The sequence below is a fragment of the uncultured Chitinibacter sp. genome, from assembly GCF_945957625.1.
Classification (GTDB): domain Bacteria; phylum Pseudomonadota; class Gammaproteobacteria; order Burkholderiales; family Chitinibacteraceae; genus Chitinibacter; species Chitinibacter tainanensis.
Genome location: NZ_CAMFLP010000019.1, coordinates 1 through 46,634, shown reverse-complemented (window position 1 = coordinate 46,634; position 46,634 = coordinate 1). Strand labels below are relative to the sequence as shown.

General features: G+C 55.6%; 48 protein-coding genes. 17 read left to right on the top strand and 31 right to left on the bottom strand.

Annotated elements, in window-relative coordinates; genetic code table 11:
• The first annotated feature begins 552 nt into the window (after positions 1–552).
• Positions 553–1,437: a hypothetical protein gene (locus QV747_RS15955; protein WP_273432495.1), complete on the top strand. Its 885-nt coding sequence runs from the start codon at positions 553–555 to the stop codon at positions 1,435–1,437.
• 509 nt (positions 1,438–1,946) lie between these two features.
• Here the strand turns inward: QV747_RS15955 and QV747_RS15950 are convergent.
• Positions 1,947–2,453 carry an IS30 family transposase gene (locus QV747_RS15950; RefSeq protein WP_273432496.1) on the bottom strand — a complete coding sequence of 169 codons (507 nt, stop codon included), beginning with the start codon at positions 2,451–2,453 and terminating at the stop codon, positions 1,947–1,949.
• Positions 2,454–3,208: 755 nt separating this feature from the next.
• Between QV747_RS15950 and QV747_RS15945 the strand changes: the two genes are divergently transcribed.
• The 3 genes from QV747_RS15945 (at position 3,209) to QV747_RS15935 (ending at position 5,148) form a co-directional block, all read left to right on the top strand.
• Positions 3,209–3,775, top strand: coding sequence for a sigma-70 family RNA polymerase sigma factor (locus QV747_RS15945; protein ID WP_273432497.1), 567 nt, complete (start codon positions 3,209–3,211; stop codon positions 3,773–3,775).
• Positions 3,759–4,007 carry a hypothetical protein gene (locus tag QV747_RS15940; RefSeq protein WP_273432499.1) on the top strand — a complete coding sequence of 83 codons (249 nt, stop codon included), beginning with the start codon at positions 3,759–3,761 and terminating at the stop codon, positions 4,005–4,007. The genes QV747_RS15945 and QV747_RS15940 overlap by 17 nt, the downstream gene beginning before the upstream one ends.
• A gap of 247 nt (positions 4,008–4,254) precedes the next feature.
• Positions 4,255–5,148, top strand: coding sequence for a cation diffusion facilitator family transporter (locus tag QV747_RS15935; RefSeq protein ID WP_273432501.1), 894 nt, complete (start codon positions 4,255–4,257; stop codon positions 5,146–5,148).
• Between the two features lie 47 nt (positions 5,149–5,195).
• On the opposite strand, the gene QV747_RS15930 is transcribed toward QV747_RS15935, so the two are convergent.
• Both QV747_RS15930 and QV747_RS15925 read right to left on the bottom strand, forming a co-directional pair.
• Positions 5,196–6,812: a methyl-accepting chemotaxis protein gene (locus QV747_RS15930; RefSeq protein WP_273432502.1), complete on the bottom strand. Its 1,617-nt coding sequence runs from the start codon at positions 6,810–6,812 to the stop codon at positions 5,196–5,198.
• 76 nt (positions 6,813–6,888) lie between these two features.
• Positions 6,889–7,347, bottom strand: a complete 459-nt coding sequence (locus tag QV747_RS15925) for a cache domain-containing protein (RefSeq protein ID WP_028450825.1) — start codon at positions 7,345–7,347, stop codon at positions 6,889–6,891.
• 175 nt (positions 7,348–7,522) lie between these two features.
• On the opposite strand from QV747_RS15925, the gene QV747_RS15920 reads away from it, so the two are divergent.
• Positions 7,523–8,164 (top strand): SRPBCC family protein, encoded by a 642-nt coding sequence (locus QV747_RS15920; RefSeq protein ID WP_273432504.1) that lies wholly within the window; start codon positions 7,523–7,525, stop codon positions 8,162–8,164.
• Positions 8,165–8,600: 436 nt separating this feature from the next.
• On the opposite strand, the gene QV747_RS15915 is transcribed toward QV747_RS15920, so the two are convergent.
• The 5 genes from QV747_RS15915 to QV747_RS15895 all read right to left on the bottom strand — a co-directional run bounded on the left by QV747_RS15915 (position 8,601) and on the right by QV747_RS15895 (position 14,957).
• Positions 8,601–9,665, bottom strand: a complete 1,065-nt coding sequence (locus tag QV747_RS15915; protein WP_273432506.1) for a GyrI-like domain-containing protein — start codon at positions 9,663–9,665, stop codon at positions 8,601–8,603.
• A 138-nt stretch (positions 9,666–9,803) separates the two neighbouring features.
• Entirely contained in the window at positions 9,804–10,187 is a 384-nt protein-coding gene (locus tag QV747_RS16665; protein ID WP_028450826.1) for a YbdD/YjiX family protein, read from the bottom strand.
• Positions 10,180–12,243, bottom strand: a complete 2,064-nt coding sequence (locus QV747_RS15905; RefSeq protein ID WP_288791554.1) for a carbon starvation CstA family protein — start codon at positions 12,241–12,243, stop codon at positions 10,180–10,182. The genes QV747_RS16665 and QV747_RS15905 overlap by 8 nt, the downstream gene beginning before the upstream one ends.
• Before the next feature lie 294 nt (positions 12,244–12,537).
• On the bottom strand, positions 12,538–13,251 hold the full coding sequence (gene btsR / locus QV747_RS15900; RefSeq protein ID WP_273432511.1) for a two-component system response regulator BtsR: 714 nt from the start codon (positions 13,249–13,251) through the stop codon (positions 12,538–12,540).
• Positions 13,251–14,957: a sensor histidine kinase gene (locus QV747_RS15895; protein ID WP_273432513.1), complete on the bottom strand. Its 1,707-nt coding sequence runs from the start codon at positions 14,955–14,957 to the stop codon at positions 13,251–13,253. The genes btsR and QV747_RS15895 overlap by 1 nt, the downstream gene beginning before the upstream one ends.
• A 130-nt stretch (positions 14,958–15,087) precedes the next feature.
• Between QV747_RS15895 and QV747_RS15890 the strand changes: the two genes are divergently transcribed.
• The 3 genes from QV747_RS15890 (at position 15,088) to modB (ending at position 17,001) form a co-directional block, all read left to right on the top strand.
• Positions 15,088–15,297, top strand: a complete 210-nt coding sequence (locus QV747_RS15890) for an FmdB family zinc ribbon protein (RefSeq protein WP_047396412.1) — start codon at positions 15,088–15,090, stop codon at positions 15,295–15,297.
• 286 nt (positions 15,298–15,583) lie between these two features.
• Positions 15,584–16,327, top strand: a complete 744-nt coding sequence (gene modA, locus QV747_RS15885) for a molybdate ABC transporter substrate-binding protein (protein WP_273432516.1) — start codon at positions 15,584–15,586, stop codon at positions 16,325–16,327.
• A complete protein-coding gene (gene modB / locus QV747_RS15880; RefSeq protein ID WP_028450832.1) occupies positions 16,327–17,001 on the top strand; it encodes a molybdate ABC transporter permease subunit in 675 nt (224 codons plus the stop codon). The genes modA and modB overlap by 1 nt, the downstream gene beginning before the upstream one ends.
• Before the next feature lie 16 nt (positions 17,002–17,017).
• On the opposite strand, the gene QV747_RS15875 is transcribed toward modB, so the two are convergent.
• From QV747_RS15875 to thiM (QV747_RS15855), 5 genes are all read right to left on the bottom strand, one after another.
• Positions 17,018–18,634: a methyl-accepting chemotaxis protein gene (locus QV747_RS15875; RefSeq protein ID WP_028450833.1), complete on the bottom strand. Its 1,617-nt coding sequence runs from the start codon at positions 18,632–18,634 to the stop codon at positions 17,018–17,020.
• Positions 18,635–18,725: 91 nt separating this feature from the next.
• The gene (gene thiD / locus QV747_RS15870; protein ID WP_273432519.1) at positions 18,726–19,544 is read right to left on the bottom strand and encodes a bifunctional hydroxymethylpyrimidine kinase/phosphomethylpyrimidine kinase; all 819 of its coding nucleotides are present in this window, start codon (positions 19,542–19,544) and stop codon (positions 18,726–18,728) included.
• A 22-nt stretch (positions 19,545–19,566) separates the two neighbouring features.
• Positions 19,567–20,265 carry a thiamine phosphate synthase gene (gene thiE, locus QV747_RS15865; protein ID WP_273432521.1) on the bottom strand — a complete coding sequence of 233 codons (699 nt, stop codon included), beginning with the start codon at positions 20,263–20,265 and terminating at the stop codon, positions 19,567–19,569.
• Complete coding sequence (thiM, locus tag QV747_RS15860) at positions 20,262–21,068, bottom strand: hydroxyethylthiazole kinase (RefSeq protein WP_273432524.1); 807 nt, start codon at positions 21,066–21,068, stop codon at positions 20,262–20,264. The genes thiE and thiM (QV747_RS15860) overlap by 4 nt, the downstream gene beginning before the upstream one ends.
• Positions 21,069–21,205: 137 nt before the next feature.
• On the bottom strand, positions 21,206–21,934 hold the full coding sequence (gene thiM, locus QV747_RS15855; protein WP_273432526.1) for a hydroxyethylthiazole kinase: 729 nt from the start codon (positions 21,932–21,934) through the stop codon (positions 21,206–21,208).
• 346 nt (positions 21,935–22,280) lie between these two features.
• Here thiM (QV747_RS15855) and QV747_RS15850 point away from each other — a divergent pair, with 346 nt between their 5' ends.
• Positions 22,281–23,228 (top strand): dihydroorotate oxidase, encoded by a 948-nt coding sequence (locus tag QV747_RS15850; RefSeq protein ID WP_273432528.1) that lies wholly within the window; start codon positions 22,281–22,283, stop codon positions 23,226–23,228.
• A 125-nt stretch (positions 23,229–23,353) separates the two neighbouring features.
• Here QV747_RS15850 and QV747_RS15845 read toward each other — a convergent pair whose 3' ends face one another.
• Entirely contained in the window at positions 23,354–23,989 is a 636-nt protein-coding gene (locus tag QV747_RS15845; protein WP_273432530.1) for a DNA-3-methyladenine glycosylase, read from the bottom strand.
• Positions 23,989–25,320 (bottom strand): metalloprotease PmbA, encoded by a 1,332-nt coding sequence (gene pmbA, locus QV747_RS15840; RefSeq protein WP_047396717.1) that lies wholly within the window; start codon positions 25,318–25,320, stop codon positions 23,989–23,991. Before pmbA ends, QV747_RS15845 begins: the two co-directional genes overlap by 1 nt.
• Before the next feature lie 95 nt (positions 25,321–25,415).
• Between pmbA and yjgA the strand changes: the two genes are divergently transcribed.
• The 4 genes from yjgA to QV747_RS15820 are packed head-to-tail and all read left to right on the top strand — an operon-like array spanning position 25,416 to position 27,958.
• Positions 25,416–25,994: a ribosome biogenesis factor YjgA gene (yjgA, locus tag QV747_RS15835; protein WP_273432533.1), complete on the top strand. Its 579-nt coding sequence runs from the start codon at positions 25,416–25,418 to the stop codon at positions 25,992–25,994.
• Positions 25,995–25,997: 3 nt separating this feature from the next.
• Positions 25,998–26,645 carry an HAD-IA family hydrolase gene (locus tag QV747_RS15830; protein ID WP_273432535.1) on the top strand — a complete coding sequence of 216 codons (648 nt, stop codon included), beginning with the start codon at positions 25,998–26,000 and terminating at the stop codon, positions 26,643–26,645.
• 21 nt (positions 26,646–26,666) lie between these two features.
• Positions 26,667–27,290: a molybdopterin adenylyltransferase gene (gene mog, locus QV747_RS15825; RefSeq protein WP_273432537.1), complete on the top strand. Its 624-nt coding sequence runs from the start codon at positions 26,667–26,669 to the stop codon at positions 27,288–27,290.
• The gene (locus QV747_RS15820; protein WP_273432538.1) at positions 27,290–27,958 is read left to right on the top strand and encodes an alpha/beta hydrolase; all 669 of its coding nucleotides are present in this window, start codon (positions 27,290–27,292) and stop codon (positions 27,956–27,958) included. The genes mog and QV747_RS15820 overlap by 1 nt, the downstream gene beginning before the upstream one ends.
• Positions 27,959–28,036: 78 nt before the next feature.
• On the opposite strand, the gene QV747_RS15815 is transcribed toward QV747_RS15820, so the two are convergent.
• From QV747_RS15815 to rpoE, 14 genes are all read right to left on the bottom strand, one after another.
• Positions 28,037–29,749: a hypothetical protein gene (locus QV747_RS15815; RefSeq protein ID WP_273432541.1), complete on the bottom strand. Its 1,713-nt coding sequence runs from the start codon at positions 29,747–29,749 to the stop codon at positions 28,037–28,039.
• 27 nt (positions 29,750–29,776) lie between these two features.
• The gene (locus QV747_RS15810; protein ID WP_028450845.1) at positions 29,777–30,142 is read right to left on the bottom strand and encodes an STAS/SEC14 domain-containing protein; all 366 of its coding nucleotides are present in this window, start codon (positions 30,140–30,142) and stop codon (positions 29,777–29,779) included.
• A gap of 200 nt (positions 30,143–30,342) precedes the next feature.
• Positions 30,343–31,077, bottom strand: a complete 735-nt coding sequence (gene recO / locus QV747_RS15805; RefSeq protein ID WP_273432544.1) for a DNA repair protein RecO — start codon at positions 31,075–31,077, stop codon at positions 30,343–30,345.
• 3 nt (positions 31,078–31,080) lie between these two features.
• Positions 31,081–32,022: a GTPase Era gene (gene era, locus QV747_RS15800; protein ID WP_034619878.1), complete on the bottom strand. Its 942-nt coding sequence runs from the start codon at positions 32,020–32,022 to the stop codon at positions 31,081–31,083.
• Complete coding sequence (rnc, locus tag QV747_RS15795) at positions 32,019–32,729, bottom strand: ribonuclease III (protein WP_273432546.1); 711 nt, start codon at positions 32,727–32,729, stop codon at positions 32,019–32,021. The genes era and rnc overlap by 4 nt, the downstream gene beginning before the upstream one ends.
• Positions 32,730–32,751: 22 nt before the next feature.
• Complete coding sequence (locus QV747_RS15790; protein WP_273432549.1) at positions 32,752–33,117, bottom strand: DUF4845 domain-containing protein; 366 nt, start codon at positions 33,115–33,117, stop codon at positions 32,752–32,754.
• A gap of 14 nt (positions 33,118–33,131) precedes the next feature.
• On the bottom strand, positions 33,132–34,091 hold the full coding sequence (gene lepB, locus QV747_RS15785; RefSeq protein WP_273432551.1) for a signal peptidase I: 960 nt from the start codon (positions 34,089–34,091) through the stop codon (positions 33,132–33,134).
• A 21-nt stretch (positions 34,092–34,112) separates the two neighbouring features.
• Positions 34,113–35,906, bottom strand: a complete 1,794-nt coding sequence (gene lepA, locus QV747_RS15780; RefSeq protein WP_028450850.1) for a translation elongation factor 4 — start codon at positions 35,904–35,906, stop codon at positions 34,113–34,115.
• An 84-nt stretch (positions 35,907–35,990) separates the two neighbouring features.
• Positions 35,991–36,233 (bottom strand): glutaredoxin family protein, encoded by a 243-nt coding sequence (locus tag QV747_RS15775; protein ID WP_028450851.1) that lies wholly within the window; start codon positions 36,231–36,233, stop codon positions 35,991–35,993.
• The gene (locus tag QV747_RS15770) at positions 36,230–37,651 is read right to left on the bottom strand and encodes a DegQ family serine endoprotease (protein ID WP_273432554.1); all 1,422 of its coding nucleotides are present in this window, start codon (positions 37,649–37,651) and stop codon (positions 36,230–36,232) included. Before QV747_RS15770 ends, QV747_RS15775 begins: the two co-directional genes overlap by 4 nt.
• 18 nt (positions 37,652–37,669) lie before the next feature.
• Positions 37,670–38,140, bottom strand: coding sequence for a SoxR reducing system RseC family protein (locus QV747_RS15765; RefSeq protein WP_273432556.1), 471 nt, complete (start codon positions 38,138–38,140; stop codon positions 37,670–37,672).
• A gap of 32 nt (positions 38,141–38,172) precedes the next feature.
• Positions 38,173–39,150, bottom strand: coding sequence for a MucB/RseB C-terminal domain-containing protein (locus QV747_RS15760; protein WP_273432558.1), 978 nt, complete (start codon positions 39,148–39,150; stop codon positions 38,173–38,175).
• Between the two features lies 1 nt (position 39,151).
• Complete coding sequence (locus QV747_RS15755) at positions 39,152–39,640, bottom strand: sigma-E factor negative regulatory protein (RefSeq protein WP_273432560.1); 489 nt, start codon at positions 39,638–39,640, stop codon at positions 39,152–39,154.
• Positions 39,641–39,661: 21 nt separating this feature from the next.
• Positions 39,662–40,285, bottom strand: coding sequence for an RNA polymerase sigma factor RpoE (rpoE, locus tag QV747_RS15750; protein WP_028450854.1), 624 nt, complete (start codon positions 40,283–40,285; stop codon positions 39,662–39,664).
• A gap of 190 nt (positions 40,286–40,475) precedes the next feature.
• On the opposite strand from rpoE, the gene nadB reads away from it, so the two are divergent.
• From nadB to QV747_RS15735, 3 genes are all read left to right on the top strand, one after another.
• Complete coding sequence (gene nadB / locus QV747_RS15745; RefSeq protein WP_028450855.1) at positions 40,476–42,068, top strand: L-aspartate oxidase; 1,593 nt, start codon at positions 40,476–40,478, stop codon at positions 42,066–42,068.
• Positions 42,069–42,228: 160 nt separating this feature from the next.
• Positions 42,229–43,503 carry a serine--tRNA ligase gene (serS, locus tag QV747_RS15740; protein ID WP_028450856.1) on the top strand — a complete coding sequence of 425 codons (1,275 nt, stop codon included), beginning with the start codon at positions 42,229–42,231 and terminating at the stop codon, positions 43,501–43,503.
• Positions 43,504–43,716: 213 nt separating this feature from the next.
• On the top strand, positions 43,717–44,649 hold the full coding sequence (locus QV747_RS15735; RefSeq protein WP_273432563.1) for an exopolyphosphatase: 933 nt from the start codon (positions 43,717–43,719) through the stop codon (positions 44,647–44,649).
• Between the two features lie 98 nt (positions 44,650–44,747).
• Here the strand turns inward: QV747_RS15735 and QV747_RS15730 are convergent, their stop codons facing one another.
• Both QV747_RS15730 and QV747_RS15725 read right to left on the bottom strand, forming a co-directional pair.
• Entirely contained in the window at positions 44,748–45,641 is an 894-nt protein-coding gene (locus tag QV747_RS15730) for a hypothetical protein (protein ID WP_028450858.1), read from the bottom strand.
• Positions 45,642–45,702: 61 nt separating this feature from the next.
• On the bottom strand, positions 45,703–46,020 hold the full coding sequence (locus tag QV747_RS15725) for a PilZ domain-containing protein (protein WP_034619881.1): 318 nt from the start codon (positions 46,018–46,020) through the stop codon (positions 45,703–45,705).
• A gap of 150 nt (positions 46,021–46,170) precedes the next feature.
• Here QV747_RS15725 and QV747_RS15720 point away from each other — a divergent pair, with 150 nt between their 5' ends.
• Positions 46,171–46,389: a hypothetical protein gene (locus QV747_RS15720; protein WP_028450859.1), complete on the top strand. Its 219-nt coding sequence runs from the start codon at positions 46,171–46,173 to the stop codon at positions 46,387–46,389.
• The last annotated feature ends 245 nt before the right edge of the window (positions 46,390–46,634 follow it).

Sequence of the window (46,634 nt, the reverse complement as noted above, 5' to 3'; positions counted from 1 at the left end):
CAGTCGTACCCGACTCCGCTTGGCGCAAGGCGAAAGCGATCTGTTCTTCTGTGAAATTCGATTTTTTCATGACAAATCTCCTACCCAGATAAGGTTAAATTTGCCAGAAATCTCTACTTTCCACCGCTACCATTTTTCGGGAGGAGGTCAAAGTAGAGTCAAAGTCAACCTCTAATTATCCAGCAGTACATATTGATTCATCTTTAGATCAAAACTAGAAATCTACTCCATACTCAAATTATAAAACTTGACAAACCTTGAGAAACTCGAGAATTTCTACATTGTTTTGGATAAAAATCCATAATCTCCATGCATTCGATAACATCAAGACCAAACCTACAGACGACAGGCCAGCCCCTAAGGTTTACCGTATCTACTATGCCATCAGTTGCTCATGGAAGTGACACCAGCATTGCTATCCCCTCTTAATACAAGGATTGCAATCGCATGGAAGTATACTATTCTTATTCTACATACACTCTCATAAACTACAATTTTAGTAAAATAAAAACTCTACCAAACCTCTAGAGACTTTCAACATCGGAGAGAGAAATGGCGATACATGATAGTGATGCGTACGCTCAGATATTTAACGACAGTAAATTAGATAAGCGAATTGAAAATTACATGCTAGCCAGATTCACGAAAGAAAACCCCTTGCTAGCTCAGCATATCCCCCCTCACAACAACTCACGAAGCAATATTATTTTTTACATAAATCTATACCCACACCTCTTAGATACATTCAAAAAATACAAATCAATAGCAACAATTAACAACGAAAAAATAGACTGGATAAAAGATGAAAAGCGCCAACTATACTGGCTTATAAATTCAATCTCAAAACTATACCCTGAAAGCACTCACGATCTAGGAAACATAAGCCTAAAGGAAAAAGCAATCCTATCAATCGACTTAATAAACACAACAATAGATCAAAAAAATAGACTAGTTTCATACCTAAAGACCGAATGGGAAACCAAACTTAGACGAGAGCATTTCTTTGAATGGTTAAAGACAGATGACCCAAAGTCAAAACTCGAAATAGCAAGAGCCGAGATTGAAAAATTAATTCCACAACACAACACAGCAAAACCATTTAGCTCAACAACCACACTAGAAGACTTATTAATTACAATTGATTCAACAAACCCTTCACCCAGCGAAATTGAAAAAAAGTACTGGATCGAAGGTTTAAAAAAGAAATTCAACCAAAAGAAATACAGAAAAAACCTAAAAGACAAAAAACAATACAACTTTATTTTATCAAAAAAGGTAATCGATACACTGGATGGACTATGTGAAAAATATGAGCTAAGCCGGGCAGAAATTATTGAACTACTTGTCAAAATGGAAACCATCAGCCCAACTCATTTACCTAATCGAATTCGATACGTACAGTTAATGACCGAGCACATAGAGCAACTAAAACCATAGCGCAATTCATGCTCGAAGGCTTGATATTAGCACTCCGGCAGGACTAATTTCACTTGCATGCCAACCTCAACCTGAAATGCCAACTCTTAAGATACCTCAACACAAGCAATTGGCATTCCTTCAATCAAGCAGATTTATTTAGGCAACTCGATGTGATGTATAGTCTCAACTGCAACTTGGGAAACCGTTTAAGATAAACTCTCCAGCCAATAACACCTAACAGCAAGCCTATTTTTTGTTCAGATGACGAACAGCACAAATAGATCGAACTTGACAACAGACCCACTTTGCTTGCAGCGCCCTACAAAATGCACTAATAAAAACAATCAGGATTTAGCTAAATGTAATAGCCATGAAGCCACCTAAAATAACTTCGCCTGCCCGAATGCGTAGTTCAGAGACTTGAATCCGAGTCTTTTTTTGCTTGATTATTTAGTTTTTTTCCACCGCAGCAATCTCGTTGGGCTTGACTGTGGCTAAGCTAGTTTTCTTCGAGACATATTGCCGAATCAGCCCATTGGTATTCTGATTGCTCCCGCGCTGCCAGGACAAATGCGGGTCGGCAAAGTAGCAATCCGCTGCAAACGTCGTGCAATCCTGGCATGCCCGCTAAATTCCTTGCCGTTATCGAAGGTGATACTCCTGATCTGATCCTTCAGCGGTGCAAGCAAATGGCAGATGGCCTGGGTATCGCCAGCTGCGGCTCTACTCGGGACATGCGCGATGCGAGTAAGCCCCTTTTTGCGGTCCACCCGCGTGCCCAGTGCACCTTGATGGGCGGAACCGATCAACATATCGGCTTCCCAGTGTCCTAGTTCCTCACATGTCTCGACTTCAGCTGGACGTTCGCTAATGCATCGCAAATCCTTGATCTGGCGACCATTGCGCAGGTCAGAAGCAATGTGCTGATATAGCCATTCGTGACTCACGCTGTATTCACTACCGCGAAATACGCCGCTAATTTGCTCGAGGCTCCAGCCTTCTTTGCGCAAGGGGGCTGCTGATTCATCAAACATCAGTTGCCAGCGTTGACGTTGTCACCCCTTGCTGAGCTATGTTATGACCACTGCGAATAAAGCCTGAATCTGGTATCGTTTCGCAGCGGCGAAATGGTGATGAGGCATGATGTGCTCCTGACTGACTGGCCAGTCATTAAGCGCAGAAATGTACGCAATTTCTCTGCCCTTGATACCGATTTCAGTCTGTTGCACTTCTCGTTGAACTCGCCCCCCTGGAAAACAGGCGTGTGATTGATAAGGGTACAATTAGGGGTACAATTAGGTACTCAAATCGAAGAGATCTAGTAAATACAAGGCTAAAGCTAACAAATTCAACTCCCCCCACCCCAATACTCAATAAAAAAGCCCTGATTTTTCAGGGCTTTTTTATTTGCCATTGCCATGAGCGCAACAATCAACCTCGCATGCCGTCCATGCAAAGCTCTAGTACTCCCAAATCGCTGTCAGATTCAGATGATCCGCTCGACTAATCTTTAGTCTTGGTCGTGCAATCAGTAATGGGTGGGCGCCCCCGGTCGGCTACCCGCTTGGATGCCAGCCAAAAACTCGCCATGCCGTACCGTGGCCAAATCTGTCCAAATTTGAGCGTGAATACCGCGTGGGTGTGCGCCGAGGTGTAATCGATTGCGACAATTGTAGGCGCACTCACTACTGTTTTAGCTGTGGTGGCCATTGTTGAGCTATCTTGGGCGATAGCGACAGCCCTGCGGGGTTTGTTGCACAGCTTCGAAATTAAAACTAAGGGATCGATGATGAGTCAGCAGGCTTTGCTGTGGCTGGAAGAACACGGCGATATGCTGTATGCCTATGCACTACGCCGCTTGAGTGATGCGCATCAGGCCGAGGAAGCGGTACAAAATACGCTATTGGCCGCGCTGGAAAATGCCAGCGGCTACGCAGGGCGCGCCAGTGTCAGCACTTGGCTGGTTGGGATATTGAAATACAAGATTATTGACCAGATCCGAGAGCAACAGCGCTGGCATGCGCCAATCAGTCAGGATGAAATCGAGCAAAGCGTGGGGGAAGATGACCTTTTTAGCGCCGATGGCCACTGGGCGCATGAGCCCGTGGAATGGAGCGACCCCGCGCAGCTACTGGATCGCAAGCAATTGCAACAGCGACTAGAGCGCTGCTTGGCGCGCCTGCCGCGCCGAATGGCGCAGCTGATCTGGCTACGCCAATTGCAGGATGAGCCCGCCGAGCTGGTGTGCCAAAGCTTGGGCATTAGTCAGGCGAATTTGTATCAACTCTTGTTACGCGCCCGCCAAACTTTGCGGGTATGTCTGAGTGAAGGAGGTCAGCATGCTCACCTGTCGTGAAGTTAGCAGCAGCCTCACCCTGCAAACTGAAACACCACCTACTTTGTATCGGCAGCTACAAATCCGGCTGCATTTGCTGATTTGCCGCAACTGCCGACGCAACCGCCGCCAGCTGCAAGAGCTTAACGCCTTACTCGCGAGCGAAACGCAAACTACAGATCACGCGCCAAGCTTACCCGAGCCAGCCAAAGCACGCCTGCGGGCCAAACTCGAAGCGGCAAACAAAGACTAAACCACGCTGGCTGCAGGGATTGCGCTATGGACAGCTAGCGGATTGGTTAAGCAACCCTGCTTATCTATTCCGTTAGCAGCCGGCTCGAAACTGCCCACTAACATGGTTTACCCCCAGCCTGCCCCCGCTCTGGATGAGTCATCCATCATCCCCACGCTAGTGCACATCGCAAAGATTCAATCAGTACTTCATCTTCAGTTAAGCTTCACACACTAAGCTCTCGTTTCTATCGCGATACGCCACCACCATGCATGATCAAACCGAATTAAGCCGTGTTTCTCCCGCAGAAAAAACCGCCGCCAAACGCAGTCTCTGGGTCAGCGTGGCAGTCAATCTGGTGCTAACCACCGTACAAGGCATCGTTGGGCTGTGGGCAGGCTCGCAAGCCCTGGTGGCCGATGCGCTGCATTCTTTATCCGATTTGCTCGCAGATTTTGTGGCCATGCTGGCCGGCCACCATAGCCAAAAGGCGGCGGACGATGATCACCACTACGGTCATTATCGTTACGAAACCGCCGCAGCCCTTGTCTTGGGCTTGCTGCTGATTGCCGCCGGAGTGGGCATGCTGTGGGGTGCCGCCACCAAGATTAGCGGCGCGAGCCCCTTGCAAACGGTGCATCCTGCCGCCCTCGTGGTGGCGCTCATTGCCTTGCTAAGCAAAGAGCTGCTGTTTCGCTATATGCTGGCCGTTGCCGAGCGCGTGCGCTCGAGCATGTTGGTGGCCAATGCCTGGCATGCCCGTGCCGATGCCGCCTCGTCCTTGGTCGTGGCGCTGGGGATTGCCGGTAATCTGCTGGGCTATCCGTGGCTAGACCCCATTGCAGCGATATTGGTCGGCTTTATGATCGGTAAATCGGGGCTCGAATTTGCCTGGAATGCGCTGAGTGATTTGATGGATCGCGCGGCCGATGAAGCCACCGTAAAGCAAATCGAACAGGCGCTACGCAACACCCCGGGGGTGCAAGGCTTGCATGATCTGCGCACCCGAAAAATGGGGGATATGGTGTTGGTGGATGTGCACCTGGAAATAGATGGGCAGCTTACCGTGCAGCAGGGCCACGCCATCGCCGTGGCGGCGCGCACCAATGCCATGGCCAAATTACCCGTGCTGGATGTAATGACGCATGTGGATCCGGTTTAGTGCACATCTACTTGGCAAAAAGCGTTAACGCAAGTCGCAAGTAAAGATCACACCCGAAAATGACCAATCAAGCGCTGCAGCTGGCCGGCAGTTTGATGAATGCTCTTCGCCCCGCGGTGTGCTTCGTCCGAACTATGCACGTTGGCATTGCTTGCTTGGGCAATCTGCTCGGTCATTTGCACCAAATGATCCCCATGCTGGCGCTGATCTTGGACAATTCCCACCAGCTCCACCAAGGCCGCCAGTGCGGAATGCGAGCATTGGTTGAGCTCGGATAGCGGCTCTTTCAGCGCGCAAATATGCTCGACGCCGGTGCTCACTTGAGTGCTGGCCGACTGCATTTGCTGGCTGGCCTCACCACTTTGCAGCTGAATTTGCTCCAGCATTTTTTTGATTTCACTGGTGGCAGTCGATGTGTTTTCCGCCAGTTTGCGCACTTCATCCGCCACCACGGCAAAGCCCCGCCCAGCTTCACCGGCGCGGGCCGCCTCAATGGCGGCATTCAGCGCTAGTAGATTAGTTTGCGCGGCTATCTCGGCAATTACATTGGCAAAATTGCTAATCGCATCCGAGCTAGCCTGTAAATGCTGCATACCTGCACTACTAGACTGCACCAATGCGGCAATTTTCTGGATTTCATCTGCCGCCGCATTGACCAATTGCTGGCCGTTATCGGCAATCTCGGCCGTACGCTGCGCCACCTGCTGTGCAGCATCTGCATGTTCACCCGCCTGATGTAAATTACCGGCCATTTCCTCCAGATCAACCGCGGCCGTACCAATTGATTCATTTTGCCGCCGCACCGCCTGAGTAATCGTGCCCGAGGCATGATCCAGTTCACTGGCTGATTTTTCTAGGTGCTCGGTATGCGTATGAATCTGAACCACCATTTCGCGCAGCTGCTGCTGCATTTGGGCCAAGGCCTTGAGTAGTTGCCCCAGCTCATCCTCGCCCTGCGGCTTGATTTCTTGGCGCAAATCCCCTTTCGCTACGGCATTGGCAATACGACTGGCGGAATAAATCTGGCTCGAAATCCGCCGCAGCACCGCAATACTGAGTAGCGCCGCCAGCACGGCGGCCACAAGCGTACCGATCATCATCAGCCACTGTATGCGCCGCAACTGCTGATCCACTTCATCTCGCGCGGTATGGCTTAGCGTGGTTTCCAGCGCTTTCAGTTCATGCACTTGAGCGCTCAGATCGGCAAACAGTTTGTCCGTTGACTGCATCATGGTGACACCCATATTGATGTCATCCGAGGCCATATCCAGCACTTCACTGACCGATTTCTGATATTGCGTTGCGGTTTTCAAGATAGCCGCAGCCTGCTCTTTTTCGTCGGTGGAAAGCTGGGCTTGCTCTTGCCATTGTTTGAATTTGGCCAGGGCATCGCCTAAGCCAGCTACCAGCCCCTTGGATTCACGCGCGAAATACTCCGCGCCCAAGGTACCTGTCCAGGTTAAGGTGCGGTAGGTTTGCACCTGCGCCTGCTGCAAGCCCAAGCCGAGTGAGTTAACCGCCGCCAGATTAGCAAAGCGGGTATTACTGATTTCATCCATGCCGGTGCGGACATACTTGCCGGCCAGCAGCATGAGGCCAGCAAAAGCCAGCAGCATCAGCAAGGTCACCAAGGGAGGCAAGAGCAAACGATAAAGCAGACGCATGATCATGATCCACTAAGCTGCACGAAGAATCGCGGCGGGTCGTAACCCCGCCGCAGTGCGACCCAAAACGCGCAACTTAGCGCTTATAAATACCGGCGCACACCACCATCGCATCCAGTTTTTCGCAATACATTTGCTTGGGCAGAATTTTCTTCGTGACCGGATCGGTGAATTTATAGTCTTGCCAGAATTTACCTTTGCTATTGGCCAGCTCAACCCGCTCTTTCACAAAAAGCTTGCCATCGGGGTCTTTCAGTTCCAAGAGATCTTTCCCCACCTGCTTGGCATTTTGGCCATGCGCCAACACTTTGCCCTGCAAGTCATACACCACTGGATACAAATCGCCCACGACCCATTTGCTGTCTTTATTGGTGATTTCTTCCAATGTCTTTGCCTTATTGGCTTTGATGGCGGCGACTGCTTTAATCACCATCGCCTCAGCCTCTTTGGCGGTCGCGAAATCTTCAGCCACCGCAGTCACAGCCACTGACCAAACCAAAGCCCCCAACAGCACCAGCACACGCTTCAATGTCATGATCCTTCCCCAATACAAACAAGAGTTTCAATTATTGCTTACTAAAATCGAAATACAAGTTCAAACAATGGGACAGCCATCGATACACGAAGTGTTTCATCCGCCCACCGCACCGCGGCCTGTCATCATTTCGACATTTGTTTCACCCTAGTCTGTCGGCAGGAGGAACCCGGCCATGCTCTTAGTTCAGCGCCCAACAAAAATCTGCCCATCGCAGCCCCCTCGCCACCCAAGCTCCAACATCTGGCACCGCTTAAGCTTTGCGGTGCTGAGCCTGATGCTCACGGGCTATAGCTGGGGCACAGAGCTGGCCAGCGTCAAAGTAGAAGTCAGCCGGCAAGAGCAAACCTTGCAAATCCGTGGCCGCTATCAAGTGGCCGCCAACCCAGATCAGGTGTTTGCGGTGCTGACGGATTACGAGCGGATGCAGCAGTTTGTTCCCGGGCTACTCAGCAGCAAGGTGCTGGCGCGAGAAGGCAAAGTGCTGCGCCTGCAACAACAATCACGCCATCAACTGGGGCCGTTTAGCGTGGTGGCCGATTCGATTTCCCGCATTGAGCTACGCGCCCCGGAGGAAATCCTCTGCCAATCGCTGCAGAATTCGCAGGGTGAATTCAATAGCAGTACCCGCATTCAGGGACTGGGGGAGCGCAGCGAAGTAATTTTTGAAGCCAGCTGGCGCCCGACGAATAGCGTATTGCTAAATCTGGGCAGTAGCGCCGTGCGCGCGCGGGTGCAGGAGCAATTGGCCAGCATGCAGCAGGAAATCCAGCGCCGCTACCCACCGCTGAGCCAGCTACAGGCTAAAGCACCCTAGTGGGTATAGCTTCAAATTAGCCTAATCATAAAGCGTAAATCCAACTACCCCACCTGGGTATATTCAGTTAAACGCATGATCTTGGCTGCGGATGCCTCAGATTCAATAGCTTGAGTACTCTCGCCGCCGCGCTGAGCCGCGTGGCGGACTGCACCTAGGCCAACACCTCAGCAGCAAGCCCTATTGCGCGCAAGGCGTGCAACGCAGCGGCTCGCCTAGTTGGCGTTCCGTACCGCCCATCGGGGGCTGCTCGCACGCTGGGCGACAGTATTCACGCTTAGGCTGGATTGTCGGCTTGGCCGCCTGCACTTGGGTGCTACAGAACAACGTGAGAAGTACTGCAAGCAGAGAGCAACAAGGCACTAATGGCGCTGGCTTGTGTATCGATATTGCAGGGTTCGCTCTACCACAGTTTGCTTGCGTCATCATCACCGTCCTATTCGTTTGCTCTGCCCCTTCTTTTACGCACAGGGATACACCAGCGCGTTTCGAGCAGCATATCTGGATGCAAAACTTGCCCGGCATTACTGAGTGGCACTTCGAGATAAGCGGGCCTGTCTGCGAGCACCCAATCACTTTGCGGCAACCAAACGTTATAAAAGTACTCCACCATCAGGGGCTCATCCGCCAGGCGCCCCACAAAGTCGATCACCACACATGGCCCACCGGGCAACTCATCTCGGAGTAATTCATTATCCCCACACCGGCACTGCGCAACTGAAAGGCTCAAGCCCGGCGGTAAAACAAAGCCAGCTTCATAACGACAGCGGGTCGGCTCGGTGATGTTGGGGTTGTCCACCGTACGCGAAATCCCCAGCAAAACCGGCGCAGTTGGGGTCAGCCCTAAAGCCCCCGGCGTATCAATGACAGCTTGCAGCCACCCCTGAGCAATTCCCCAACGCAGTAACACTTGCCACAGTGCCAGCATCTGCTCTCGCCCAATGCCCTGCTGCCAGAGAAAAATCCGCTGAATGGGGGCTTTGTGTTCGATCCGTAAGGCACGAACATAGCTGGGTTGCCGGCCCTGCCGTACCGCCACAAATTCGGCTGTCCGCATTTGAAACAGCGTTGATAGTACCGGCTGAGCCCGCTGGCTGTTTTTGCAATGCTTGCTGTTTTGCTGACGCCCCTCAGCTTTCCAGCGCCAGTAATGTCCATCATGTTGCCAGAAGGCTCCACGCCGCCATGCGCTCGCCGTCATGCCAAAATGCGCCCGAAATGCGCGCGCCAATAGCGCCTGCGATTTAAAACCGCAGCGCACAGCAATATCGATTAAGCGAATAGGTGGTTGAACCAGCAGCAACTGAGCGGCATGCTCGACGCGGATTCGGCGCAGAAAATCAATCGGGGTTTCTTGGGTACAGGCGGTAAAAACGCGATGAAAATGATAGGGAGACAGATGAGCCGCCTTGGCAACGTCGGCCAAGACAATCTCATCTTCAAAATGCTGGCTAATATAGTTTTGCGCCAGATGAATCCGGCGCGAGTAGTGGCTGGACATAATTGGGCCACTATACCACCGGTGGTATTGCCTTTAATACAACAGCATTTCTAGGTTACAAAGCTATACCCCGGTAGCAACACCCACAATCAAAAACAAAGCAGCGCCCAGCGCTGCTTTGTTGGTTCTACCCGCACTTCAACACGGGCATTTGTTGACGTTACCGGCGCCGGGAAAGCGCGCATCCAGGCAATAGCGATAAAACGCCTCACGGCTTAAGGGCGTGGCCTCGGGGTGCTGGCTGCGCATATGGTCAAGGTAGTATTCATAATCATGAATCCCGACCATCAGCCGGCAGGTTTGCACCACTTTTTGCGCCGTGTCTTTTAGCCCGGTGAGCCAGCCCGAGCCCAGGCTGTAGCGCTCGAAATCGGCCGCGCTCATCGCCTGCCCTTGCGGGCTGGCGGCTTTTTGCTCGGCCAAATAGCGGGCGTAGGCGGCGCTGAGCCCTTCTTCACGCGCCGCGGCGCTGGTGGGCGGCGCGGCGGGTGGCTTCGGTAGCAAAAAGCTCAGATCAAGCATGGCTGGCCTCATTCAGCGCGGGCGTGGCTTCATGCACGCTCGGCTGCGGATTGGCCAGGGCTTTGCGCACATGCACGATGGTGGCAATCAGCATGGTCAGCGCCACCAGCATAAAGAAGCCGCACAGCACGGCATTGATCTGGTTATTGAACACAATGCGTTCCATATCTGCCAATGATTTGGCCGGCGCCAGCACCGTGCCCTCGGCCAGCGCGTTTTGAATGCGCTGCGCTTGAGCGAGGAAACCGATCTTCGGATTTTCATGGAAGATTTTCTGCCAGCCAGCAGTCATTGAGGTGACAAACAACCAAGCGGTTGGCACCAGCGTTACCCAGGCATAGCGCTCTTTTTTCATCTTGAACAGAATCACCGTGCCCAGCAGCAAGGCCATCGAGGCCAGCATCTGGTTACCGATCCCGAACAGCGGCCACAGCGTATTAATGCCACCCAATGGGTCGGTCACGCCCTGGTACACAAAGAAGCCCCAGCCCGATACGGCCACCGCGGTGCCCAGCATATTGCCGGCCCACGATTGGCTTTTGGCCATCCCAGGGATAAACACCCCGGCGGTATCCTGCACCATAAAGCGGCAAGCCCGTGTGCCGGCATCTACCGCAGTCAGGATAAACAGTGCTTCGAACAGAATGGCAAAGTGATACCAGAACGCCATCATGGCCGTGCTATTGAAAATCTCGCTGATGATATGCGCCATGCCCACTGCAAACGTCGGCGCCCCACCGGCCCGCGACAGAATCGAGTGCTCGCCCACATCTTTGGCGATCTGGGTGAGGATTTCCGGGCTAATCACAAAGCCCCAGCCATTGATCACCGTGGAAGCGCTCTCTACGGTTTTACCAATCACCGCCGCGGGCGAATTCATGGCGAAATACACGCCCGGATCGAGCACCGAAGCACAAATCAGCGCCATGATGGCCACAAAAGATTCGCACAGCATCGAGCCATAGCCAATCATACGCATATGGCTTTCTTTTTCCACCAGTTTCGGCGTTGTCCCCGATGACACCAGCGCGTGGAAACCGGAAATCGCGCCGCAGGCAATGGTGATAAACAGGAACGGGAACAGCGAGCCCGAGAACACCGGGCCAGAGCCATCAATGAAGCGCGTTACCGCGGGCATTTTAAGCTCCGGCGTGGCAAACACAATCCCCACCGCCAAGCCGGCAATCACACCGATTTTCAGGAAAGTAGACAGATAATCGCGCGGCGCCAGCAGCAGCCACACCGGCAGTGCAGAGGCCACAAAGCCGTAAATCACCAGCGCTATCGTCAGCTGCGGGCCAGTCAGGGTAAACAGCGGGCCCCAGTATGGGTCGGCCGCAATATCACCCCCGAAGATAATTGCCGCCATCATCAGCACAAAGCCAATAATGGAGATTTCCATAATCCGGCCCGGGCGCAGATAGCGCATATACACGCCCATAAACAGCGCAATCGGGATGGTCATCGCGATCGAGAACACGCCCCACGGGCTTTCGGCCAAGGCTTTGATCACCACCAGCGCCAAGGCTGACAAGATGATAATCATCACGCCCAAGGCACCCACCATCACAATAAAGCCAGGGATCGCACCTAATTCCTGCTTGGCCATTTCACCCAGGCTGCGGCCATCGCGGCGGGTGGAAATAAACAGCACCAAGAAGTCTTGCACCGCGCCCGCCAGCATCACACCAACCAAAATCCAGATCGTGCCCGGCAAGAAACCCATTTGCGCCGCCAGAATCGGCCCCACCAGCGGGCCCGCACCGGCAATCGCAGCAAAGTGGTGGCCAAACAGCACCCATTTATTGGTCGGTACATAATCCAGACCATCATTGCGCCGCACCGCCGGGGTAAGCCGGCGATCATCCAGTTCGAACACCTTTTCGGCGATAAATTTGGAATAAAAACGATAGGCGATGCTGTAGCAGCTCACCGCAGCCAGCACCAGCCAGACCGCATTCACATGCTCGCCGCGCGACAGGGCCAGCATGGCGAACGAAAACGCGCCCACCAGCGCCACCACCAGCCAGCTTAACCACTGCTTGGGATTGGGCATGACACACCTCAAACGGATTTTTGACGGGCTAAGACTAAATCGCCGGGCGGGCGTTGCGGCGGCTCACTTCAGTGAGCGGTGATGGGCGCGATTAAGCGGTTGATGTAGCGACTGAGCGGCGACTACATGACAGGGCAATAGATGAAGAAATGACTGCCGACATTTGAATGTGCACTGCACCCTCATTCTCAGGCACGGCAATGCTAGCCCGTAGCTGGCCACGTGGCACAGGGCCACTACAACATACCCAGCCAGGTATAGCCACCAGAATCAAATATCAACTTGATTAGCGGGCTATACCCCTAGCATTTCTTTCAGGCTTTTCAGATAGCGCCGGCTCACCGGCACCTGCTGGCCACCCCGGGTGATGATTTCGCCCGCGCCGTTATCCAGTAGGATAATCTCGGCAATGCGCTCGGGGTGAATCAGATGCTGACGATGGCAGCGTAGCAGCGGGGTGCGGGCTTCCAGCGTTTTAAGGGTCAGCTCGGTAAAGTGGGCCTGCCCTGCCTGATCCAGCAAATACACCCCCGACAGCTTGGCCGTCACCGCTTCCACCTCCGCCAGCGGCAGCAACACAATCCGGTCGTGGCGATGGCAGGGTAGCTGTTTGAGCTGCTGGCAGGCGGTGAGGAGCTGGTAATCCGGTGGTTGCAATTGCTTATGCAACCGGCGCAGCGTTTTGGCCAGCCGCTCGGGCTCGACGGGCTTGAGCAGATAATCAAAGGCATGCTCTTCAAATGCTTGCACCGCGTGTTCATCAAAGGCGGTCACAAACACAATCAGCGGCATGCGCTCGACATCCAGCATGGCCACCAGCTCCAGCCCCGACAACCTTGGCATCTGGATATCCAGAAACACCACCTCAGGGTGCAGCGCATTGATTTGCTGCATGGCCTCGATGGCATTGCCCGCTTCGCCAATGATCTCGTGCTCGCCGGCCTCGGCCAATAAGCTGCGTAATTCGGCCCGCGCCAGCGGCTCGTCATCCACCAACAGTATGCGCATTACATCCCCTCCAGTGCCGGCTGATGCGGTACGGCCAGGGTGACGCGGGTAAAGCGATCCGGAATGCGGCTCACCCGCAGCCCGTATTCCGGCCCAAAGCTGACTTTCAAGCGCCGATCTACCAAGCCCATGCCCATGCCATCGCTGCTTTTGCGCGCCGGCTCATACAGGCCAGCATTGTCTTCCACATGTACCAGTAGCTGGCCATTATCCACTTCGGCAAACAGCCGCACCCGCCCAATGCCCAAGAGCTGGGCGGTGCCATGCTTGATCGCGTTTTCTACCAAGGGCTGCAGCGAAAACGCTGGCAATCGTTGGCGGGTATCAATGCCGTCCAGTTGCACGTCCACCTGCAAGCGCTCGCCAAAACGCGCCAGCTCGATCTGCAGATAGGCATTCACATGCTCGATTTCATCGGCCAGCGTGGCCATTTCATCCGGGCGTTTCAGATTTTTGCGGAAAAAGGTCGATAAATGCTGCACCAGCGCGCGGGCGCGTTCCGGGTCGAGCCGGATCACCGCATTAAGGGTATTGAGCGCATTAAATAGAAAATGCGGATTGACCTGCGCATGCAAGAGCTTGATTTCCGCTTGCGCGAGCAAAGCCCGCTGCGCCTCAATCCGACCGGTGAGAATCTGCCGCGACAACAGCTTGGCAATGCCCTCGCCCAGCGTGCGATTAAGTTTGGCAAACAGCCGCCCTTTGGGCTCATACAGCTTGATGGTGCCGATCACCTGATCGTCGGCATCTTGCAACGGTATCACCAAGGTCGAACCCAATTTGCAATCGGAATGAATCGAGCAGGTGTAGGCGACTTCATTCCCATCGGCGTACACCACCCGATTATCGCGCAGCGCTTCCTGCGTATGCTGCGAGGTAATCGGCGTGCCGGGCAAATGGTGATCGGCACCCGTGCCGATAAAGGCCAGCAGCTTTTCGCGGTCGGTAATGGCCACCGCGCCCACGCCGGTTTCTTCAAAGATAATCTGCGCCACTTTCATCGAATTGGCTTCGTTAAACCCTGCGCGCAAGACCCCTTCGGTGCGAGCCGCAATCCGCAGCGCATGCGCCGAAAACGCGGTGGAATATTGCTCGGCCAGCGCGCGCCGATCAAGCAGCAGACGCATAAACATCGCCGCGCCGATGCTATTGGCTATCAGCATCGGCAGCGCCACATGATCCACCACGCTAAATGCCACGTGATACGGCCGGGTAAGCAGCAAAATAATCAGCATTTGCAGCATTTCGGCTACCAGCGCCACCCCGGCGGCCAGCATGGGCTGAAATAGCAAATCCACTCGCCCACGCGCCAGCAGCGCCCGGTGAATCAGCCCGCCCAGCAAGCCTTCGCACACGGTGGAAATCATGCAGGCCACATCGGTTGGCCCACCCAAGGAATAGCGATGCAGCCCGCCGGTAAAGCCTACGGCCAGCCCCACCGACGGCCCGCCGAGCAAACCACCGAGCACCGCCCCGATGGCGCGGATATTGGCAATCGAATCATCGACCTTGAGGCCCAGATAGGTACCCAGAATACAAAAGCCGGAAAACACCAGATAGCAGGTGAGCTTATGCGGTAGGCGAATGGTGACCTGCATCAGCGGGCGAAACAGCGGCGTGCGCGCCAGTAGCCAGGCGATAACCAGAAAAATGCAGGTTTGCTGCAAAAGCTGCAGGACTAGCTGCAGCTGCTGTCCGAACATCATTGCGTCTCTCCTGAAGATGCGCTGGTTTTACCGCACCCACCGAGCGACGGCTATTGATACTTTCCCGCGGCTGACCGCGAAGTTGGCGTATTCTATCCTGCAAAGCCTCATCCACAGGAGATTTACGCCAATGCCACTGTATGTTTATCGCTGCAGCGCTTGCCAACACCAGGGCGAACATCTGCAAAAACTGGCTGATGCCCCGCTCACCACTTGCCCGGTGTGCCAAGCCGCGCAATACCAGAAGCAGCTCAGCGCCGCTGCGCTCAAGCCCAGCCAGAAAACCAGCAGCACGGGGCCGGCTACGCCACATCAATGCGGGCCGGGCTGCCAGCATTAAGTTGGCCCGCACGGTATTTGCCTGAGCGGCGCGAGAAACAGCATCGGGTGAGATGTCAGTCTGCCATTCGGCAACATCGGCGTCGCGAACAGCCACCAGCACCGCTCAAGCTGTCGCAAGCAATATGGTCGCCTGCACACTAGATGCGGCCAGGCTGACGCAATAGGGCATCAAGACGTAACAGCTGCTAGTATTGGCGCACCACACGCGGCAGCTGTGTACCTGCAGCACTAACTAGGCTGCTAGCCGCTCATCCAAACTACTAATCAGTCAGAAACGCCATCGCATGCATCGCCTGCTCACTCACCTTACCCTCGCCGCCTTGTGTCTATTGCTCGCGCCGGCGCACGCCGCCGAAGTGCTGGTGGCCGTCGCCAGCAATATGGCTGAACCTGCCAAAGAACTCGCCCGCCAGTTTAGTGCCCAAAGTGGCCATCGCATTACGTTCAGCAGCGCGGCCACAGGTAAGCTCTACGCCCAGATCAGCCAAGGCGCGCCGTTTGCGGTCTTGCTGGCGGCTGATACGGCCACGCCGACTCGTTTGGGGCAAGAAGGTTTGGCGCTTGCAGATACCCAGTTTACGTATGCAACTGGCCGCCTTGTATTGTGGAGCGCAGCAGGCAATACCCCCAATGAGAAAACTTTAAGCGCCGGCCAATTTGCGCATCTGGCCATTGCCAACCCCGCTGTTGCGCCCTACGGGCAAGCGGCCATGGCCGTCTTGCAACGGCTAGGCATCGCCGCACAAGTGCGGCCCAAACTGGTGTATGGCGAGAACATTAGCCAGACCCAGCAATTTGTGGCCACGGGCCACGCCGAATATGGGCTGCTGGCCGCCTCGCTGGTCTGGCGCGATGGGCGCTGGCTTAGTGGCCAGGGCTGGTGGGTGCCCAGCGACTGGCATGCACCACTACAGCAAGATGCGGTGCTGCTGCGCGCAGGGGCAAACCAAGCCGCCGCGCGCGAATGGCTAGCCTTTTTACGCAGCCCAGCCGCTCGCGCTACGCTGCAACGCTACGGTTATCAATAATGCACTGGGGTAGCGAAGACTGGAGCGCACTGATGCTGAGCCTGCAATTGGCCAGCATCACCACGGCCCTTTTGCTCTTACTGGGCACGCCGCTGGCATGGTGGCTGGCGCGCAGCCAAAGCCGCTGGGCAAGCCTGCTGGGAGCCATCGTAACGCTGCCCTTGGTGTTGCCACCGACGGTGATTGGTTTTTATCTTTTGCTGGCGCTGGGGCCCAATAGCCCACTCGGGCAATTCACACAATGGCTGGGCTGGGGGCTGCTGTCGTTCAGCTTTAGTGGCCTGGTGGTGGCGTCGCTGATTTATTCGCTGCCCTTTGCTGTACAACCCTTGCAGCAGGCTTTTATCAGCATAGGCCCGCGGCCACTGGAAGTGGCTGCCACCCTCGGCGCCGGCCCGCTGGAGACTTTTTGGCGGGTGGTCTTGCCGCTGGCCAAACCGGGACTTTACACCGCGGGGATCATGAGTTTTGCCCATACGCTAGGCGAATTTGGGGTGGTATTGATGATCGGCGGCAATATCCCGGGGCAAACGCGGGTAGTGGCGATCCAGCTTTACGATCATGTGGAAGCACTCAATTACCCGCAAGCCCATGCGCTAGCGCTCACGCTGCTGGTGCTGAGTTTTAGCCTACTGCTGGTGCTGCGCCTCTGGCAGCGGGCCTGGATACGCTAAGCAACGATACCCGCCATTAGCTGATGCGATAGTGCGCGATGGTTTGCTGTACCGCATCGGCCAGCTGGCGTAATTCCGCTGCCGATTCTGCCGCTTTGCGGGCGGCGGAGCTGGTTTCCTCAGCCATTTGCGCAATATGCTCAACCTGCTGGGCAATTGCCGTACTGGCCATGCTTTGCTCGGCAATCGATTCGGAAATATCGCTCACATACTGCACCACGTTTTCAGAAGCATGGCGGATCAGGCCAATTTCTTCCCCGGCATCGCGCGCATAGCCTACCCCTTGCTCAACCGATTCCACCACCTGATTCATCCGCGTCACCGCCCGATTGGCCCCATCCTGAATTTGCTGCACGGTATGGGTGATTTCAAAAGTGGAATTACTGGTGCGCTCGGCCAGTTTGCGCACTTCGTCGGCCACCACCGCAAAGCCGCGCCCTTGTTCGCCAGCGCGCGCGGCTTCGATCGCCGCATTGAGCGCCAATAGGTTGGTTTGATCGGCGATGTCTTTAATCACCCCCAGCACTGTATGAATCTGCTGGCTTTGCTCACGCAGCGCATTGATTTCATCGGCCGCCTGATTCACCGAGCCGGAAATACTATTAATCTCGCTCACCGAGGCCTGAATCACCTGCTCTCCTTCCGCCGCTTGATGGCCGGAAGATTGCGCGTGTTGCTCGGCATCGCGCGCCCGCTCGGCCACATGGCTGATACTGACGGTCACTTCCTCCACGGTGGCGGCCATATGCGCGGATGCTTCACTGGCATTATTTGCCACCCCCGAGAGCCCATGCGAGGTTTCGGCCATGGTGTGCGCGGCATGGGTCATCTGCACGATATGTTCGTTAATAGTGCGAAAGCTTTTTTGCACGGTATCGAGCAGGCGATTAAACGCACCCACCAGCTCGCCAATTTCATCTTTCCCTGCCGCGGGAATCCGGCGGGTAAAATCCAGCTCGCTCTCGATATGCGACAAGGCCTGCAAAGAGCGCTGCAGCGGCCCACGGATGGCGCGTAAAATCCACACACCTAAAGCCGCCACCACCACCATGGCGGCCAAAGCCACACCAATAAACAGCATGACCGCCCGATTGGCGCTGGCAACCGACTCTTCGACCGAAGCATTGGAATGCTGGCGATTAAAGTCAATCTCTTTGCCCAGCGCCACGCCCAGCTTGCGATACAAGGAAGAAGACATGCCATCAGCCAGCGCATAGGCACCGGTCTGATCGCGATTGGTTGAGCGTTGAATCACCTGCTGCGCTACCGCTTGATAGGCGGCGTGGCTTTCTTTCAGGCCAGCAAATAGGGTGCGTTCTTCTTCGCTGAGCACCAATTGCTCATACTGGGCAAACAGTTGCTCAATGCTCTTGTTCCGCTCAGCAATTTGCTGGGTGATTTCACTTTTTTGCTGATCATTGGGCGCCAGAATATGCGCGTACAGCGCAATCCGGTTTTCATTGATGGCGTGATCCAGCGAATTGATCACCACCAGACTGGGAATAATATTGGCATCCAGCTCGGTGAAGCTACGGGCATCCACCCGCAACTTATAAGTACCAAACCCGGCCAGCACCAGCAAGGCCGCTAGGGCAATGGCCAGCATGGCCAGCAAACGCTGCGAGATATTCATGATGAACCCTTGTTATGCTCAGACGCGCAGATGGTTCATCATAGCCAATCAACCGCGCGCTACCAGTCCGGTTATCGCGCGGCGGCGCAGCTTACCACCAGCGGTGGAAATGATGCACAGGGCCAATGCCCTGGCCCACTTGCAGGCGTTCGGCCTGAGCAATGGCTTCCAGCAACCAGGCCTTGGCATCCTGCACGGTGCTGGCCCAATCTGGCCGCTGCGGGCGCAAGGCCGTCAGCGCAGCCGACAAAGTGCAGCCGGTGCCATGGGTGTGGCGAGTGGCGATCCGCTTGGCCGGAAAATTCACCGCGCCTGCAGGGGTAATCAGCCAATCTGGGCATTCTTCGCTCTGCGCCTGCCCCAAGTGGCCGCCCTTCATCAGCACCGCTTGCGCGCCCGCCGCCAGCAGCGCCCGCCCCTGCGCCAGCATGTCTGCCTCTGTACGAGCTTCTTCGCAGCCGAGTAACGCCGCAGCTTCGGGCAGATTGGGCGTAATCAGGCTGGCCAAGGGCAACAGCTCATCGCGCAGGGCACTCACCGCCGCAGGGTCAAGCAAGGCATGGCCGCCCTTGGCGATCATCACCGTATCCAGCACCACAAACTGTGGCTGATATTCGCGCAGCGCAGCGGCCACGGCATGGATAATCCCGGCATTGGCCAGCATGCCCATTTTCACCGCATCAACGCGGATATCGTGAAACACCGCATCACACTGGGCACGTACAAATTCGGGCGACACCAGCTCTACCGCGCTGACACCGCAGGTGTTTTGCGCGGTGAGCGCAGTCACCACGCTCATGCCGTAAGCGCCCAGCGCACTAAAAGTTTTCAAATCGGCCTGAATCCCCGCCCCGCCGCCCGAATCCGAGCCGGCAATGGTTAAGGCATGAGGGCATCGCATTGCAGTCATAGTGCTTCCTTCGGTTTTTAAATTAATGGCCTGAACGCTCAGCGCGGGCGGCGTTCATTTCGGCCAGCAAAGTGTGGGTAGCCTGGGTTACATCAGGCTGGCCACAAATCGCCGAAATCACGGCCACCCCATCCGCCCCGGCAGCCAGCAACGGCGCCACGCGGCCGGCTTTAATCCCGCCGATGGCCACGGCCGGCATCGGGCAGGCGGCAAACATCGCCTGCATTTCGGCCGGCGCAATCACCGGCGAGGCATCCAGCTTGGTGGTAGTTGGGTACACCGGCCCCACACCAATGTAATCAATACACGCGGCGACTTCGGGGGTGAGCAGCGCGGCAACGTTGTCCAGATTATTGGTCGATAAACCGACGATTTTATGCGGCCCCAGCAGCGCGCGCACCGCCGCTACCGGCAAATCACTTTGCCCCACATGCACACCGGCAGCATCCACGGCCAGCGCCACATCGGCATGATCATTAATGATCAGCGGTACGCCCAGCGGCTGTAACACCGCCTGCAAAGCCTGCGCGCAACGCAGCCACTGGCCTTTTTTCCACTGCGGCGCGCGCAATTGCACCACGGTAGCGCCAGCCACGGCGGCGGCTAGGGCGGTGGCGACCATGCCAGCTTCCCCGCCACAGAGCTCAGGATCGAGCACCAGATACAGGCTCACATCAATCGGATTGCGCGCGCGCAGCGTGGTGGTTTCTGCGCCCGTCATGCCGCCACCTGCCGCAGTTGATTGGGGTGAATGATGTGCAAAGCATCGAGAAATGGCGCCACAAACGTGCCCGGGCCATCCGAGCATTCCACTGCCCGCTCACCCGCCAGCGCCATCAGGGCGCAGGCCGCCGCCACCGCTTGCAAGCGATCCGGCGCATCGGCCAAAAAGGCCGCCACCACGGCCGACAGCGCACAACCGGTGCCCACCACCTTGGTCATCAGCGGGTGGCCCAGCTCGACCGAGTACACCGTTTCACCGTCAGTGATGTAATCAATCGCCCCGGTCACCGCCACAATCGCCCCGGTGCTGCGCGCCAAGGCCAGTGCAGCATCCACCGCCGAAGCGGAGCTGGCCGTACTGTCGACACCTTTGCCGCCGCCCAGCCCACCGGCCAGCGCGATAATTTCCGAGCCATTGCCGCGAATCGCAGCCGGCCGGCTGGCCAGCATGGCTTTGGCCGCTTCGGTGCGATAGCGCAATGCGCCCACCGCCACCGGATCCAGCACCCACGGCGTGCCTGCCGCATTGGCGCTAGCAATCGCCGCTTGCATTGCCGCCAGCCGCTCCGGGTAAAGCGTGCCGATATTGATCAGCACGGCGTCGGCCAGCGCCGCAAAATCAGCAACCTCTTCCTGCGCCACCACCATAGCGGGTGAAGCACCAACGGCCAAGAGGGTATTGGCGGTAAAGCATTGCACTACTTCATTGGTCAGCACATGCACCAGGGGGGTATTGGTGCGAACACGTTCTAGTTCGGTGGCAAGCTGGGTAAAAGAAAACTTGATGGCAGTGCTGGTCATGGGCATCTCGCACGAAGGGTTGAGGGCTTAGTCTGTGGCAGGGGCCGACACGCCGCCCCTACTTTTGGGAATATTCACACTAAGGGCTGATCCAGCGCAAAGTCTGGCCAGCCCAAGACAGTATCATGCCGACTATTCTACCGTTGATCGGGTCTGACTTCTTGATCTAAGACCATTTCCTGTTCACCCAGCGGCGGCGCTCGCGGCAGCGCCACCGCGTATGCAGTCCCCGCACCGGACGCGTTTTGGGCCGGCGCGCATCTGCGCAATGTTTGACGCTGCTCACATTGCCGCCTGGCGGCAATCCCTACAATGGTTGTCAATGATGTGATGTAATCAATCGCCCCGGTCACCGCCACAATCGCCCCGGTGCTGCGCGCCAAGGCCAGTGCAGCATCCACCGCCGAAGCGGAGCTGGCCGTACTGTCGACACCTTTGCCGCCGCCCAGCCCACCGGCCAGCGCGATAATTTCCGAGCCATTGCCGCGAATCGCAGCCGGCCGGCTGGCCAGCATGGCTTTGGCCGCTTCGGTGCGATAGCGCAATGCGCCCACCGCCACCGGATCCAGCACCCACGGCGTGCCTGCCGCATTGGCGCTAGCAATCGCCGCTTGCATTGCCGCCAGCCGCTCCGGGTAAAGCGTGCCGATATTGATCAGCACGGCGTCGGCCAGCGCCGCAAAATCAGCAACCTCTTCCTGCGCCACCACCATAGCGGGTGAAGCACCAACGGCCAAGAGGGTATTGGCGGTAAAGCATTGCACTACTTCATTGGTCAGCACATGCACCAGGGGGGTATTGGTGCGAACACGTTCTAGTTCGGTGGCAAGCTGGGTAAAAGAAAACTTGATGGCAGTGCTGGTCATGGGCATCTCGCACGAAGGGTTGAGGGCTTAGTCTGTGGCAGGGGCCGACACGCCGCCCCTACTTTTGGGAATATTCACACTAAGGGCTGATCCAGCGCAAAGTCTGGCCAGCCCAAGACAGTATCATGCCGACTATTCTACCGTTGATCGGGTCTGACTTCTTGATCTAAGACCATTTCCTGTTCACCCAGCGGCGGCGCTCGCGGCAGCGCCACCGCGTATGCAGTCCCCGCACCGGACGCGTTTTGGGCCGGCGCGCATCTGCGCAATGTTTGACGCTGCTCACATTGCCGCCTGGCGGCAATCCCTACAATGGTTGTCAATGATGAATACAGGAGGGCCCGCCATGGCCAAGCTGAGCACGCATTTTCTTGATCTGCCCGTTGCCAATCCCTTGATGAATGCCTCCGGTGTTTGGTGCAGTGTGGCCTCGCAGCTTGAGGCGCTGGCCGAATCGACTTCGGGAGCAATGGTGACCAAAAGCTGCACGCTGCAACCACGCGATGGCAACCCGGAGCCCCGCTATCGGGTGCTAGCCGATGCCGGCCAGCTGTTTGGCAGTATCAATTCAATGGGCCTGCCCAATGAGGGCTTTGCCTATTATCTGCATTATGCCCAGCGCCACGATCATGAAGCCAAGCCGCTGTTTATGTCGCTCTCGGGCCTGACGCTGGACGATAATCTCACCATGATCGACAGCCTGAAAGATGCGGTCACCCCCACCATTCTGGAAGTGAATCTATCCTGCCCGAATGTGCCCGGCAAATCGCAAATCGGCTATGACTTTGAAGCGATGGATACGCTGCTCGCCGAGGTGTCGTCAGGCTATCAACGCCCATTTGGCGTCAAACTGCCGCCGTATTTCGATATGGCGCATTTTGATGAAGCGGCCGAGATTCTGAATCGCTATCCGCTGGTGGCGTTTATTACCTGCATTAATTCGGTTGGCAATGCGCTGATGATTGATCTGGACAGCGAAACCACGCTGATTAAGCCCAAAGACGGCTTTGGCGGGTTAGGGGGTGATTATGTTCTGCCGACGGCGCTGGCGAATGTGAACGCGTTTTACCGCCGCTGCCCGGACAAAGCCATTATCGGCTGTGGCGGGGTGAAATCAGGCCGCGAAGCCTTCCTACATATCCTCTCGGGCGCCACGCTGGTGCAGCTGGGCACCGCGCTGTATGAAGAAGGCCCGGGTATTTTCCCGCGCGTACTGGCCGAGCTGGCCGAGCTCATGGATGAAAAAGGCTACACCAGCCCGGATGATTTCCGTGGCAAACTGAAAACGCTGTAAAGAAAAACTAAGGGTATTGCCCACCAGGCTATATATTGATTAGCCCAGCTGGCAATACCCTTTATTTTTTATGATTGTTTTAGTTTAAGCCTGCTCGGCAAAGCCGAACCAGCGCAAGGCTAGCCTTAATATTCCACCGGTACCGGATCCAGGCTGCGCCACAGATACCACGTCGCTACCGAACGCCAAGGCTGCCAGCGCTCGGCCAAGGCAATCAGCTCGGCGCGCGGGCGGCGCTCATCGCCGTGATAAAACTGGGCAATCGCGCGAATCAGGCCAATATCATCCAGCGGCAAGACGTTGGGGCGGGCCAGATAAAAAATCAGGAACATCTCCGCCGTCCAGCGGCCAATGCCACGGATCGAGACCAACTCTTTGATCACCGCTTCGTCGTCCCAGCTATGCCAGTCGCTCGGCTCCAGCCGGCCAGCTTGCTGATGGCGGGCCAGATCGAGCAGGTATTCGGTTTTGCGCTGGGTCAGGCCGCAGGCGCGTAAAGCCTCTACGCTGCTGGCAAGCACCGCTGGCGCGGTCACATCGCCCAGCGCCTGCAGCAGCCGGGCCCAGATCGAATCCGCCGCCTTGACCGAAATTTGCTGGCCAACGATCGAGCGTGCCAGTGTGTGAAAGGCATCGCCACGGGTTAGCAAGCTGACGGCCGGATAGCGCTCAACCAGCTCGGCCATCACCGGATCGGCGGCGGCCAGCTCGGCCACGGCCTGATCCCAATACGGCGGGCGATGAATGGCCGGGGCCGGCATTAGTCCCCCGCGACCGTCATGCGCTCCAGCAGTATCGAGCCAACCTTGCGGCTGCTGGATGCCAGCGCATCATCACCAATGGCCACGATCTGGCGATACATCTCGCGCAGATTGCCGGCGATGGTGATTTCCTCCACCGGATACTGAATCACGCCGTTTTCCACCCAGAAACCCGCCGCGCCGCGCGAATAATCGCCGGTCACCAGATTAATGCCATGACCCAACAGCTCGGTCACCAGCAAGCCGGTGCCCAGCTCAGCCAGCATTTGGCTGGCGGGCAGTGTAGGCGCCACAAATAGATTGTGTGGGCCGCCCGCATTACCTGTGGTTTGCATACCGAGCTTGCGCGCCGAATAGCTGGAAAGGAAATACCCTTGCTGCACGCCAGCATCGACCAGCGTGCGCGCCTTGGTGGCCACCCCTTCGCCATCAAAAGCGCCGCTGGCAAAGCCCCGCAAGGTGAAAGGATCTTCGGTAATGGTCACGCAGGGCGCAAACACGCTTTGCCCCAGGCTATCGAGCAAGAAGCTGGATTTGCGATACAGGCTACTGCCCGACACCGCGCTCACCCAGTGGCCAATCAGCGAGCTGGCTACCGCCGGCTCGAATAGCACCGGATATTCGCCGGTTTTCAGGCGACGAGCGCCCAGACGGCGCACCGTGCGTTCGCCCGCTTTACGGCCAACGGCGGCGGCGGCTTCCAGATCAGCGGGCGCGCGCGCAGCGGTGTACCAATAATCGCGCTGCATACCGACGTCGTCTTCGGCGATCAGCGCAGCGGAGACGCTATAGCGGGTGCTGGTGCCGGCGCCCAGAAAGCCTTGGGAATTGCCATAGACCCAGCGCGCGCTGCTGGTGGAGACGGTCGCCCCATCCGAATTATTAATCCGCGCATCCACTTGGCGGCCGGCTTGCTCGCATTCCTGCGCTAGCGCAATGGCTTGCTCTACGGGCAAATCCCAGGGGTGATAGAGATCTAAATCGGGAAACTCGGTGCACAACAGCGCCGGATCAGCCGGGCCGGCAAATTCATCGGCCGCGGTGTAGCGGGCAATCGCCAGCGCAGCTTGCACGGTATCGGCCAGCGCCGTGGGCGAAAAATCACTGGTGCTGGCATGGCCTTTGCGCTGGCCCAGATACACCGATACGCTCACGCCTTTATCGCGGTTGTATTCGATGGTTTCCACTTCATCCAGCCGCACCGAGATATTTTGCCCGGCGCCTTCCGAGACTTCGACATCGCAAGCCGTGGCGCCCTGCGCCTTGGCCAGAGCCAGTACTTGGGAGGCCAGATCGCGCAATGCCGCTTCGCTGTAGGTAAATTCCGACACGTAGTGAGCTTCCGTAGCTAAGGTGAAAACCAGGCCCGCCGCCTTGGGCGAACCAAATTTGCTATCATACTGCTTTTGCACTGACGTGAGATACCATGGCGAAGCATGATCATGATGACGAAATCGAAATCGTCAGTAAATCGCAACTCAAACGCGAAGCCGAAGCCCTTAAAGACCTCGGCGCCAGCCTGCTGGCCTACTCCCCCAAGCAGCTCGAACCGCTGAACCTGCCCGAAAAGCTGATCGATGCCATCCGTGAAGCGAAAAAAATCACCGCGAATGGAGCCATCGCGCGGCATAAGCAATACATCGGCAAGCTGATGCGCGATGTTGATCCCGCTCCGATTCAGGCCTTTTTGGATGCCATGAATGGCGATTCGGATCAGCATACCGCCTGGCTGCACCAGATCGAGCGCCTACGTGAAAAATTGCTGCTCGACCCGAAAGCCACCGAGCAGTTTATTGCGGACTTTCCAGCTGTGGATATTCAGCAGCTGCGCCAGCTGATTCGCAACGCCAATAAAGAAAAGCAGCAACAGCAGGAAGGCAAGCAAGTTGCGCCCAAAGCGTATCGCGAGCTGTTTCAGCTGATTAAGCAATACATTCCTGAGCCGAAACTGCCTAGCCTGAATGACGCCGCAGACGACGCGGCCGACGCGAGCGACGAGGAATAAACCATGCCTTTCGCGCGCGGCCTGCTGTTTGATATGGATGGCACCCTGGTGGATTCCCGCCCCTGCATTGAAAAGCTCTGGCAGGATTGGGCGGCCGAGCGCGGGGTTGATTACCAGCAGATTGTGCAGGTGATGCACGGCCGGCGCGGCATTGAAACCATTAGCATTGTGGCGCCCCATCTGGATGCGAACGCTGAAGTAGCCGCCCTGATTGCCAAGGAAATGCGCCAGCTTGATGGCACAGTGGCCATTGCGGGTGCTGCGGCGTTATTGCAGCAGCTGGCCCCCGAGCAGTGGGCGGTGGTCACCTCGGCCCCGCGCGAGCTGGCACTGGCCAAGCTGGCCTATGCTAGCTTGCCCTTGCCCAAATACCTGATTGGCGCAGACGATGTCCGCGAGGGCAAGCCGCATCCGGCGCCTTATCAGCACGGCGCGACCCTCTTGGGACTGTCGGCCAGCGACTGCATTGCCTTTGAAGATGCCGGCGCGGGTATTGCCAGCGCGCATCATGCGGGGGCAGCCGTCTGCTTAGTTACTGCGGCTGGAGGGTATTGCGATCAAAACCTTCATCAATGGACGATTGCAGACTATACCCAGCTGGGTATTACGCAAGAGCATGCTCAGCTACGACTGACATTTGCTGGTGCTTGATTGATTAGGGCCGCGATCGAAATGAATGATCTAGCACTTCACCCCAGCGACACCCCAGACCTTTGCACTATTGGCTTGGTGTCGATCTCCGATCGCGCCAGTGGCGGGGTGTATCCCGACCAAGGCTTGCCAGCCCTGCGCGATTGGCTCGCGCGCGCTATCACGAGCCCAGTGAATTTTATCGAGCGGCTGATCCCCGACGAACAGGCGCTGATCGAAACCACGCTGATTGACTTGGTTGACCAGCAGGGCTGCCAATTGGTACTGACCACCGGCGGGACTGGGCCGGCCAAACGCGATGTCACCCCGGAAGCCACCCGCGCAGTCATTGAGCGCGAGATGCCGGGCTTTGGCGAGCAAATGCGGCAAATCAGTCTGCAATTTGTGCCCACTGCGATTTTATCGCGCCAGCTGGCCGGCATTCGCGGCCAGAGCCTGATTTTAAATTTACCGGGCCAGCCAAAAGCAATCAGCGAAACACTGGCCGGCTTGCAAGATGCCAGCGGTAAAGTGCTAGTACCCGGCATTTTTGCCGCCGTTCCCTATTGCATTCAATTGCTGGATGGCCCGTATATTGAAACCGACCCCGCGGTGGTCGAAGCTTTTCGCCCCAAAGCTGCCCGCCGCCCGCCTAAGGAAAGCTAATGAGTACCCTACCCTGCGTCACCCTTGAAACGGGCCCGAACCCCACCGCAGCCGTAATCTGGCTACATGGTCTGGGCGCTGATGGTAATGATTTTGCCCCGGTGGTACCCGAATTAGGCCTTCCCGAAGGGCTGGCTGTCCGCTTTATTTTTCCGCATGCCCCCACCATGCCCATTACCTGCAATAACGGTTATGTGATGCGCGCGTGGTATGACATCGTGCATTTTGACCAGATTAGCCGCCAGGCTGACCGCGCCGGCGTAGAGGCCAGTGTGGGCCACATCCGCGCGCTGATTGCGGAACAAAATGCGCTAGGCATTGCGTGCGCGCGCATCGTACTCGCGGGCTTTTCGCAAGGCGGGGCGATTGCCTACACCGCAGGTTTAACCCACCCTGAGGCGCTGGCTGGCATTGTGGCTTTGTCCACCTACCTGCCGACGCCGGAATTACTCACGCCGCAAAGCATCGCCGCCAATCAGGCCACGCCGGTGCTGGCCGCACATGGCAGCCATGATCCGGTAGTCGGTCTCACGCTGGGTGAACAAGCGCGCGCGGCGGTCACACAATTGGGCGTGAACGTCGAATGGCATACGTACCCGATTCAGCATTCGGTGTGCCTGCCAGAAATTCAGCGGATTGGTGCATTTTTAACCGCCCGGCTGGCCTGATGGTGGAGTGACATGCGGCAATAAAAAACGGCGCTCATCGCGCCGTTTTTTATTGCTAACTAGTTCAGGAACCTAAGCTTAATTATCCTGCCGCAACACATTCACCGCCACCCAGATCCAGTCGACGCCTTTCTCTAGCACCAGACCTAAGCTCACTGAGAATTTCTTATCCCGCGCGCGGATTTGATAAATTTTATCCAAACCATAATCTGCCGAATGCATGATCAGCGTATTTACGCTTTTACCATCAATCTGATGCGGCACATACAACGCCGTTTTCACATTTGGCAACTCCAGCCCGCCCGTGAAACCCAGTTCGGTGACCGTCATGTTTTCAATGCGGTCATTTTGCTCGGAATGCATCCCCACCATCACCGGGGTGGTAGTAATAATCTGAATCCCGGCGGAAATCTCATCATCGCTTAGGCGCGCAATCCGCCGCAGCACGCCGATTTGCCAGTTTTCGCCCGTATTGAGCCGCAAACCGAGTAATAAGTTGGGGCGTATCCATTCATTTTCAGAGAAGCGCAGCACGGCACCAAAGCCACCGTTACTCTCATTATCAATCGCCCAAGTATGCCAATCGTTTTGTTTTTTATTCACCGCATACGGATTGCCACCCATGGTTTTTTGCTTGGTGCGGGATGATACAAAGCCATACAGGCGCATATCCATGATTTCGTCGTAATCGATCTGCTCTTTGGCATCCCGGCTTTGGCGCATGAATTTGTCGTTGTCTTCCTTGATAAAGCCGCAAATCCGATCCAGACCGTAGATCACATCCGCCGCCTTGGTGACTTTGGTGCGCTCACTGCGCTTCACCTGGCTATTGCGCATGCACATGGTCCAGAACACATCCAGGTGCTTCAAGAGTTCGGTCACTGCTGGGCCACGCGCGTCTGGGCCCAAATCAAGCGAGGCATGGCTGGCGCCAGTCATCAGGCGCCCCAAAATCTCTTGCACTTGATTCACTAGCTCATTCAAGCCCCAATAGCGATATGGCTCCCCCATTAATTCGGGGTTGAGTTTCTGCGCGCCATGCGGCTCTTGCAAATTGACACAGAAATGATGCCGCTCGATTACATATTTGCGTGAAATCTGGATTAGTTTGGACCATTTTTCCAGCCACTGATCAACAAGATCAAGCTGGCGTACCGAGAGATTATTGTTCGCCAAGGTATTGAGCATCAGCATCTGGATATATTCATCGGCACAGGATGAAACTTCACTGCCATCCGATGGGTACACCGCAAATGGATTGCTATCAAACCCACCAATTTCAGACAGACGATAAAGCTGATGGGCACTGGTCCAGAGCTTAGGCGGCACTTTTTCAAAGCGGAAGTAGTGCCATTTGGCCTGAATGGCCAGATAACGCAGACTGCGGGCCAAAACCATCGGCATCAGTGGCGCGAACTGTGCCTGCAAGGCTTCATTCGATTCGGCTTGGACAAAACGCTGGTAGGCCGCCACCATATCCTGCGCATAAGAAACAATGTCTTTCCAGAGTTTTTGCTCAATCTCTTTGGACATACGTGGATTTGCAATGTACTGGTAGCGCACGGCATCGTAAGCTTCCTGCACATGCTCATCGATCAGCATCAAGGCTTGCAGGCTATCGAGCGAGGGCGGCTGATTGCCAGCAATAAAATCACTGACAATCCCGTGCACGCGCGAGCTGCGGGTGGCCGGATCGACCAGATCCAGATTCTTGCACCACTGTGAGGCCATTTTGACATTGGCCAGCGGTGATTTATCTTTGGCAAATAGTGCAGTAATCCGATCAAGCATGCTTCATCCAGCCTGTTGTTATTGTAGTCATCCAACCATTTCTGCCGTGGGCTCGGTCAGCCAAGCAATCGCCCCGTCAAGGGTATCAAATACCATCACATTTGCATCGCTCAGGGCGCGATTGATCCAGACTGACCAGACAATCCACTGATCATGTGTGACGATACCGACTTTTTCGAAATCTTGCTTGTGCTTGATGCTGAAATCAAGTTCTTCAAGCGCCATATCCAACGTATAGCCAGTCATTTCGCTTAAATCGAACAATAAACGGCTGGGGCCATGAAAACGAATGTCATACAAGACATTCTCTTCAAACTCCCGATAATCCTGCAGGGTGAAATCACCAAAAATCACCACATGAATATACTGGCTTTCGTGTGAAATACTGATCATAAGGCCTCCCCGCGCGCACTGACGCGCCTGCTTTCTGTCAACATAGTGTGAAACCCGCCTTTTTGCTGATTTCTCCACCAGTAGTTAGACCGAAACACCTCACCATTCGTTGCAACTGGGTGAGCAAGTCACTGACGTCACATACCCATTGCGGGTATATATACCAGAGCGTTTATTGATCTAATAATGCGGGATATACCCTAGATACGCTGCAAATCGATCAACAGTTGCCGAGTATGCAAGGGCCGCTCGCCCAACACATGGGCTAATGATTGCCGCATCCACAGCTTGGCCCAAGGTTTGAGCGCTTCATCTTGCCAATCATCGCGCGCAAAGGCATCGATCAAGTGGCTGGGGCAGCCCTCTGTCGCCGTACTGGCTACAAAGCCCTGCTGCGGCACGAAGTGGTAATAGCCCTCCGCAGCCAAAGCCTCACCACTGTCAGCCTGCACATGCCAAGCGGGACTTAAGCCTAATTCTTGCAGTAATTGCCGCTCAAACCGGCGCAAAATCGGCTCCACATCGGGGGCACTTTGCTGTTGTAAGCGCGCCAATGCCTTGATGGCATCAAAATAGGCCACAAACAGCGCCGGATGCGGCTCGTCCCGCACCAGCAGCTGTTGCAGTAATTCATTGAGGTAAAAGCCGCATAGCAATGGCAAGCCGCTCAGCTGCGGCAGCCCAGGCTGCCAATCCGCCGCGTGTAAGGTTTTGACTTCCCCGGCGCCAAACCAAGACAGCAGCAGCGGCTGAAACCCCAGCAAGACACTGCGCACTTGTGAGCCGGGGCGTTGCACCCCCCGGGCATAGATGGTCAGACGGCCATGATCACGGGTGAACACATCCAGTAAGCGGCTGGTTTCCCGATAGGGATGCTGGTGCAGCACAAAGGCCGGCTGCGCATTGATTTTCTGTTTGGGCGTACTGCGCGCCATGCCTTATTCGTAGCCGAGTTGCCGTACCAAGCGGGTGTCATCCGCCCAACCGCTCTTCACTTTCACAAACACCTGCAGGAAAACTTTGGCATCAAACAACTGCTCCATATCCACCCGCGCTTCGGTGGCGATGCGCTTAAGTTTTTCGCCATTTTTACCGATCAGGATAGCCTTCTGGTTTTCACGCTCGACCATAATGGCGGCATAAATCCGGCGCAGCTCGCTACCGTCTTTGCGAATTTCATCGTCAAACTTTTCAATTTCTACCGCCATCACATAGGGCAATTCTTCGCCCATCAAACGGAAGATCTTCTCGCGGATCAGTTCGGCAGCTAGAAAGCGCTCATTCCGATCAGTGAGGTGCTCAGCCGAGAACATCGGCACCGACTCCGGCAACAGCGGCAAAATTGCATCCAGCAGGACATCAAGCTTTTGATTTTTCTTCGCGGCCACTGGCACGATGGCACTAAATTCAAACTGCGCCGCCACTTGCTCCATAAACGGCAGCAAACGCGCAGGATCTGCCAATAAATCAACTTTATTGATAACCAGAATCACTGGGCGATCTTTGGGCAAGAGTTTCAGTACCGCTTCGTCGGCCGGGCCATAACGGCCCGCTTCGACCACAAACAAAATCGCATCTACATCAGCAAGCGTGGTGGTCACACTGCGATTCATGGCTTGATTCAGCGCATTGCGATACTTGGTTTGAAAGCCGGGAGTATCGACAAAAACAAATTGAGCGTCTTCACGGGTTAAAACACCATTAATCCGATGGCGGGTGGTCTGGGCTTTGCGCGAGGTGATACTGAGCTTCTGCCCAATCAAATGGTTCATCAGCGTGGATTTACCGACATTGGGCTGGCCCACAATCGCCACAAACCCACAGCGATAATCGTCGGCTACAGTCGGGGTCAGCAGGTCATTCAGTTCAAGTTCTTTCATTTGCGGACCACCTTTTTGCCCGGGTGCTGCTCGCGCAGCAGATGTAATAATTTGCCAGCGGCTTCTTGTTCGGCCGCACGCCGGCTTGCGCCCTCTGCCCGTGTGGCCGTTTTTAACTCCACACAGGTGCAGGCCACTTCAAAAATCTGGTCGGGTGATTCACCCACTTGGCGAATCACTTCATATTGCGGCAAGGCCAGCTTGCGCGCTTGCAGCCATTCTTGCAATGCAGTTTTGGCGTCTTTCATGGCACTAGTCGGATCAACCGCCGCGATCCGCGCTGCAAATAACTGCGTGACCACGCGCTCAACTTCAGGAAAGCCACCATCCAGCCAGATGGCGCCCAGCACCGCTTCAAGTGCATCGGCCAGAATACTAGGGCGGCGATGGCCACCACTTTTGAGTTCGCCCTCACCCAGCCACAGATAATCGCCAAGCTGCAGTTCATTGGCGATCACCGCCAATGAATCTTGCCGCACAAAATGCGCACGCACCCGCGACAAATCGCCTTCACTGAATTGTGGAAAAGCAAAAAACAGCTGCCGGGCCACCAGCGAATTGAGAATACCATCACCCACAAACTCCAGACGTTCGTTATGTATGCTGGAGAATGAACGATGGGTCAGCGCCTGCTTTAATAACTTAGGCTCAGAAAAAACATAACCGAGCGCCTGTTGCAGGCGCTCGGCAGGAAGTACAACCGCCAAAATAAATCCTTACTATCTGGGATTAGGGTGCAGCAGCACCAGAACTTTGCTCCACTTGAAACTGGAACAGAAAACTCACATTTGCCACCAGCGGCACTACTTTCTCATAGTCGGCACGGATAACTGTACTGCCACCTACCTGACTAATAACTAGGTCTGCAGGCCCAACAGCCTTGATGTCACTGATTTCCGCATGTCTTGAATAAGACTCTCTTAACACAGCAGGTGTAGCACCAGCATTTTGCTTAACAACAGTAGTCACTGCCTGTTTGACATTGAAATACTCAATATAGGCTGGCACCACCTTAAACGCCGTAATCATCGCCATCGCCACGGCCATTGCAATAATAATAAATCCAAAAAAAGACAATCCACGCTGCGTATGCATCCTGATCTCCCTCTTTATTTAATCAGCGAACCAATCCGATTCAGATGCCCGAAGTTCATCCAGATCAGGAAAGCCTTACCGACGATGTATTTATCATCCACAAAGCCCCAATAACGGCTATCTGCACTGTGATCTCGATTATCACCCATGGCGAAATACTGCCCGGCGGGTACTTTGCAGGTAAATCCGCTCTCATCATAGCGGCAATTTTCGCGGCCAGGGAAGTCAGCCACTTCGCTCAGGCTCAGCACCGGTGCTTCAGGCATATTTAAAGTAGCGTACACGTGTTCACCTAATTTTTCAGTGAACTGCGCGTTTTTGATCTGATAAACGCCCTGCTCAACATAGGTGTGTTCACCCACACTGTCGGTCGGCACGGCAACACCATTCACGGTCAATTTTTTATTTCGATATTCGATGGTGTCACCCGGCAAACCAATGACCCGCTTAATGTAGTTTACGCTGGGGTTAACTGGATAATTAAACACCATCACATCGCCATGCTGCGGCGCGCCCACAGGCACAACGACGGAATTGGTAACCGGCAGGCGCAAGCCGTAAGCGTATTTATTCACCAGAATAAAGTCGCCCACAATCAGACCAGGGCGCATCGATGAAGATGGAATCTGAAATGGCTCGATTAAGAACGAGCGCAGCAAAAACACCACCAAGATCACCGGAAAAAACCCACGGCCATACTCGACCCAGTCTTCAACCTGTGCATCGCCGCGTTTCTTCTGCAGCACAAATTTATCCAGCGCCCACACCACGCCGGTAATCAGCACAAACAACAGCATGGCGGTGGAGATCGACAAAAACTGCACCATCAGCACAAACAAGCCCACCACCAAGGCGAGGTAGCCATACTGCACCAATTGTGGCGGCTCCTTGCCTTTGCGCTCATGCTTGGCGCCAGCCCCGATCAGTACCGGGCCCAAAATCAACAGCGCTACCCCTAGCAACAGCCAGTTCATGCTTTACCCCAACCGATGATGTTATTTGTCTGACACTTGCAAAATGGCCAGGAAGGCTTCTTGTGGAATCTCCACATTGCCCACCTGCTTCATGCGTTTTTTACCTGCTTTTTGTTTTTCCAGCAGTTTGCGTTTCCGGGTGATATCGCCACCATAACACTTGGCCAATACGTCTTTACGCATGGCCTTCACCGTTTCGCGGGCAATAATCTGGCTACCGATTGCGGCTTGTACCGCAATATCAAACATTTGCCGCGGGATCAGCTCACGCATTTTGGCGATCAGCTCGCGGCCACGGTAAACGCTATTGGCCCGGTGTACGATCAAGCTCAAGGCATCCACTCGCTCGCCATTCACCAGCACATCCAGCTTCACCAAGTCACCGGTACGGAATTCTTTAAACTCGTAATCCAGTGAGGCATAGCCACGCGATACCGACTTGAGCTTATCGAAGAAATCCATCACCACTTCGGCCATCGGCAAATCGTAGGTCAACATCACCTGCCGACCCAGATACTGCATATTCACTTGCGCACCACGCTTTTGATTACACAGCGTCATCACAGGGCCCACGTAATCTTGCGGTACCAGAATGGTGGCGGTGATGATCGGCTCACGTACTTCGTCGTATTTTGATGGATCAGGCAGTTTGGACGGGTTTTCGATCTGCACTACTTCGCCGTTGCGCAGCACCAGCTCATAGACCACCGTCGGTGCGGTGGTGATGAGATCCATATCAAACTCGCGCTCTAGGCGTTCCTGCACGATTTCCAGGTGCAATAAGCCCAAGAAACCACAACGGAAACCAAAGCCCAGCGCGGAAGACACTTCCGGCTCGAAATGCAGCGATGCATCATTGAGCTGCAGTTTTTCCAAACTATCGCGTAGCTTTTCATAATCATGGCTTTCTACCGGATACAAACCGGCAAATACCTGCGATTTCACATCTTTAAAGCCAGGCAGCGGCTCGGCGGCAGGCTCTTTGGCACTGGTGATGGTATCGCCCACCTTGGCACTCGCCAACTCTTTAATCCCGGCGATCACAAAGCCCACTTCACCCGCGCGCAATACTTCACGCTGCACCGATTTAGGCGTAAACACCCCAACCTGTTCGCACAGATGCTGGGCTTTGGACGACATAAACAGAATCTTGTCTTTCGGGCGCAGCTCGCCATCCACCACCCGCACCAACATGATGACGCCTACATAGTTATCAAACCATGAGTCGATAATCAACGCTTTCAGCGGGCCGTCTGGATTACCTTTCGGCGGGGGTATCTTGGTGACCACCTCTTCCAGAATATCTTCAATGCCAATACCCGACTTCGCCGAAGCATGCACGGCACCGGTCGATTCAATCCCGATAATGTCTTCGATTTCTTGCGCCACCCGCTCCGGCTCAGCCGCAGGCAGATCGATTTTATTGAGTACCGGGCGCACTTCTACGCCTTGCTCGATGGCCGTGTAGCAATTGGCGACGGTCTGGGCTTCCACCCCTTGCGAAGCATCCACCACCAGCAGCGCGCCTTCGCAGGCAGCGAGCGAGCGGCTCACTTCATAGCTGAAATCCACATGCCCTGGGGTATCGATCAGATTCAGGTTGTAGACTTTGCCATCACGCGCCTTGTAATTGAGCGCAGCGGTTTGCGCCTTGATGGTAATCCCGCGCTCTTTCTCGATATCCATCGAGTCGAGCACTTGCTCACTCATCTCGCGCATTTCCAGGCCACCGCAAAATTGAATAAAGCGGTCAGCCAAGGTGCTCTTGCCGTGGTCAATGTGGGCAATGATAGAAAAATTACGAATATGATCCATGTGTCCAGCCAATCGTGTTTCAGGGCAATTCTATAAAAAATCGGGCACGTTACGCGTGCCCGAGAATTGCGTTGGTGCGCGATTTTAGCCTAAATTGGCCAGCCTAGCATCCAGCGCAGCTTGGTCGAGATGATAATGGCAGATTTCCTGCCCGGCTTCGTCGGTTAATACTGGCACCAACTCGCCATAGCGCGCTTCCAACTCATCAATATCTTCAATATCAATCCATTGCACGGTGAAGCGCCCAGCCGCTTGGGCCAAGAGCGCATCCCGCATCACATGGCAGAGGCCGCAATATTCGCGGCCATATAACGTTAGCTGCCTCATTGTGCCGGCGCTTTCAGCACGATAAAGGCCGAGTTGCCATTGCGAATGATCCGCAGCGCGATACTCTGCCCCGCTTTCACCTCGTTGAGTGCTTTGCGCAGCTGCGCCGCGGAACTCAGCTCCTGCCCGCCCACGCCGGCAATCACATCGCCCGGCTGCAGACCCGCCTTGGCCGCCTCGCCCTGCACATCACGCACCAAGAGCCCAGCGGTAATGCCCAGCTGCTTGAGCTCACGCGGGTTCAGTTCGCGCACCACCAGCCCAAATTTGCCACTGTCATCCGCTTTGCCTTTGTACTCGCGAGCTTCGCTGGCTTTGTCGCTCGATTCAAGCTCACCCACGGTAATCATCAGCTCGCGGCTAGCCTTGTCGCGCCAAACTTGCACCGGCACTTTGCTCCCCGGCTTCACTGCACTCACCACCCGCGGTAGCTCACCCGAATTAGCAATGGTCTGGCCATTAAATTTCAGCAGAATATCGCCCGCACGCAGGCCGGCTTTGTCAGCAGGGCCATCTTTTTCGACCGAGCTCAGGAGCGCACCGGTCGGCTTGCTCAGGCCAAAGCTCTTGGCCAGCTCTTCATTCACATCCTGAATGGCCACCCCAATCCGGCCGCGAGTCACTTTACCCGTGGCCTTGAGCTCATCGGCTACTTTCATGGCCACATCAATCGGGATCGAGAATGACAGGCCCATATAGCCACCGGAGCGGCTATAGATCTGGGAGTTAATCCCCACCACTTCGCCGTTCAGATTAAATAGTGGCCCACCCGAGTTGCCAGGGTTGATCGCCACATCAGTTTGAATAAACGGCACAAAATTTTCATCCGGCAGATTGCGCCCTTTGGCTGAAACAATCCCCGCGGTCACGGTGTTATCCAGACCAAATGGTTGCCCAATCGCCAGCACCCACTCACCTTGCTTGAGTTTATTTACATCTCCAAGCGCCACTTTGGGTAGATTACTAGCCTCGACTTTCAACAGCGCCACATCGGTGCGAGCATCAGCACCCACAACTTTGGCCTTGAACGTACGCTTATCTACCATCTTGACGGTAATTTCATCCGCCTTGGCCACCACGTGGGCATTGGTCAAAATATAACCATTGCTATCGATGATAAAACCTGAGCCCAGCGATTGCGCCTGATGCTGGCGTGGCTGCATGCCGCGTCCACCACCCGGTGGCACCGGAAAGCCGAAGCGGCGCAAAAACTCGAGGGTATCGGGGTCAAAACCATTGGCGGCGGGGCCTTCGTCGTCGCGCACAGTGGCGGTGGTCGAGATATTCACAACCGCTTTGCCTTCTTTTTCCACAATGGTGGTGAAATCGGGCAAGCCCGCTGGTGCAGCTTGCGCAGCCCAGCTGGCGCCCAGCAGTACGCTACCGAGCAAGAAACGGTTCAGTTTGGAATTCAACATCGGACAGAGCTCCCGAGATCAAATAGTGCGTGATGAAGAACAGGAAGAACCAGCCGCACTGGCTGGCAATTTGGCAATAATCGCCGGTTCGTTGCTGTGAATGGGGTTCTTCGCCTGCTTTTTCAAGCACAGAAAACCGGTAATAAAACCAAGCGCGGCGCCGGCCAAGGTGCCCGCCTCGCCCGCCAGTGGCAACCAGCTGCCTACAAAGGCACCGAGCAGCAACAGCAACATCGGCAAGCCATAGGCCCATAACGCCGAGCTGAGCAACGCCTGTTCAGCCAGACCCACGGTCACCAGCTCACCCGCCTGCGCCGCCAGGGGGTTGCGCACCCGGTATTGATCCTGCGCCTGACCAAATAAGCGAGTGATCGCGACCGACTTACAGCCTTTTTCCGGGTCACAATTGCCACAGGGGGTATGGGGGCGGATTTTAATCCAGGCGTAGTCGCCGTCAGTGCGCACCACTTGGGCTTGAGTTTCGATCATGATAAAAGCTGCGGGTTATACGATGCGCCACCTTACCGCGCATTGTAGGCAGTGGCAAATGCCTCGACCGTTACTGCCGGCACTTCACCCAGCGCCATCACCAGCGCGCCACCACTTTGGCGCACAAATAAATGCGTTGCGCCTTGGTGCGCCAGCCCCAGCGGCAAACGCTGATGGTAAGGCTCAATAAACACCGACACCGTGGTGAGGCCATCGCTATACAAATGATGAATCACCGTGCGGTTTTTACCGGGCAAGGTTTTGCTTGTTTGCTTGAGCAAACGAAAACCATTGGGCAGTGCTTTGATGTCCCATCCTGGCTCTTGCGCCACTTTGGCGGTACCCACGCTGGAATCAATCGTCACCGGTTGCAGGGCGCGGGTCGGCTTCAACCAGCGGCGATCCACATTACTCCCCTGCTGTATATTCGTAAACGCAAAGGTCTGCATAGCCTCGGTACGCATACCCATTACAATCCACTTCAAGAGCAGCCCCGATTGATCATCCATCCAGAAACGATGTGGATAGCGATACTGATCAAGCGGCTCAAGCTGATACACGGTGGACTGTAAGCCAGCTACGCGCTCATGGCCTAGACGTTTAATGCCATACACATTCAACAGTTTTTCGGGCTGCTCTGGCAGCTGGCGTGGGAATAGCTTGGCGGTGTAGCGCCGATCGAGCGAGCCGCCTGACTGATCGGCAGGATAAATACTCACCTGCGTACCGGCCCGGTAATACTCGCGCGGCGGGCCATCCAGCGATTCGCGCCGCTCGGCATCGAGCTGACCATCATTGAGGTGAATCATCCGATACGTGGCAACTTCATCCCCATACTGATACACATAGGTACCGGCATAGTTTTCCTGTTTGGCCGCCGCCGCTGCACGCTCCAGTAGTTTTTGCGCACTATCGCGATCTAGCTGCTCGGCAGCGTGGGCCGCGCCACCCAGCATCAGCAGTAACAACACAGCCCACCGACTGACTTGATTCACACTCCATCGCCGCATGCTAGCGTTGCTCTCCGACTTCAAACGATACGGTAGTCAAATGGTCGCCGCCCAGTGGATCAGCCACCCCATTGCGATGCGCCGCCAAATACGCTCGCACTTCAGCCGCATTCACTTGCGCATGCGCCGGCACACTCACGCTGGCCATTTGCGGCAGCGGCTGGGCGGCTGGGCGGAACGAGAATTGCCACACGGCAAGACCCACAAAGGCGACCGAAGCCGCCGTCGCCATCGGCACTAGCCAGCGCTTGCCTTTGGGCGCAGTCAGCCGTTGCGGCGCAATCACCACTGGCTCGGCACTGAGCCGCGCCGAGAAGCGCTGCATAAAGTCGCCCGACAGCGGCACATGCCCACTTAAAGCATCCCGAGCAATGTACCACTCCTGCCATTGCTGCTGCAGTTGCGGATCTTGCTTGACGGCATCCAGCACCGCGGCCCATTCAGCCGGGTCGAGCTCGTTATCAAGCAATGCAGATAGTTTTTCATTCATTTGGATGTACTCCCATACGGCCTACCAGCGCTTATCCTTGCCCACGCCATTCAAAAGCGGACGCAAGCGGTTGGCGATGGCCTCGCGGGCGCGAAAAATCCGGCTGCGCACAGTTCCAATCGGACAATCCATCGCTGCGGCGATGTCTTCGTAGCTCAGCCCTTCCATTTCGCGCAAGGTGATTGCTTCGCGCAAATCGGGCGGTAGCGCTTCTACCGCCTCGTTCACAGTACTGACAATCTGCCGGTTGGATAGTTCAGTTTCCGGTGTGTGATAATCTGGTACTTGTGCCACCGCATCAAGGGTTTCGCCGTCTTCATCCTCGAAATCACTGGCCATCAGCGGCCGGCGCCCTAGGGAAGCTAAGTAATTTTTCGCCGTATTAATCGCGATGCGATACAGCCAAGTATAAAACGCGCTCTCGCCGCGAAACGAGGGCAAGGCGCGATAAGCCTTGATAAACGCCTCTTGGCTGACGTCTTCGAGCTCGGCCGGATCGCGAATCATGCGCGACAGTAGTCGGGCAATCCGGCGTTGATACTTCATGACCAGCAATTCGAAAGCACGCTGATCCCCGGCCTGCGCCCGCCGTACGAGCTCCTGATCGAGTTCGCGATCACTACCCTGGGTTACACCGGTTTTCAAGCCTACTCTTCCTTTGCGGATGGAACATGGATTCTAGGTCGATTAGCTATGGGCGGTCTAGGCAATTACAAGCCCAGCGCCAGATTTCATGCCGCGCTTTGATTTGCCTATCGGCATAAGCATTTGAGCTCTGCTAGTATTGGCGCTCTGAAATGGATAGCGTAGCAACACTGGATAGGAACCACGCCGGATGCAAAAGTTTGATGTGCTGATTTTAGGAAGTGGCCTGGGCGGGATGACGATTGCCCTGCAGCTGGCCGAAAAACTGAAAGTGGGTCTGATTACCAAGCGGGAATTGCGCGACGGCGGCAGTGGCTGGGCGCAAGGCGGCATTGCCGCCGTACTGGATGATGCCGATAGCATCGAGCTGCATATCAAAGACACGCACGTCGCGGGCGCGGGCTTGTGCGATCCGGCCGCCACGCGGTTTATCGTCGAAAACTCGAAAGACGCCATTGATTGGCTGATCAGCATGGGCGTGCCGTTCACCAAAGACGAATCGGGCGACACCAGCTATCAGGGCTATCACCTCACCCGCGAAGGCGGGCATAGCCACCGGCGGATTATCCACGCGGCCGATGCCACCGGCGCAGCCGTGATCGACACGCTGGCCATCAAAGTCGCCGCGCACCCGAATATCACGCTATTAGAAGACCATATTGCGGTTGATCTGATCACCGAGCGCCAAGGCGAAAGCGCGCGCTGCGTCGGCGCCTATGTGTACGACAAACTTACTGATCGGGTCGAGACCATTCTAGCCCCGTTTACCGTGCTTGCCACCGGAGGCGCGGGCAAGGTGTACCTTTACACCACCAATCCCGATGTCGCCACCGGCGACGGGATCGCGATGGGCTGGCGCGCTGGCTGCCGGGTGTCGAATATGGAATTCATTCAGTTCCACCCCACTTGCCTGTATCACCCACATGCCAAGTCTTTCCTGATTACCGAAGCCGTGCGAGGTGAAGGTGGGATTTTACGCCTACCTGATGGCACCCGCTTTATGCCGCATCACGATGAGCGCGCCGAGCTGGCGCCCCGTGATGTCGTGGCCCGCGCGATCGACTTTGAAATGAAGCGCGGCGGCTATGATTGCGTGTACCTCGATATCAGCTACAAACCTGCGGCGTTTGTGAAAGAACACTTTCCCAATATCTATCAGCGCTGCCTGGAGCTAGGCATCGACATCACCAAAGAGCCCATTCCGGTCGTCCCCGCTGCCCACTACACCTGCGGCGGGTTGGTGACCGATCTGGACGGCCGCACTGACCTAGCCAACCTCTATGCCGTTGGCGAAGTGGCCTGCACCGGCCTACACGGCGCCAACCGCCTCGCCTCAAACTCTCTGCTGGAATGCATGGTACTGGGCAAAGCAGCCGCCGAAGATATTTTGCGCCAAGCGCCGCAAGCCCTACCGCAAGTCCCAGAATGGGACGAAAGCCGCGTTACCGATCCGGATGAGGAAGTCGTGATCTCGCACAACTGGGATGAATTGCGCCGCTTTATGTGGGATTACGTCGGGATTGTGCGCACCAATAAACGGCTAGAACGTGCCCTGCACCGCATCGAGCTACTTAAAAGCGAAATCCACGAGTTTTATCGCAATTTCCGCGTTTCCAACGATTTGCTCGAGCTACGCAATCTGGTCATTACCGCCGAGCTGATTGTGCGCTGCGCGATGGCGCGCAAGGAAAGCCGCGGCCTGCACTACAGCCGCGACTATCCGGGCATTGAGACCGAATCACGCCCAACCCTACTCACGCCGGAACGCCCATTGAAAAAATAAGCGAGGTATAGGGCTACAGGCATTGTCTTAAAAAGCCTGCAGCCCTATACCCCATATTATCTCGAGCGCCCGAAGCACAAACCCGCCGCAAGCGCGCCAGCTGCGGCGCTTGATGTTAGAATCGGGCTATTCTTTTTATTGCCTTTGCTGCTGAGCCACGATGCTTGATATCCAATTGCTCCGCAACGACCTCGATGCCGTTGCCCAACGCCTGAAAACCCGCAAATACGACCTCGACACCGCCGCCTTTGCCGCGCTGGAAGCCGAGCGCAAAACCCTGCAAACCACCACGCAAGATCTGCAGGCCAAACGCAATAGCGTCTCCAAATCAATCGGTCAGGCTAAAGCCCGCGGCGAAGATGTCGCGCCCATCATGGCCGAAGTTGAAAACCTGAAAGCCGAGCTGGCCGCCAGCGAAACGGCACTGAGCGAGCTGCAAGGCAAAATGGAAGCCCTGCTGGCCGGCATTCCCAATCTGCCGCTGGAATCTGTACCGGTGGGCAAAGATGAAAGCGAAAATAAAGAAATCCTGCGCTGGGGCACTCCGCGGCAGTTTGATTTCGAAGTAAAAGATCACGTGGATCTGGGCGCGCCACTGGGCCTGGATTTTGAAACGGGCGCCAAGCTCTCGGGCGCGCGTTTTACCGTACTGAAAAGCCATATCGCCAAGCTACATCGCGCACTGGCGCAATTCATGCTCAACACCCACAGCAATGAGCATGGCTACGAAGAGGTTTACACCCCTTACCTAGTGAACGCGGCCAGCATGCACGGCACTGGCCAGCTGCCCAAGTTTGAAGAAGACCTCTTCAAAGTGCCGCACAACGACGATTCGCTGTACCTGATCCCAACCGCCGAAGTATCGGTGACTAACTTTGTGCGCGATACGCTACTCAAAGCCGACGAGCTGCCACTCAAATTCACCGCCCATACGCCGTGTTTCCGCTCCGAAGCCGGCTCGTATGGCCGCGATGTACGCGGCATGATTCGCCAACACCAGTTCGACAAAGTGGAGCTGGTCCAGATCGTCCACCCCGAGCAATCGGTGGCCGCACTGGAAGAGCTTACCGGTCACGCCGAGCGCATTCTGCAGCTCTTAGAGCTGCCGTACCGCAAAGTACTGCTGTGCACCGGCGACATGGGCTTTTCTAGCCAAATGACTTACGACCTGGAAGTGTGGCTGCCGGCACAGAATACTTATCGCGAGATTTCCAGCTGCTCGAATATGGGCAGCTTCCAGGCTCGCCGCATGCAAGCCCGCTTCAAAAATGAAGCCGGCAAAAACGAGCTGGTGCATACGCTGAATGGTTCAGGCCTTGCCGTGGGTCGCACCTTGGTGGCAGTGCTGGAAAACTATCAAAACGCCGATGGCTCCATCACCGTACCGACGGTGTTGCGCCCCTATCTGGGCGGACTGGAAAAACTGGCCGCCTAAACTCAGATGGCGACAAGCAAAGCGCACCTGCGGGTGCGCTTTTTTATTGGCCGGTCGGTCAAGATTCACCGCATTTCCCAGCGTTTGTCCTAGCTTAATGTGGCGCACGTCGTGGCCATTTTCAGCATAGGGCCACCCAGAAATAAATCGCCCCGCCAGCCGGCAAAATGCCGAAAAACGCCTAAGCTGAATCAGGTCTTCTAGGAGTTTGTCATGGCTGAAAACAAATACCGCTTGGTTACCCGCAGTGATTTCGATGGCTTGGTGTGCGCGGTGCTACTCAATGAGCTGGAAATGATCGATGAGATTCTGTTTGTGCACCCCAAAGACATGCAGGATGGCAAGATCGAAATCAGCGCCCGCGACATCACCACCAATCTGCCCTATGTGCCCGGCGCCTATCTGGCTTTTGACCACCACCTCTCCGAAACCATTCGCAACACGGGCGAGCGCGATAACCACATCATCGTCCCCGACGCCCCTTCGGCCGCGCGAGTGGTGTATGAATATTACGGCGGCAAAGAGCGTTTTCCGAATATTAGCGAAGACATGATGCTGGCGGTGGATAAAGCCGACGCCGCTGAATTTACCCGCGATGAAATTCTGCACCCGGATGGCTGGGTGCTCTTAAATTATCTGATGGATGCTCGCACCGGCTTGGGGCGCTTTCGCAATTTCCGCATCTCCAATTACCAGCTGATGATGGATTTAATCCAGTATTGTCGCAATCATGGCATCGAGGAAATTTTAGCCCTGCCCGATGTGAAAGAGCGAATCGAGTTATACCAAGAGCATGCGGCACTGGCCAAAGAACAACTCAAACGTTGCAGCCGCCTCTACGATAACTTGGTGATTCTGGATTTGCGTGAAGAAGAAACCATCTTCGCCACCAACCGCTTTATGATTTATGCGCTATTTCCCCAGTGCAATATTTCCATCCACGTGATGTGGGGCGTACAAAAGCGCAATACCGTGTTTGCCACAGGCAAATCGATTATTAATCGTTCATCCCAAACCAATATCGGCGCTTTGATGCTGGAATATGGCGGAGGCGGGCATGAAAACGCCGGCACCTGCCAGGTGGAAAACGAGCAAGTTGATGAAGTGCTACGCGAGCTCACCCTAAAAATCACCTCGGATGGTTAAACTGCGCCAAGCGCCCAACAAAAAAGCCGACCCAAGTCGGCTTTTTTAATTTGCTGAGCGTGGCTATGACGAACAACACACCATGCTCGAAATACCCTCTATGGGTATACAGCCCCCTGCAAGGCCATTTGACCTTTCCGGCCCGATACCTCACCCTTCACTACATGGTGATAAGGTAGTTTGCTGACATCCAGCTGCAGCAAAAGCTGATCCAAGCCCACGAGCTGATAGCCTTGCAACAACCAGCCAGTAAGCAAGGCGGCGATCGCCTCGGGATAACGGCTATCAAAATCCGCGGCAAAATTAAACACCTGTGGCTGCTGGGCTTGTTCGCTCAAATGCAGAATATGTAAAACTGCATCTTCGGCCGACATGCGCTGCACCAGCTCTTCCAGCATCGGCAAGGTCACAGGAAGTTGCGGCACGCGCACATATTCCCCTTCGACAATCGGCCAGTACGGCCCCACGCCACGCGTATCGCAGCTATAGGCATAGCCGGCCATTTGCAAATAACGGAAGGCCTGACGATTCATCTGCCCGCCAAACGCCGAATGCCCGCGCGCCGGCACACCAAAGCAGCGCGTATGCGCATCGCGCGCACGATACATTTCGACTTTGGTGGTTTCGGCGTCCCAGCGAGCGATTTCCAGTTGCCAGTGATAACGCGACAGCGGGCGCAGTGCATGCTCAAACCCGGCTTCGGTCAACTCATCCTGATAGCGTTTGGCCAATTTAAATAACCCGCGCACCGGTTGCAGACTACCTAGAATCAGCTCGCTACGAGCGTAGCGTTCACGCAACGGTATATAGCTAGAACCGGGCATCTGACGCAAACCATAGCCTGGCCGCAGCCAAACGCCATTGCGTTCTTCACCCAGAGACCAGAAAAAAGTGGCGCCAGCCTGATGGCTACGCAGGAGTTCAGCCAGATGGGGTACAGCCGCCACGGCCTTGGCCGTATCGACGTCAATCTTGAGGGCAAGCAGCTTCATGAATCCACTTGAAACAGGAAACACCCACCGGCGGTGGGCACAAAGCCGCTATTTTACTGGATTAATTGTGAACCTGAATAATCTCGAGGCCCAATTCGTATAAAGCGTGCATCTTCAGTTGATGACTGCGTCGCACTTTCACTCGCGCCGCAAAGGGAGCCTGCGGCCGCCCCGCCGTTTTGGCCGGCATCACATAGATATCGAATTCTTCTTCCGGGCGCGGCACGTAGCTGGTTTGTACCGTCATGCCGGTCACGCTGAGATCGGTGCATTCACCATAAAATGGCAAACCCAGATCCATTGGGCGAATTTTAACTTTGCAATTCACAGGCACCCGCAAGGCACCCCGCTGATCCTGCTCGCGCAAACCCACACCCATGACCTGTTCCATCAAATGCTAATAAACCGCGGTCATCTTAACTGCTTGCCCCTACTGCGCAAAGTACCGACCATCAGCCAAAGTGTGATTGATGTTATAGTCAGCTATATAGTTGAATTAATAAACCGTTTTGCCGCAGGAGTTGCCATCATGTCATCCATCAGCGCTGCAATGAATTTCAGCACCACCGTTTCACAGACCATGTTTCAGGGCTCCCAACAAGCGGCCAAAGCCATTAATGAAGGCGCTGAACGGCTAGATCGCAAAAAAGAGAATATCTCGCAGCAAGGCTTGCAAGCCATGCAGGAGCGCCAAGCCACCGCCCAGCGCATGGATGAAACCCGCAACAAGATCGATACCTACGCCTAAAGCCCACCAAGCGGCAAAAGATCGCAAAAAACTGTATTTTTGTTTTCTTTTTGATTCATGGGTTTAGCCAAAAAGCGCCGGCCAAGGCGCTTTTTTCCTGGGTTTTCGCCAGAAAAGGTGTTGACGCAAAATTAGGGGCATGTTTTAATGCTGCCTCTTTCAAGCGAGGGGCGAATAGCTCTGCAGCGAAAGGGTCGTTAGCTCAGTTGGTAGAGCGTCTGCCTTACAAGCAGAATGTCGGCGGT

Excerpts from the sequence above, each read along its gene's own strand:
- QV747_RS15875 (WP_028450833.1), bottom strand. The coding sequence starts at position 18,634 with ATGAATATCTCGCAGCGTTTGCTGGCCATGCTGGCCATTGCCCTAGCG.
- QV747_RS15725 (WP_034619881.1), bottom strand. The coding sequence starts at position 46,020 with ATGGGTGTGGGTTTGCGCGAGCAGGATCAGCGGGGTGCCTTGCGGGTG.
- QV747_RS15760 (WP_273432558.1), bottom strand. The coding sequence starts at position 39,150 with ATGCGGCGATGGAGTGTGAATCAAGTCAGTCGGTGGGCTGTGTTGTTA.
- QV747_RS15790 (WP_273432549.1), bottom strand. The coding sequence starts at position 33,117 with ATGCATACGCAGCGTGGATTGTCTTTTTTTGGATTTATTATTATTGCA.
- QV747_RS15925 (WP_028450825.1), bottom strand. The coding sequence starts at position 7,347 with ATGACATTGAAGCGTGTGCTGGTGCTGTTGGGGGCTTTGGTTTGGTCA.
- thiM (WP_273432526.1), bottom strand. The coding sequence starts at position 21,934 with ATGACCAGCACTGCCATCAAGTTTTCTTTTACCCAGCTTGCCACCGAA.
- QV747_RS15930 (WP_273432502.1), bottom strand. The coding sequence starts at position 6,812 with ATGCGTCTGCTTTATCGTTTGCTCTTGCCTCCCTTGGTGACCTTGCTG.
- QV747_RS15920 (WP_273432504.1), top strand. The coding sequence starts at position 7,523 with ATGCTCTTAGTTCAGCGCCCAACAAAAATCTGCCCATCGCAGCCCCCT.
- QV747_RS15765 (WP_273432556.1), bottom strand. The coding sequence starts at position 38,140 with ATGATCGAAACTCAAGCCCAAGTGGTGCGCACTGACGGCGACTACGCC.
- era (WP_034619878.1), bottom strand. The coding sequence starts at position 32,022 with ATGAAAGAACTTGAACTGAATGACCTGCTGACCCCGACTGTAGCCGAC.
- QV747_RS15905 (WP_288791554.1), bottom strand. The coding sequence starts at position 12,243 with ATGCCCAATCCCAAGCAGTGGTTAAGCTGGCTGGTGGTGGCGCTGGTG.
- QV747_RS15935 (WP_273432501.1), top strand. The coding sequence starts at position 4,255 with ATGCATGATCAAACCGAATTAAGCCGTGTTTCTCCCGCAGAAAAAACC.
- QV747_RS15890 (WP_047396412.1), top strand. The coding sequence starts at position 15,088 with ATGCCACTGTATGTTTATCGCTGCAGCGCTTGCCAACACCAGGGCGAA.
- QV747_RS15845 (WP_273432530.1), bottom strand. The coding sequence starts at position 23,989 with ATGCCGGCCCCGGCCATTCATCGCCCGCCGTATTGGGATCAGGCCGTG.
- thiE (WP_273432521.1), bottom strand. The coding sequence starts at position 20,265 with ATGACGGGCGCAGAAACCACCACGCTGCGCGCGCGCAATCCGATTGAT.
- QV747_RS15850 (WP_273432528.1), top strand. The coding sequence starts at position 22,281 with ATGGCCAAGCTGAGCACGCATTTTCTTGATCTGCCCGTTGCCAATCCC.
- mog (WP_273432537.1), top strand. The coding sequence starts at position 26,667 with ATGAATGATCTAGCACTTCACCCCAGCGACACCCCAGACCTTTGCACT.
- recO (WP_273432544.1), bottom strand. The coding sequence starts at position 31,077 with ATGGCGCGCAGTACGCCCAAACAGAAAATCAATGCGCAGCCGGCCTTT.
- QV747_RS15720 (WP_028450859.1), top strand. The coding sequence starts at position 46,171 with ATGTCATCCATCAGCGCTGCAATGAATTTCAGCACCACCGTTTCACAG.
- QV747_RS15730 (WP_028450858.1), bottom strand. The coding sequence starts at position 45,641 with ATGAAGCTGCTTGCCCTCAAGATTGACGTCGATACGGCCAAGGCCGTG.
- QV747_RS15830 (WP_273432535.1), top strand. The coding sequence starts at position 25,998 with ATGCCTTTCGCGCGCGGCCTGCTGTTTGATATGGATGGCACCCTGGTG.
- QV747_RS15755 (WP_273432560.1), bottom strand. The coding sequence starts at position 39,640 with ATGAATGAAAAACTATCTGCATTGCTTGATAACGAGCTCGACCCGGCT.
- modB (WP_028450832.1), top strand. The coding sequence starts at position 16,327 with ATGCACTGGGGTAGCGAAGACTGGAGCGCACTGATGCTGAGCCTGCAA.
- thiM (WP_273432524.1), bottom strand. The coding sequence starts at position 21,068 with ATGACCAGCACTGCCATCAAGTTTTCTTTTACCCAGCTTGCCACCGAA.
- lepA (WP_028450850.1), bottom strand. The coding sequence starts at position 35,906 with ATGGATCATATTCGTAATTTTTCTATCATTGCCCACATTGACCACGGC.
- QV747_RS15810 (WP_028450845.1), bottom strand. The coding sequence starts at position 30,142 with ATGATCAGTATTTCACACGAAAGCCAGTATATTCATGTGGTGATTTTT.
- lepB (WP_273432551.1), bottom strand. The coding sequence starts at position 34,091 with ATGAACTGGCTGTTGCTAGGGGTAGCGCTGTTGATTTTGGGCCCGGTA.
- QV747_RS15940 (WP_273432499.1), top strand. The coding sequence starts at position 3,759 with ATGCTCACCTGTCGTGAAGTTAGCAGCAGCCTCACCCTGCAAACTGAA.
- modA (WP_273432516.1), top strand. The coding sequence starts at position 15,584 with ATGCATCGCCTGCTCACTCACCTTACCCTCGCCGCCTTGTGTCTATTG.
- yjgA (WP_273432533.1), top strand. The coding sequence starts at position 25,416 with ATGGCGAAGCATGATCATGATGACGAAATCGAAATCGTCAGTAAATCG.
- serS (WP_028450856.1), top strand. The coding sequence starts at position 42,229 with ATGCTTGATATCCAATTGCTCCGCAACGACCTCGATGCCGTTGCCCAA.
- QV747_RS15955 (WP_273432495.1), top strand. The coding sequence starts at position 553 with ATGGCGATACATGATAGTGATGCGTACGCTCAGATATTTAACGACAGT.
- QV747_RS16665 (WP_028450826.1), bottom strand. The coding sequence starts at position 10,187 with ATGCTTGATCTGAGCTTTTTGCTACCGAAGCCACCCGCCGCGCCGCCC.
- QV747_RS15775 (WP_028450851.1), bottom strand. The coding sequence starts at position 36,233 with ATGAGGCAGCTAACGTTATATGGCCGCGAATATTGCGGCCTCTGCCAT.
- nadB (WP_028450855.1), top strand. The coding sequence starts at position 40,476 with ATGCAAAAGTTTGATGTGCTGATTTTAGGAAGTGGCCTGGGCGGGATG.
- QV747_RS15815 (WP_273432541.1), bottom strand. The coding sequence starts at position 29,749 with ATGCTTGATCGGATTACTGCACTATTTGCCAAAGATAAATCACCGCTG.
- QV747_RS15895 (WP_273432513.1), bottom strand. The coding sequence starts at position 14,957 with ATGATGTTCGGACAGCAGCTGCAGCTAGTCCTGCAGCTTTTGCAGCAA.
- QV747_RS15915 (WP_273432506.1), bottom strand. The coding sequence starts at position 9,665 with ATGTCCAGCCACTACTCGCGCCGGATTCATCTGGCGCAAAACTATATT.
- QV747_RS15945 (WP_273432497.1), top strand. The coding sequence starts at position 3,209 with ATGAGTCAGCAGGCTTTGCTGTGGCTGGAAGAACACGGCGATATGCTG.
- QV747_RS15820 (WP_273432538.1), top strand. The coding sequence starts at position 27,290 with ATGAGTACCCTACCCTGCGTCACCCTTGAAACGGGCCCGAACCCCACC.
- QV747_RS15735 (WP_273432563.1), top strand. The coding sequence starts at position 43,717 with ATGGCTGAAAACAAATACCGCTTGGTTACCCGCAGTGATTTCGATGGC.
- QV747_RS15770 (WP_273432554.1), bottom strand. The coding sequence starts at position 37,651 with ATGTTGAATTCCAAACTGAACCGTTTCTTGCTCGGTAGCGTACTGCTG.
- thiD (WP_273432519.1), bottom strand. The coding sequence starts at position 19,544 with ATGACTGCAATGCGATGCCCTCATGCCTTAACCATTGCCGGCTCGGAT.
- btsR (WP_273432511.1), bottom strand. The coding sequence starts at position 13,251 with ATGCGCATACTGTTGGTGGATGACGAGCCGCTGGCGCGGGCCGAATTA.
- QV747_RS15950 (WP_273432496.1), bottom strand. The coding sequence starts at position 2,453 with ATGTTTGATGAATCAGCAGCCCCCTTGCGCAAAGAAGGCTGGAGCCTC.